The sequence below is a fragment of the Alistipes sp. An66 genome (genome assembly GCF_002161445.1).
In the GTDB taxonomy this organism is placed as follows: Bacteria; Bacteroidota; Bacteroidia; order Bacteroidales; family Rikenellaceae; genus Alistipes; species Alistipes cottocaccae.
The window spans coordinates 1-57,671 of the sequence record NZ_NFHT01000009.1 but is presented as its reverse complement, the minus strand read 5'-3'; the positions used below and the strand labels follow the sequence as shown (position 1 = coordinate 57,671).

Here is a 57,671-nt window from a genome sequence, read left to right as displayed (position 1 = left end):
CACCCTTGAACGGAACGCGGGCCACGATGCCTTCGGGGACGAGTTTGTTGATGTTCCCCTCGCAGCCCTTCTGGAAGTAGCGGTCGGCCGACCCGGCCTTCATGGCGTCGATCGAACCCATGCCGCGGTAGGCCTTGAACTTGCGGCCGTTGTAGATGATCGTCTCGCCCGGAGCCTCCTCCGTACCGGCGAACATCGAACCGATCATCACGCAGTCGCCGCCCGCAGCCAGCGCCTTGACGATGTCGCCCGAGTAGCGCAGTCCGCCGTCGGCAATGACCGGAACGCCCGATCCTTTGGCAGCCGACGCCGCGGCGTAGATCGCCGACAGCTGCGGAACACCCACACCGGCGATGATGCGCGTCGTGCAGATCGAACCCGGACCGATACCGACCTTGATGCCGTCGGCGCCCGCCTCGATGAGGAACTTCGCGGCTTCGGCCGTGGCGATGTTGCCCACGACGACATCCAGCGTCGGGTATTTCTCCTTGATTTCACGCAGCGTGCGCACGATGTTGCGCGAGTGTCCGTGTGCCGAGTCCAGCACCACGGCATCCACATCCTCGGCGACGAGCGCCGCGACACGCTCCATGGCGTCGGCCGTGATCCCCACGCCCGCAGCCACGCGCAGACGTCCCTTCTCGTCCTTGCAGGCGTTCGGATGGTCCTGCACCTTCGTGATATCCTTATAGGTGATCAGGCCCACGAGGTGTCCCTCGCCGTCCACCACCGGAAGTTTCTCGATCTTGTTGTTCAGCAGCACCTCCGAAGCGTGCGCCAGGTCGGTGCGGTGCGTCGTGATGAGCCGGTCGCCGGGGGTCATCACCTCCGCGATCCGGCGATCCATGTCCCGCTGGAAACGCAAATCCCGGTTCGTGACGATGCCGATCAACTTCCGATCCGCGTCCACAACCGGGATTCCTCCGATCTTGTTCTCCTTCATCAGATTCAGCGCGTCTCCTACGGTATTCTCCTTCGAGATGGTAACCGGATCGTAGATCATGCCGTTCTCCGCACGCTTCACACGGCGGACCTGGGCCGCCTGCTCCGAAATCGTCATGTTCTTGTGAATCACACCGATACCTCCCTCACGCGCCAGCGCTATGGCCAACGGAGCCTCCGTCACGGTATCCATCGCGGCAGATACGACCGGGATGTTGAGACTGATATTTCGCGAAAAACGGGTCCGGATATCGACCTCTCGCGGCAACACTTCCGAATAGGCGGGTACGAGCAGCACATCGTCGAACGTAAGTCCTTCGGGCTGAACCCTCTCATTGATAAAAGACATAATGAACGTGGATTTTTGTTGCTCGCAAAAGTAATCATTTTTTTCGAAACGGCCTAAAATCGGCGCCCCGTTCGACGACTTTTTATCAACATTTTATCAATACGGAGCGCCATTGCGGAAATTTTCATAGATTTGTAAAAAAGAGACCGCCGATATGTCAGTCCTGTTCCAACCCACAACCTCCGCACCCGGACGGACCCTCCGGGATGCGCATCGGAGAATCCGTCCGGGAGGGATCCTCCTCACGGCCGCCGCCGCGCTGCTCCTTGCCGCCTGCGGGCCCGACCGCCCGAAAAGCTCCCGGAATACGGCCGCCGAGCCCTCCGCACCCAACGTTGCGGCAACAGAAACCGCGCCCGCAACCGCCCGTTTCCGCGTCGATTCCATCGTGCACCTGCGCGGACGTGTGGTCCTGGGCCACGAGGTGCGGGCCTTCATTCCCGAGGGCGATACCGTCGAATACTGGATCGTCGACCGCAGCGGCGCACTCGAACGCGAATACGACCGCAAAACCGGCGGTCAGAAAAACGGCATGCCGGCCCGGGTCGAGCTGAAAGCCCGCTACAAGGGCCCGTCCGACGAGGGATTCGCGGCCGATTACGAGGGGGTCTTCGAGGTCGTGGAGATCCTCTCCGTCGAAAAGGACGAAGAGTAGGGTTCGGGAAATCTTCGCCGATCGAAAAAGAGGCGGGCGCCGTCGGTTGACAGCGCCCGTCTCTGCATTTCCGACCTCCGCGGCGGGATCAGTACTGCTCCTTCTCGTTGGGGAAGTCGCACGACTTGACATCGGCGACGTACTGCCCCACGGCCTCGGTCATCACCGTGTGCAGGTCGGCATAGCGGCGCAGGAAACGCGGCGAGAAACCCTTGTTGATGCCCAGCATGTCGTGGATCACCAGCACCTGGCCGTCGCAGCCCGGACCGGCCCCGATGCCGATCGTCGGCGTCGGGATCTCCGACGTCACGCGCGCGGCCAGCGCCGCCGGGATCTTTTCCAGCACGATGCCGAAGCACCCCGCCTCGCTCAACAGATGCGCGTCGCGGACCAGCTTCTCGGCCTCGGCCTCCTCCTTCGCCCGCACGGCGTAGGTCCCGAACTTGTGGATCGACTGCGGCGTCAGCCCCAGGTGCCCCATCACCGGAATGCCGGCCGAGAGGATCCGCTGCACCGATTCGAGGATCTCCTCGCCGCCCTCCATCTTCACGGCGTCGGCCTCGGTCTCCTTCATGATCCGGATGGCCGAGTCGAGGGCTACCTTCGAGTTGCCCTGGTAGGTGCCGAACGGAAGGTCCACGACCACCAGCGCCCGCTCCACGGCACGGACCACCGAGCGCGCATGGTAGATCATCATATCGAGCGTGATGGGCACCGTCGTCTCGTAACCGGACATGACGTTGGCCGCCGAGTCTCCGACGAGGATCACGTCGACACCCGCGGCATCGACGATCTTCGCCATCGAATAGTCATACGAGGTCAGCATGGCGATCTTTTCGCCGCGCTGCTTCATCTCCGTCAGGCGGTAGGTCGTCACCGCCCGGACTGTACTTTCTACGGACATTTCTTTCAGATTTTAGAATTTTCAGCGCGGCAAAGATAGCGCTTCGGATAGATTTGGCAAAAAAAACTCCACAGAACCACCCCGCCGCTCACCGCGACGTTGACCGAATGCTTCGTCCCGGCCTGCGGGATCTCCAACGCCCCGTCGCAACGGTCCACGGCCGGCTGGCTCACGCCGTCGACCTCGTTGCCGAAGACCAGCGCGTATTTCCGGCCCTCCTCCGGGCGGAACGTGTCGAGCATCGCGGCACCCTCGACCTGCTCCACGGCCAGCACCGTCCACCCCGCGGCACGCAGCGCGTCGATACACGACACGGTCGAGGCGCAGTACTCCCACGCCACGGTCTGCTCGGCGCCGAGCGCCGTCTTGTGGATCTCGCGCGAGGGCGGCGTCGCCGTGATCCCGCACAGCACGATCCGCTCCACGGCAAAGGCATCCCCCGTGCGGAAAAACGCCCCGACGTTCTGCGCCGAACGCACGTTGTCCAGCACCACCGTCACCGGCAGCCGCTCCCGTCCGGCGAACTCCTCCGGTGTCGGACGCCCCAGCTCTTCGTTCGTGATTTTACGCATATTCGGTCGTAATGAGTGATTTGTGCGGCAAAAGTAATCAAATAAAAAATATTTTGCCTATTTTTGAGGCCCAATTCAGAAGTTTTATGCCGTTGAAAAAGTTGCTGTCCCTGCTCTTCGCCGTCTTAATGGCGGGGGGGGGCCTCCGTGCCCAGGAACTCCTCGTCGGGGTCGACTTCGACAACCGCTTCGACAACCGCGAATATGCCGGAAACGAGTTCAACGTCCCCCAGACGCTGTTCAGCGCCCGGCTCACGCCCCTCGTCGGCGTCGAGTGGATGGAGAAGAACCGGCTCGTCGTCGGCGTCGAGATGCTGCGCAACTTCGGCCAGTACAACGCCCCGCGCGATCCCTTCATGAGCGACGTGAAGCCCCTGATGTACTACCGCTTCAAAACCCCGAACGTGCAGGCCGACGCCGGCATCTTCGACCGCGGGGAGCTCATGGGCGACTACTCCGCGGCCTTTTTCAGCGACTCCACCCGCTTCTACCACAACCGCCTGTCGGGATTCCTCGGACGCTACGTCTCCACCGAACGCCCCGGAACCTACATCGAACTGGCCATCGACTGGGAGGGGATGTTCTCCGCCGAGTCGCGCGAGATGTTCCGCATCCTCTCCGCGGGACGCTACTCGACACGCTCCGGATTCTACGTCGGATACGCCCTCTCGCTCTTCCACTTCGCCGGATCGGAACTCAACCGGAACGTCACGGACAACCTGCTCCTGAACCCGCACCTCGGGTGGAAGTTCAACGCCTTCTTCGACTTCGACATCCGCGGCGGGCTGCTCGCCGCCCCGCAGCGCGGCCGCAGCGTCGACAACCACTGGCGGCTGCCCTGCGGCGGACAGCTGGACATCGCAATCTCCCGCTGGGGCGTGAAGCTCGAAAACAACCTCTACCTGGGGCAGAACCTCCAACCCCTGCGCGGCTACATTGCCAACGCCGAAACCGGCGCGACCTACGCCGCCGAGGGACTCTACGCCGGAGAGTCGTTCTACGCCACCACGAAGCACGTCTACAACCGCACGTGGCTCGGTTACGACCGCCGCTTCTTCCACGACACGCTGCACGTCGAGGCCGGCATGGTCTTCCACTACGACGGCACGGGAATGGGAACCCAGCAGGTCGTGCAACTCTCGGTCAACCTGCAACGCCTGTTCGACATCGGGCCCCGGCGCCCCGCTCCCGGACACCGGCACGGACACGGCCCGCGGCATTGATTCCGACACCACCATTGATTCCAATATCTGTTACGATCAAGCAAATTCACGAAAAATATGGCAAGCGCAACCAACGAAACACGAGAGAAGTCGCTGAACTTCCTCGAAGAGATCATCGAAGAGTCCATCGCCAGGGGCGAAACCCGCGTCCAGACCCGCTTCCCGCCCGAACCCAACGGATACCTCCACATCGGCCACGCCAAGAGTATCTGCATCAACTTCGGACTGGCCCAGAAATACGGCGGCAAGTGCAACCTGCGCTTCGACGACACGAACCCCGTCAAGGAGGATGTCGAGTACGTCGACTCGATCAAGCGCGACATCCGCTGGCTGGGATTCGACTGGGCGCTGGAACGTTATGCGTCGGACTACTTCGACCAGCTCTACGAATGGGCCATCGTCCTGATCAAGAAGGGACTGGCCTACGTCGACGACCAGACGCAGGAGCAGATCCGCGAAAACCGCGGTACGGTCTCCGTGCCGGGCACGCCCTCGCCGTGGCGCGACCGTTCCGTGGAGGAGAACCTCGACCTCTTCCGCCGCATGAAGGAGGGTGAGTTCCCCGACGGGTCGAAGGTCCTCCGCGCGAAGATCGACATGGCACACCCGAACATGCTCTTCCGCGACCCGATCATGTACCGCATCATCCACGCCGAACACCACCGCACGGGCAACAAGTGGTGCATCTACCCGATGTACGACTACGCCCACGGCCAGAGCGACTCGATCGAGCAGATCACCCACTCGATCTGCACGCTCGAATTCGACGTCCACCGCCCGTTGTACGACTGGTTCATCCAGGCGCTGGACATCTATCCGTCGCACCAGTACGAGTTCGCGCGGCTGAACCTCACCTACACGATGATGTCGAAGCGCAAGCTGCTGAAACTCGTCCAGGAGGGCGCCGTGATGGGTTGGGACGACCCCCGCATGCCGACGATCTGCGCCCTGCGCCGCAAGGGGTACACCCCGGCTTCGGTGCGCAACTTCGCCGAGATGGTCGGCGTGGCCAAGCGCGACAACGTCATCGACCTCGCCAAGCTCGAATACTGCGTGCGCGAGGATCTGAACAAGGTCGCCGAGCGCCGCATGGCGGTGCTGAACCCGCTGAAAGTGACGGTCACGAACTACCCCGAAGGCAGGACCGAGCTGTTCACGGCCGTGAACAACCCCGAGGACGAGGCGGCCGGGACGCGTCAGGTGCCCTTCTCGCGCGTGATCTACATCGAGCGCGACGACTTCATGGAGAACCCGCCCAAGAAGTTCTTCCGCCTGCAACCCGGCGGCGAGGTGCGTCTGCGCTACTCCTATCTGATCAAGTGCGAGGAGGTCGTCAAGGATGCCGAGGGCAACATCACCGAGCTGTTGTGCACCTACGACCCGATGTCCGGAAACGGCTCGTCGAGCGACGGCCGCCGCGTGAAGGGCGTCATCCACTGGGTATCGGCGCAGGATGCCGTGGAGGCCGAGATCCGGCTCTTCAACCCGCTCTTCACGAAGGAGGATCCCGACGACGTGGAGGAGGGACAGACCTGGGAGGACAACCTCAATCCGGAGTCGATGGTCAGGATCAAGGGCTATCTGGAACCGTCGCTGCGCGAGATTCCCGTGGGTCAGGCCGTGCAGTTCGAGCGTGTGGGCTACTTCTGCCCCGACACGGACTCGACGCCCGAGCATCCGGTCTTCAACCGCACCGTGACGCTCAAAGACTCCTGGGCCAAGATCAACAAATAGGATCGGCCCCGGCCCCGCGCAACGGAGCTTCCACCCAAAAAACACCCGACCTCGCAGGAGGCCGGGTGTTTTTTTGTCGAATCGAGAAACGATGCAAGGCAGGGAAGACTCCGCGAGACCTTTATTTATAAATCGACCGGTTGGATTCCGGCCGAAAGAACGGATCCGCGTCGGATCACATCATCCGCCCGAAGGTGCGGCCGCCCAGCAGGTAGCGCGCAACGATCGAACCCCGGTAGATATGCCCGGCGTGCCCCTTGCGTGCCGACCGGATCGCCCGCCGCTTCTTCGCCAGCGAAGGATGCCACCGGAAAAAGTCCCGCCAGGCCCGGAACACCGCCCGGAAGTTGTCCGCACGCCCCTGCATGAGGTACGAAAGCGCCGCCAGCAGATCCAGCGCCGGGCGCAGAAGGGCCACCAGCAGCCGCTGTCCCGACGAGGTGCACTTGTAGAGCATCGCCAGATTGTTGCGGTGGTTATAGAAGACCTTCGACGGCGAATCGGTCTGCAAGGTCCCGCCCCCGAGGTGGTAGACCGCGCTCGCGGGAACCACCCGCACGCGGTAACCCGCCAGCTGCATGCGCCAGCAAAGGTCAATCTCCTCCATGTGGGCGAAGAAGTCGTCGTCGAAGCCCCCCAGCGCCCGGAACACCCCGGCCCGGCAGCAGAACGCCGCGCCGCTCACCCAGAAGAGGTCCCGCTCGTCGTCGTACTGGCCCCGGTCCTCCTCCACCGCCCGCAGGATCCGGCCCCGGCAGAAGGGGTATCCCAACAGGTCGATATATCCGCCTGCGGCCCCGGCGTACTCGAACATCCGGCGATCCTCCGACGAGATCAGCTTCGGCGAAACCACCGCCACATCCGGATTCCGGTCCAGCGTATCGAGCAGCGGCTCCAGCCACCCCGCCGGGGTCTCCACGTCGGAGTTCAGCAGGATGTAATAGTCCGCCTCGACCTGTTCCAGCGCCCGGTTGTAGCCCCCGGCAAAGCCGTAGTTGCTGTCCAGACGCACCACCCGCACCGTGGGGAACTCCGCCGTCAGGAGCGCCACCGAATCGTCCGTCGATCCGTTGTCGGCCACGACAACCTCCACCTCCGGCGGGGCCGCCGCGACAACCGACGGCAGAAAACGGCGCAGGTGATCCACGCCGTTCCAGTTCAGTATGACGATTTTAGCGACTGACATTCCGTTTGTGTTTCCAACGCCGGTGCGACCACATCCACAACTCGGGACGGCGGCGGATCTCCGCCTCCAACAGCCGCACGTAACGTTCCGTGATTTCATGCTCCGCGACCTCCTCCCGACCGTCGTAGATCGGCTCGAACGACATCTCGTAGCGGCCCCGCGCCACCCGGTCCAGCTTCACGAAGTAGACCGGAAGGTGGCAGCGCAGCGCCAGTTTCTCGCCGCCGTCGAAGAAGATCGTATCCTGATTCAGGAACCGGAACCAGTGGCTGTCGGGACGCCGCGGCGGATTCTGGTCCGCGATGAGTCCCATGACAAGATTCTTGCCACGGATTCCCTTGTCGCGGTTCCGCAGGTAGAAGCGAAGGCTCTCCTTCATCGAAACCGTCGTCGCGTAGTCCCCGTTGCGGAGCCGCTGGTAGAGGGCCTCCATGACCTTGCTCCGCAGCGGGTGGTAGACCGCCACGACGATCTGCGACGCAACGTAAAGCCCCCAGAACGAACAGTATTCCCAGCATCCGTAGTGGGCCGTCATGGCGATCCAGTCGCGCCCTTCGACCTTTTGCCGATGCTCCTCCAACCCCTTCACCGTCAGAGCGGCGCGCCCCTTGTCCGGAGTCAGGTGCGCCAGATCGAGCGTATCCACGAAGATCTCCGCCAGCGTGCGGTAGAACCGACGCCGGATCTCCGCCAGCTCCTCCTCGCTCTTCTCCGGGAACGAGTTCCGCAGGTTCGTCTTCACCACCGACATCCGGTAGCGGACGCAGCGGTACAGCACCACATAGAGCAGATTCTCCACGACATGATACTTGAACCAGCGGGGCATCACCGAAAACACGTACGCACAGCCCCAGAGCACCTCCAAACCGATCCGCTGCATGAAATTCAAGTCCGTCCGTTTCATCGTTCTTGCTCGATCAGGGTTCCACGAAAAGTTTCACGTTCTCGACCTTCGTCCGCAGGCGCAGCCAGTTTTTCAACGTCTCGACGTCGACCGGCTGTGCGGGGTCCCTGCGCGTGATCACGCACACGAGCGTCGTATCGCCCGGCTGGCCCGCCACGTCGAACGTGATGCCCTTCATCAGCGACACCGCCCGCACGTTCTCCGCCAGAGCGCCCATCTCCCGCGACACGTCGTTCACCTCGACATCCGTCACGCGGTAGCGTTTCAGCTGCGAGGTCATCTCCTCGATGCGGCGGTTCTTCTCCGCAAGCAGCTCCTGATAGTTCCGCTGCAACAGCCCCACATCGACCCGGTCCTCCGTATTGGCCTGCCGGACGACGAGTTCGACCTCCTCGAGGCCGAATCCGTCCAGCTGCGCCCGGGCGTTCTCGATCACCTCCTCGCCCAGCGGTTCGCCCACGAGCAGCAGCTCGATCCGCGACGGTTTTTTCCCGTGCGCATAGTGTTTGTTGCATTCGATTACGCGCGTATGGGGGAAGTTGAAGACCTGCGTCACGTATTTGTCGGCCGTAGCTTCGAAAAGCGAGACCTGCACCATGTGGAAGCCGATCACGACGCTCGGAATGAACGTCACGAGCGTGATGGCCATCATCAGCCGCTTGACGGTGCGTTCGCGGGCCTTGTCGATGAAGACCTTCTTTTCGTAACCCAGAAAACGCACCACCAGATAGGTGGCCAGGGCGATGAAGACCGAGTTGATGAAGAAGAGGTAGAAGGCTCCGAAGAAGAAGCGGATCTGCCCCGTGGCGAGTCCGAAGCCCGCCGTGCAGAGAGGCGGGATCAGCGCCGTGGCGATGGCCACGCCCGGAATGACCGTCGAGGTACGGTCCTGCCGTGTCTGGGCCACCATGCCGGCCAGGCCGCCGAACAGGGCGATCAGCACGTCGTAGGTCGTCGGGACCGTACGGGCCAGCAACTCGCTGCTGTTCGACGAGAGCGGCGAGATGAAGAAGTAGACCGTCGAGGTGATGATCGCCACGATGAACATCAGCGCCAGGTTGCGCAGCGACCGCTTCAAGAGTTCGAAATCGTTGATTCCCAGCGACAGCCCCACGCCCATGATCGGGCCCATGATCGGAGAGATGAGCATCGCGCCGATGATCACCGCCGCCGAATTGACGTTCAGGCCCAGCGAGGCGACCATCGTGGCGAAGATCAGCACCCAGAGGTTCACGCCCCGGAACTCCACGCCCTTCGAGATGTTGGCGACCACCTCGTCGCGCTGCGCCTTGTCGTCCTCGAGGCTGAAACGCCCTTTCAGGAATTCACGCATTTCACCGAGCCACGCCGCAAACGAGCTCGGCGCATTCGGTGTATTTTCCGTTTGTTCATGCTTCTTCATGATCGTCAGTTTCAGTTTGTCCGGGCTCCTCCTGCGCACGGCGCGACCGGGGTTTCCCGGCAACGACCAGCACGAATTCGCCCTTGGGTTCGTGCGTGCGGAAGTGTTCCAGCACCTCGGCGACGGTGCCCCGCACGGTCTGTTCGAATTTCTTGGTCAGTTCGCGCGACACGGAGACCGCACGCTCCGGGCCGAAAACCTCGGCGAACTGTTCCAGGCACTTCACCACGCGGTACGGAGACTCATAGAAGATCATCGTGCGCTCCTCGTCGGCCAGCGTCTGCAAATGCTTGCTGCGGCCCTTCTTCTGCGGGAGGAAGCCCTCGAAGCAGAAGCGGTCGCACGGGAATCCGCTCTGGACCAGCGCCGGGATCAGCGCCGTGGCGCCCGGCAGCGTCTCGACCTCGATGCCCGCCTCGACGCACGTGCGCACCAGCAGGAACCCCGGATCCGAGATTCCCGGCGTCCCGGCGTCCGAGACCAGCGCGGCGTTGCGCCCTGCGGCGATCGACTCGGCGACCAGCTGTACGGTGGCGTGTTCGTTGAACTTGTGGTGCGAGCGGAGTTTCTGCTCGATGCCGAGGTGTTTGAGCAGGAACGACGTCGTGCGCGTATCCTCGGCCAGCACGAAATCCACGGCGCGCAGCACGTTCACCGCGCGCAGCGTGATGTCGTCCAGATTGCCGATCGGCGTCGGTACGATATAGAGTTTGGCCATGCCGTCAGGCGAATTTGCGTTCGAGAAGGTCCATCAGGAGTTTGGCGCCGTCGGAATTGGGGTTCCAGGCGTAGTGTTCCGCGATGTAGATCATGCAGTCGTCGAGATCCCCGCAGTCGTTGAGCGTTCCGATGGCGCGTTCGTAGGCTTCGCCGTCGCCGTCGAACAGGTCGCGGATCAGCAGGAACTTGTCGTTCAGGCCGATGGCCTTGCGCAGGTCCGTGACGGGTTCGTTGCGCAGCAGCTCCGAGGCCACGTCGCGCGGCGGTGCGATCGTATCGGCCAGCGTCTGCACGTCGTGGTTGATCACCTCGCCCAGCACGGCGCCGCCCGGGGAATTCGTGAGTCCGGGCTCCTGCCGGATTTTCAGCGTCGGCACCTCTTCCGCCCCCTCGGAGCCATCCGCCGGCTCCGGAATCGCCGGAGTTGCGGAGGGTTCGGCGGCCGGGGATTCGGCGGCAGCCTGTGGTGCGGGCACACCGTCCGTCGCCGGAGCGGGAGCGGCATTCTCCGCGGCGTCCGGTTCGGCAGCCGGTCCGACGTTCGGCTCCGGGACCGGCTCAACGGCCGGTTCGGGAGCGTCGAGTCCGGGATCCGGTCCGGCGACGGTCTCGACGTTGATCTCCTCGAAAACAGTCTCGGGCTCCTCCTCACGGGGCTGTTCGGACGGCCGGGCATCGGCGGCCGGGGCCGGAACGGACGGAGCGGAGGATGTTTGCCGGACGGAGATCGTCTCCACCTCCGGATTCGGATCGTAGAGCGACATGATCACCCGCTGCTTGTGGCGATGGCGGACAACCGCCTCGTCTTCCAGTCCGAAGAGCGTGGGTGCCGCATGCGGCCGGGGTTTCTCCGGCGCGGCCCCTTCGGCGGCCGGGGACTCCGCGGCAGATTCCGGAGCAGGTTCAGCGACCGGTTCCGAAGCCGGTTCCGACCCGGTGACGGGGCCCGCCGACACAGGCTCCGGGATCGGAGCGGATTCCGGTGCGGCGACCGGTTCCGCGGGCACGGGAGTCTCGGCCACAGGCTCCGGGATCGGAGCGGATTCCGGTGCGGCGACCGGTTCCGCGGGCACGGGCTCCGGTTCGGCAACCGGAACGACCTCCGGCTCCGCAATGATCGGCTCCGCAGCCAAAGGCGCTTCGTCCAGCGGCTCCGCAGCCGGGAAGACCGGAGCGGCCGGGACGATCGGGGGAACCGCCGGATCCGCGGAAACAGGGCCCGCCGGTTCATCCGGATCCGGGAAACCGTCGAGCGAAAGCACCGCTCCGAGGTCGAGGGATTCGGGAAGCAGTTCCGCTTCGGGGTCCGTCTCTGCGGGCATTTCCGCCCGTCCGGATTCGGCAAAGCGAACCGTCTCATAGAGATTGCGCAACTTTTCCAGGGCCAGGTCGCGCTCCACGGCCGGTATTTCATTCCGCTGCGACCATCCGTCGACCAGCGTCGTGAGCCGTCGCAGTTCCTCCTGTATGGTGTTCCAATCCATGGTCCGTTCAGTTTAGACCTTCAAAGATACGCATAAACCTCCGTTCGGCAAAACAATCCCCGGGATAATTTTCCACAACACCCCGCCGGACGATTTTCACCCCCGCAAAGGGGCGCAACTCCGATAAAATTCACTATCTTTGCGCTGCGAATATCAAAAACCCGAAATACATGGCATTACAATGCGGCATCGTCGGTTTGCCGAACGTGGGCAAGTCGACGCTTTTCAACTGCCTCTCCAACGCGAAGGCGCAGGCGGCCAACTTCCCCTTCTGCACCATCGAACCCAACGTGGGCGTCATCACCGTCCCCGACCAGCGGCTGATCCGCCTGGCCGAAATCGACAACCCCAAGCGGGTGGTCCCCACGACGATCGAGATCGTCGACATCGCCGGGCTGGTCAAGGGCGCCTCGAAGGGCGAAGGCCTCGGCAACAAGTTCCTCGGCAACATCCGCAACACGAATGCCATCATCCACGTGCTGCGCTGCTTCGACAACGGCAACATCACCCACGTCGACGGGTCGATCGACCCCGTGCGCGACAAGGGGATCATCGACACCGAACTCCAACTCAAAGACCTCGAAACCGTCGAGAACCGCCTGGCCAAGACCCAGAAACAGGCTACGTCGGGCGGCGACAAGAACGCCAAACGCGCCGTGGAACTGTTGTTGCAGTACAAGTCCGTGCTGGAACAGGGGCGCTCGGCCCGCACCGTGGAGCTCGACAGGGAGGACCGCAAACTGGTCGCCGACCTCAACCTGCTGACCGACAAACCGGTTCTCTACGTCTGCAACGTCGACGAGAAGAGCGCCGCCACGGGCAACGCCTACACCGAGGCCGTGCGTAAGGCGATCGCCGACGAGCGGGCCGAGATGCTCGTCATCGCAGCGGCCACCGAGGCCGACATCGCCGAGTTGGAGAGTTACGAGGAGCGCCAGATGTTCCTCGAGGACCTCGGGCTCGAAGAGTCGGGCGTGGCGCGCCTGATCAAGGCCGCCTACAAGCTCCTCAACCTCGAAACCTTCTTCACCACCGGAGCCGACGAGACCCGCGCCTGGACCTACTCGCGCGGCATGAAGGCCCCGCAGACCGCCGGCATCATCCACACCGACTTCGAGAAGGGATTCATCCGCGCCGAGGTGATCAAGTACGACGACTACGTGGCGCTCGGTTCCGAAAAGGCGTGCCGCGACGCCGGAAAGATCGGCATCGAAGGCAAGGAGTATGTCGTCCAGGACGGCGACATCATGCACTTCCTCTTCAACGTCTGACCCCGGGAAGGACAAGAGCGGAGGAAGAAAGAGTGATGTGAAGGAAAACAAAACGAGAAAAGAGAACACGAATAACGTACCCGAAAAACCGGTTGACCATGAAAAACGCGAAGTACCTCCTTTTGGGAATTGCAGCCATCGTCTGCGCCGCCGTGCTCGCACGAGCCTACACCTACAAGTACCGTTCGCAGGACACGATCGTCGTGACAGGATTGGGCGAAACGGAGTTCACCTCCGACCTGATCGTCTGGTCCGGCACCCTCACGGCCGAAGCCCAGCAGGTTGCCGCCGGATACGCCCAGATCGAGCAGAGCAAGGCCAAGGTCCAGCACTACCTCGAAGAGAAGGGACTCCCGGCCGATGCCGTGGTCTTCGAGTTCGTCAACGTCGACAAGCAGTTCGACCCGGTCTACAACGCCAACGGCAACTGGGCCGGCGAACGCTTCCGCTGCTACCGGCTGCGGCAGCGCTTCACGGTCGAGTCGCACGACGTGGAGCGCGTGGAGACCATCTCGCGGGAAATCTCCTCGCTCATCGCACAGGGCGTCTCGATCGAGGCCTACGCCCCGGACTACTACTACACGAAACTCGACGACGTGAAGATGGGACTCATCGAGACCGCCTCGGCCGACGCCCGGATGCGCGCCCAGAAGATCGCCGAGAACGCCGGAACGAAGATCGGCCGCGTGGCCTCGGCCCGCATGGGGGTTTTCCAGATCACCGGCGCCAACACCAACGAGGAGTTCTCGGCCGGCGGGTCGTTCAACACGTCGAGCCGCAACAAGAAGGCCCGCATCACCATGCGGATCGAATACCGGGTGAAATAAGCTAAAAATAACAAAAACAGCATAAATGTCCATGAAAAGACCTGTCCGGGTGCGCTTCGCACCCAGCCCCACCGGACCGCTCCACATCGGCGGCGTCCGCACGGCTCTCTACAACTACCTCTTCGCCCGCCAGCACGGCGGTACGATGATCCTCCGCATCGAAGATACCGACTCGCAGCGCTTCGTTCCCGGCGCCGAGGAGTACATCATGGAGTCGCTCCGCTGGTGCGGCATCCAGATCGACGAGGGCGTCGGCGTCGGAGGCCCCCACGCCCCCTACCGCCAGAGCGAACGCCGCGAAATCTATCTCAAATACGCCTTGCAGCTCGTCGAGGCCGGCTGGGCCTACTACGCCTTCGATACGGCCGAGGAGCTCGACGCGCTGCGCCGGGAGGCCGAAGCGCGCGGCGAGGCCTTCGCCTACAACTACGCCGTGCGCGGGAAACTGGCCACGTCGCTGGCCCTCCCGGCCGAGGAGGTCCGGGCCCGCATCGACCGCGGAGACCAGTGGGTCATCCGCTTCAAGATGCCCGAAAACCAGCTGGTCGAGATGGACGACCTGATCCGCGGACACGTCGAGGTCAACACCTCGACGCTCGACGACAAGGTGCTCTACAAGTCGGCCGACGCCCTGCCGACCTACCACCTCGCGAACATCGTCGACGACCACCTGATGGAGGTCTCGCACGTCATCCGCGGCGAAGAGTGGCTGCCCTCGCTGCCGTTGCACTACCTGCTCTACAAGGCCTTCGGGTGGGAGGATTCGCAGCCCGCCTTCGCACACCTGCCGCTGCTGCTCAAACCCACCGGCGGCGGCAAGCTCTCGAAGCGCGACGGCGACAAGATGGGATTCCCGGTCTTCCCGCTCTTCTGGAAATCCCCGACGACGGGCGAGACGGCCCGCGGATACCGCGAGGACGGCTACTTCCCCGAGGCGTTCATCAACATGCTGGCGCTGCTGGGCTGGAACCCCGGCACCGAGCAGGAGATCTTCTCGATGCAGGAGCTCATCGACAGCTTCTCGCTGGAACGCGTCTCGAAATCCGGCGCCCGCTTCCAGCCCGACAAGGCCAAGTGGTTCAACGCCCAGTACATGCACCACAAGACCGACGCCGAACTGGCCGCGCTCTACCAGCCGATCCTGCGCGGGCACGGCATCGAGGTGTCGGACGAACTGGCCGGCAAGGCCGCCGGAATCATGAAGGAGCGTGCCACGTTCATCACCGACCTGTGGGACCTGACGTCGTTCTTCTTCGTCGCGCCGACCGAATACGAGGAGAAGCAGACCCGCAAGTACTGGAAGGGGCAGAACCCGGCGATCCTGCGCGAGGTGCGCGAAGTCCTTGCCTCGATCGACGACTTCTCGCTCGAAAACACCGAACGCATCGTCCACGCCTGGATCGAGGAGAAGGGATACGGCATGGGACAGGTGATGAACACGCTGCGGCTGGCCCTCGTGGGCGCCGGCAAGGGCCCCGGGATGTACGACGTCACGGCCTTCATCGGCAAGGAGGAGTGCCTGCGCCGCATCGACCGCATCCTCGAAGTGCTGCCCCCGGTCGAATAGCTTCCCCGGAAACACGAACGAATCTAAAACTACACGGAACATGGTAAGTATTGAACAGAACGTATGGGGCATGACCCCCGAGGGTGAAGCGATCATCCTCTATACGCTGCGCAACGACAAGGGCGCCGAGGTGCAGCTGTCGAACTTCGGAGCGGCGATCGTCTCCGTGAAGATGCCCGACCGCGAGGGCCGCATGGCCGACGTCGTGCTGGGCTACAAGCATCCCGAAGGCTACTTCTTCGACGGGGCCGCCTCGGGAAAGAGCGTCGGGCGCTGCGCCAACCGCATCGCCTTCGGGCGCATGACGGTCGACGGCAAGGAGTACCGCCTCGAAGTCAACAACGGCGTGAACCACCTCCACGGCGGTACGAAGAACTTCGCCAACCGCGTCTGGGAGAGCCGCGTGGAGACCAACCGCGTGGTGATGGCCCTCACGTCGGAGGACGGCGACCAAGGCTATCCCGGCGAACTGTATGTCGAGGCGGTGTTCGACTTCGACGACGACAACGCACTGGAAATCACCTACAAGGCCAAGACCACGCGGACGACGGTCGTGAACCTCACGAACCACGTCTACTTCAACCTCGCGGGCGAAGAGAGCGGTTCGGTGCTCGACCACGAGTTGCAGCTGAACAGCTCGAAAATTCTGGAAATGAACGACAAGCAGATCCCTACGGGAAAATTGCTCGATGTGGAGGGCACGCCGCAGGATTTCCGCGAGTTCCGTTCGTTCCGGCCGGGCATCGACGCGGAGTTCAACCACATCCGCGACTTCCGCGGTTACGACCATCCGTTCGTGATCGACGGCTGGAAGCCCGGCATTCTGGGCGAAGTGGGGACGCTGCGCGAAACGAAGTCGGGCCGCACGGTGACGGTCCTGACGTCGCAGCCCAGCGTGATGATCTACACCGGGAACTGGCTTTCGGGCGGCTGCCCCGAGACGAAATCGGGCGGTCGTTACGAGGATTACGCCGGCGTGGCGATGGAGTGCCAGAACTACCCCGATGCGGTGAACCATCCGGAGTTCCCTTCGCCGCTGCTCCACCCCGACGAGTTCTACTGCCAGAAGATCGTCTTCCGCTTCGGCACCTGCTGACACGGAAAAAGTATTCGATAATCAATATCAAGGTCGGATGAAATGTTTCATCCGACCTTGATATTTTACTATTCACCCCTTTTCTGTTTCTGATCAAGCAACCGATCAAAGCATTTAATTGGAATCAAACCGTTACTGTTACTCGTCTTAAAAGTAGCATGATTCGATAGAGAAAATACCCATGCGAAAGAAAAATCGCTTTACGCAACAATCTGCAATCAACCAAATTTACCCGCTTCAAACATGTCAAATTTTTACGAAAATCTCGCTGTAATTTTTGAATTTGCTCCTTATTTTTATAATTACATTGAGCAGCGGAAATAAGCAATTGCATATTAGCCAAACACAAATTAGCTCGGGCAAAATCAACATATTGGGGCCAAAAACGAACTGTATCCTCATAGATTCGTTCACATGCCACTAAAAGAGACATCTTTTTCAGACTGAACGACTGATGAGTTATACTGGTTGCCGACATTCGATAATGATACAATTTCCGGGTAGTCATCACCACTTTTTCGACCTTCTGAAAAAGTTGCCACACAAACAAAGAATCCTCACCGTGACTAATCTCTTTCACAAACCGGGCATTTCTTACAAACTTCGCATCAAAAAGTTTACTCCACAAAACATGCATGAAAGCATTGGGTCCTAAAAACTCTCGGACGATACGTTCCCGATCCCAGACCTCTTCCTGAACCGGAAAAACAGCGGCGGAAACATTATTCTCAACCTTGTCATTTTCAAAAATGAATGCATGACATGTAACAATATCCGCATGGAAAGTTCGTGCCTTTGTTTCCAAATATTCAACCATTTGCGGGTCAATCCAGTCATCGGCATCTATAAACAGTACATAATCACCAGCAACATGGTCCAACAGCCTATTTCGGGTCTCTGCCACTCCAATATTTTCTTGGTGATACACTTCAAAATAGGCGTGTTTGGTTGCATATTCCTCACAGATCGACAAGGAATCATCCGTCGAGCCATCATCAATGATGACCACTTGAAGTTCTTGGTAGGTTTGAGATACAATACTATCAAGACACTGGCGCAGAAATTCAGCCGCATTGTAAACAGGAATCAGAATCGAAACCATCTCCTTAAAATCATTATTGTTCAATTTATATTGTCTCTACATCGATAACATCAGACTGACTGTGTCCAAACAACTATCATTTATCATTCGGACAGTCCCTGTTTCTCGATGCAACGGAGAATCTCGTCGCGCAGGGAGCGCGGCGTGACATTGCGGTGTACAACCAGCAGATATGAATTGCGGATCTGTTCGCGGATGAAGGCTTCCGGGAGATCGCCGTCCGTGCGGATCCCGTTCCAATGCCGCTTGTCGAAGTGCCACGCCTCACCGACCTCCGGATAACGTTCCCGCAGCCGCAGCGCCTCGTCCGGGTCGCACTTCACCGCCACCCAGCCGAAATCCGCCATGTCGGCACATGCATACATCCGTCCGCCGATCTTGTAGACCAACGTCGTTTCATCGAAGGGCGTCGTCTCCTCGGTCAGCGGCAGCGACAGGCAGTAGTCCCGAAATTCCTCGATATCCATCTCCGGCAGGTTTTGTTGTGCAAGATACGATTTTTTTGGCACACGGATTGCTCTCTCTGCCGAAGTAAAACCAAAATCTGCATGAAGATGAAAAAATTACTCCTCTGTCTGCCCCTGCTGGCGATCCTCGCCGCAGGCTTCATCGGCTGTTCCAAACAACGCCAGTGGAACCACGAACAGCGCAAAGCCATGCGCGAAGCCCTGCGCGCCTACCGTCAGATGATCTATCTCGACAACCTGACCGATGCCGAATTCGTCCTCTTCTCCGACCAGGTCGCCGGAACCCTCGAAAACGCCTATCCCGTCTACGTGGAATTCATCCAGATGGACGGCGTCGACGATACGGTCGACATGGTCGTCGTCACGGAGATCGTCGACGAACTCAACGCCGATGCCCGTAACATGCGCCACATCTTCCCCTACAACACCCTCGTAGCCCAGGGCGTGCTTCCGGCAGGCCTCGACCACGAACAGCAGAAGGCCTTCTACAACTGCTTCGCCCAGAAGGTCAACGACACCTACCTGACGATGGATCAGTTCTTCAACGCCATCCTCGCCGACACGACCGACATGTCCCAGCTCGCCCAGTTGCAGAGCCAGTGCGCCAACGATCTCTTCCAGTGGGTCGTAACCGAGGTCGACATCACCGAAACCGTCACGCCGGCCCCGGCGCAGGGCTCCACGACAGCCAACCAATAGATAGAAGTCCGTCCCGAAAACGGCGAGGGTCCCCCGGCAATCCGGGAGACCCTCTTTTCATGCGCACACCGCGCCGTTACTTGTCGGCGAAGAGCGAGCGGGCGATGCCCATTTCCAGCCCCCGCAGCTCGGCGAGTCCGCGCAGACGCCCCAGGCACGAATAACCCGGATTGGTCCGCTTTTTCAGGTCGTCGATCATCTGGTGCCCGTGGTCCGGACGCATCGGAATCGAGACCTTGCGCCGCTGCTGGATCTCCAAAAAGGCCTTCATCACCTCGTACATCGGCACGTCGCCTTCGAGGTGGTTCGCCTCGAAGAAGTTGCCCGCGGCGTCGCGCTGCGTCGAGCGCAGGTGCACGAAATTCACCCGGTCGCCCCAGCGGCGCATCATCCCCGGCAGGTCGTTCTTCGCCGAGACGCCGAACGACCCCGTACAGAGGCAAAGTCCGTTCGAGGCATTGGGAACCGCCTCGACCAGTTTCCGAAAATCCTCCTCCGTGGAGAGGATGCGCGGCAGCCCGAGGATCGAGAACGGAGGATCGTCGGGGTGGATCGCCAGCACCGAACCCACCTCGTCGGCCACCGGCGCCACCTCGCGCAGGAAGGCGATCAGGTTCCCGCGCAGCACCTCGGCCGTGACGCCCTTGTAGCGGTCCAGCTCCTTCTGGAACTGTTCCAGCGTGAAGCTCTCCTCCGAACCCGGAAGTCCGGCGATCATGTTGCGCGTGATGAGCTCGATCTCCGCGGCGTCCATCCGTTCGTAGCGGGCCTTTGCGGCGGCACGCTCCTCGGCCGAATACTCCTGCTCGGCGCCCGGACGTTTCAGGATGAAGAGGTCGAAGGCCACGAAGGCCGCGCGTTCGAAACGCAGCGCCCGCGACCCGTCGGGAAGCTCATAGGCGAGGTTCGTGCGCGTCCAGTCCAGCACCGGCATGAAGTTGTAGGTGATGACGTGGATGCCGCACGCCGCCAGGTTGCGGATCGACTGCTTGTAATTCTCGATATAGGGCTGGAAGTCGCCCGTGCGGGTCTTGATGTGCTCGTGCACCGGGATGCTCTCCACGACCGACCACACGAGGCCCGCATCGGCGATCATCTGCTGCCGCTTGCGGATCTCCTCCACGGACCACACCTCGCCGTTGGGAATATGGTGCAGGGCGTTGACGATATCGGTGGCTCCGGCCTGGCGGATGTCCGCGAGGCTCACGGGATCGTTCGGCCCGTACCACCGCCACGATTGTTTGCAAAGATACATAATGACTCTGTTTTTACGGATTAGATCGAGAAGGCGTCGAAACCGCCGTCGACAACGGCCAGCGCGCCGGTCACGAACGACGAGGCATCGCTGATCAGGTAGTGGATCGTACCCAGCAGCTCCTCGGGCTCGGCGAAGCGGCCCGCGGGCGTGTGGGCGATGATCGTCCGCGCACGGTCCGTATAGGAGCCGTCGGGATTGGTCAGCAGCGTGCGGTTCTGATTCGTCAGCAGGAAGCCCGGCACGATGGCGTTCACACGCATCTCGGGGCTGAACTTCATGGCCAGTTCGGCGGCCATGTACTTCGTGTAGTTGCCGATGGCGGCCTTCGCGGCGCCGTAGCCCACCACGCGGGTCAGCGGACGAAGCGCCGACTCCGAGCAGAAGTTGACGATCACACCCTTCCGGCGGGCCGTCATGGCCTCGCCGAAGACCGTCGTCGGGAGCACCGTGCCGAAGAGGTTCAGGTCCACGACCTTCTTGAAGGCGTCGATTTCCAGATCGAGGAACGACTTGTCCGGCGCGATCGTCGCACCGCCCATGTTGCCGCCCGCGGCATTCAGCAGCACGTCGATGTGGCCGTAGGCTTTCAGAATCGCATCGCGGTTGGCTTCCAGCACCTCGCGGTTCAGTACGTCGGTCACGAGGAAGAGCGCCTCGCCGCCCTGCGCGCGGATCGAGCCGACAAGCTCCTCGCCGGCCTTCTCGTCGCGGTCCAATACGACCACCTTTGCGCCCTGTTCGGCCAGATAGGCGCAGATCGAACGTCCCAGAATTCCGGCTCCGCCCGTCACGACGACGACGCGGTCGCGGATGTCAAACAGATTTTTCATAGCTGGTTCAGATAATATTGTTGGTATAATACGGTATGTTCTCTTTGAGCAGGATGTCGATCGGCAGGTTGTTGACCCCGTCGGGTCTCCGCCCCTCGACCAGCCACCCGCACAGCGACATCACCCCGCGGTAGCCCTGCACCTCCGGGCGTTGGGCCACGAGGGCCGTCACCACGCCGTCGGCCAGCATCCTCCGGTTGCGGTCGATCACGTCGTAGCCCACCAGCCGCACGTCGTGCCGTCCCCGCGCAGCGAGGTAGCCCGCCAGGATGTAGCACGTCGAATTGAAGGTCACGGCCCCGGCCACCGAGGGGTGGCACCCGAAGAGCTCGTCGAGCCGGCGGGCATTGCCGGCATCGTCGCCCAGACGCAGTGCCACGTCGTGCAGCGCACCGCGGAAATCGTGCCGCCGGAGGTAGTCCCGAAAACCGCGTTCGCGTTCGCGGCACTGGTTCGAGCCGCCGTCGCCGCGGTGGACGATCTTCCCCACGACGAGGTCCGCACCGGGGTCCAGCCGTTCGCAGAGCAGGCGCGCGGCGACCGCCCCGGCATCGAACGACGAGGTTCCGAAGTAAGCCAGGCGATTGCAGGAGGGGATATCGGAGTCGACAAAGACATACGGGATGCCGCGCCCGTCGAGCTCCGCGGTGAAGGGGATCACCCGCTCGGCGAAGAGCGTGGCAAGCAGCACGCCGTCGACAGGCTCCTCCCGCAGCGCCGCGAGGGTCTCCTCGAACGACGCACGGTCGTACTGATCGAAGCGGAACCGCCGCACCGCGACGTTGTAACGCCGCGCCTCGGCTTCGGCACGCACGACGCCCGCCTCGAAATCGGCCCAGTACTCCCCGGCCGCAAAGCGCGGCATCACCACCGCCACGACATACCGGCGTCCCGACGCCAGCGAACGTGCGATCAGATTCGGGCGGTAGTCGACCCGTTGCAGCACGGCGTTGACCCGCGCGAGATTCTCCGCCGAGACCTTGCCCCGGTTGTGGATCACGCGGTCGACCGTCCCGACCGACACGCCGGCCATCCGGGCGATGTCGACCAGACGCACCGTCGCCGGCGCACTCCCGCCGTTACAGCCGCTGCCGCCGTGCCCACAGCCACCGCCGTGTTCACCGCCGTTGCCGTATTCACCGCCGTTGCCACCGCCGTGTTCACAGCTGCCACTGTATTCACAGCCGCCACTGTATTCACAGCCGCCACCGTATTCACAGCCGCCACCGTATTCACTGCCGCCACAGTCCTTGTTTCCGTTGTCGAGCATGGTCTCCATCGGGTTCGAATTCCGGAGGCAAAGGTAAACACTTTTTCCAAAAATCGCAAGTGTGTGCGCACACACTTATGATTTTCCCGCAAAAAAAGTCCGACACGCAGTCGGACTTGACGGTTTCTTCCGGAGACCTCTCCCCGCCCGGGAACCTTATGCCGGATTCTTCAACCCCGGGAAATCGGGCGACACCACGATGCGGATCGCCCGGTGGAGGATCGAGAATTCCAGCGGCGTATGGCCCAGCGGCTCGCCGTCGATCTCGACCGAGACCTCCGGCGACGACTCGATGCGGATGCGGCTGCCGCGCTCCTGCAAGATATGCCGGATGCGGTAGATCCCGCCGTTGAAGAGGTAGTGGAAGCGGAACAACAGGTGCCAGAAGTGCACGGGACGGATCAGCGACAGGTCCAGAATCCCGTCGTCGGCGATCGCCGCCGGCAGGGGCTGCATGCCGCCGCCGTTGAACTTGCAGATGCCCACGGCCGCCGAAAAGAGCAGGTTGTTATAGACCAGCCGGTCGTCGACCCACACCTTGATGCCCGTCGACTTGTAGCGGAAGAAGTTCTTCACCACGCACCACGTATAGCGCCAACGGCTCTTGTGGCCCTTCTTTTTCAGGTGCGAGAGCTTGCGCACGACGTGTGCGTCGAACCCCACGCCCGCAACGTTGGCCATGTAGCGGCTCTGGCGGTAGTGCGCCTCCTCGTAGGAGACCACCCCGACGTCCTGCAAGAACGAACACCCCGCCGCAATGGCCTTCACGGCATCCTGATAGCGGTTCGAGATGCCGAACGTGCGCACCCAGTCGTTCCCCGTGCCGACGGCCACCACGGCCAGCAGCACCTCCTGCGGATCGACCGTCTGCTGGATGAACAGGCCGTTGACCACCTCGTGCAGTGTGCCGTCGCCGCCGACGACGATGATCCGCCGGTAGCCCTCGCGCACGGCCGTGACAGTCAGCTCCGTGGCGTGGAACTTGTGCTCCGTGAAGACCGGTTCGCAGACGATGTGCGCATCGCGCAGCAGCTTCGAGATCTGCGGAAAGTGATCCAGCCCGCGGCCGCCGCCGGCCACGGGATTCACGATCACAAACCATTTGTCGGACAATCCGGACACGACGCGGCTACTTTTCGGGGATGTTGCGCAGCGTGTCCGTCAGGAAGTCGTAGAACTTCCCGACCGAGGCGATCTCGACCTTCTCGTCGGGCGAATGCGGGTAGCAGATCGTCGGGCCGAACGAGATCATGTCCAGACCGGGATAGTTGCCGCCGATGATGCCGCATTCCAGCCCGGCGTGGATCGCCGTGACGGCCGGCTGCCGGCCGAAGAGGCGTTCGTAGGAGGCCGTCATCGCCTTCAGGATCGGGGATGACATATTCGGGTTCCAGCCGTCGTAGGCTCCCGTCAGTTCGGTGTTGGCACCCGCCAGCCCGAAGAGTGCCGCGATCGCCTCGCCCAGGGCCCGCTTCTCGCTGCCGACCGAGCTGCGCAGCAGGCATTGCAGCTTCACCGTGCGGCCGTCGGAGACCACACGCGCCAGGTTCGTCGAGGTCTGCACCAGCCCCGGCATGGCCATCGACATCTTCTGCACGCCGTCGGGGCAGGCCACGACGGCACGGATCAACGCCCCGGCGGTCTCGCGCGGAAGCATCTCCGCCGGACGGTCGCACGCCTCGACGAACATCTCGATCGAATCCTCGATGCCGGCGTATTCGGCCCGCACGACCTCCCGATAGGCATCCAGCGCCCCGGTAAAGGCGCCCAGCGCCCCGGTCGGAACCAGCACCGTGGCTTCGGCCTCGCGCGGGATGGCGTTGCGCAGTCCGCCGCCGTCGACCGACGCCAGCAGCACCTCGCACGGCGCGGCGTTCAGGAAGCGGAAGAGCAACTTATTGGCGTTGGCACGCTGGCAGACGATCTGGATGCCCGAGTGGCCGCCTTTGAGCCCCTTGACCATCACCTTCACCGCCGTATATCCTTCGGCGGGGGTTGCCGCCGCGGCATAGTCGAAGCGGATGTTGGCATCGAGACCGCCGGCGCACCCCACGTAGAGCTCGCCCTCCGTCTCGGAGTCGAGGTTCAGCAGGATGTCGCCCTGCAACACCCCGCCCTGCAACCCGAAGGCGCCGTCCATGCCGGTCTCCTCCGTGGCCGTGAAGAGCGCTTCGAGCGGTCCGTGCACGAGCGTGTCGTCCTCCAGCACGGCCAGAATCGCCGCCACGCCGATGCCGTTGTCGGCCCCGAGCGTCGTGCCGTCGGCCGTCACCCATTCGCCGTCGACGTAGGCGTCGATCGGGTCCTTCTCGAAGTCGAACTCCTTGTCGTTGTTCTTCTGCGGAACCATGTCCAGGTGGGCTTGCAGAATCACCCCCTTGCGGTTCTCCATGCCCGGCGTGGCCGCCTTGCGCACATGGATGTTGTGCGCCGCGTCCTCCGTGGCTTCCAGCCCCCGCGAACGGGCGAAATCCAGCACGTAACGGCGGATCCGCTCCTCGTGCGACGACGGACGCGGAATGCGGACGATCTCCGCAAAGTGTTTCCAGACCAATGTCGGCTTCAAAGCCGTCAGATTGCGATCCATACTCTTATTCGTTTTTTGAATGATACGTTTCCGGATTTTTCGAAGCCTCCCCGACCCCGCGGTCGAAGGCCTCGACGATGTATTTCACCAGCGGGTGCCGCACGATGTCGCGCTTGTCGAACTCCACGATCCCGATCCCCTCGACATCGCGCAGCAGCTCCATCGTCCGCACCAGTCCGCTGTCCGACTTCTTCGGCAGGTCGATCTGCGTCACGTCACCCGTGACGATGAAGCGCGCGTTGCGACCCATGCGCGTGAGGAACATCTTGATCTGCGAGAGCGTCGTGTTCTGCGCCTCGTCCAGGATGACGAAGGCGTTGTCCAAAGTCCGGCCCCGCATGTAGGCCAGCGGCGCGATCTGCACCGTGCCCTCTTCGAGGAACTTTTGCAGCTTCACGGGTGGGATCATGTCGTTCAGCGCGTCGTACAGCGGTTGCAGGTAGGGGTCCAGCTTCTCCTTCATGTCGCCGGGCAGGAAGCCCAGCTTCTCGCCCGCCTCGACGGCCGGGCGCGTGAGGATGATCCGCCGCACCTGACGCTCCTTCAACGCCCGCACGGCCAGCGCAATGGCCGTATAGGTCTTGCCCGAGCCCGCCGGACCCACGGCGAACAGCAGGTCGTCCCGGTCGTAGAGCTTCACCAGCCGCTGCTGGTTCACGGTCCGCGCCCGGACGATGTTGCCGTTGTTGCCGTAGACGATCACGTCCTTGTCCACCGGCGTGTCGTCCGGCAACGCCGCGCCCGAAAAGCACTGGTCGATGACCTGCGACGAAATATGTCCGTATTTGAGGTAGTAGGCCACCAGCGAGTCCACCCGCTTGGCGAAGCGCCGCGTCTCGGCCTCCGGTCCGAGGACCTTCAACGCCGAGCCCCGGGCCACGATCTTCAAGGCCGGGTGCAGCGACTTGATCTGTTCGAGATAGGCATTCTGGGGGCCGTACAGCTCCCGGGGGTCGACCCCTTCGATGAGAATCTCCCTGCCGACACTCTCCGTCATGGGTCAGAAGATATAGCCGACGCTGAGCGCCACGTTGTAGGAACGAAGATTGTCGAGACGGCTGCCGTCGGGGAGCACCACATCGCGCTTGCCGCGGAACTGACCGTTGTAGCGCACGTCGATGAGCAGGTGGCGCATCAGCACGATCCCCGCACCCGCGGTATAGGAGACCGACGGGCGGACCCGTCCGAAATCCAGCAGATCGCCGCCCGACTTCTGCTTGCAGTCGTTCATCACCGTGAAGACCGGCCCCGCATAGATCCGCAGGGGCGTCAGCAGGCGGAACGAGGCCAGAACCGGGACGTCGATCGAGTTCGATTTGAGGTTGATCTCGGCCTTTCCCGACGGGCGGATGCGCAGGCCCTGACGCACGTAGAGGATCTGCGGTTCGATGGCGAAGGCGCCGAGTTTCACGGCCGTGACGATACCGGCCTGCCAGCCCAGTTTGTTGCGGATGTCGGCGGCATCCATGTTCGTCGTATAGTCGGGGATGTTGATACCCCCGATGACACCCCACTCGACCATCGTGCGGGGCCGCTGCGCCGAGGCGCCCAGAGCGGCGCCGGCCAGCAGAAGAGTCAGTACGAATTTACGCATATTCATTCCGTTTCATTTGTTCTTGTCACGTTGCAGACGGAGCGCCGCCCAGAGCATGTAGGCCAGGCACGCCGCCACGAAGAGCATGCCGGCGTGGGGATTCCCCGTCGCGCGGATCACCGCCCCGCACACGGGTCCCGAGACGGCCCCGGCCGAAATCGCCATGATCATCAGCCCGGCCACCTCGTTGGCGTGTTCCGGAACGGCCTTCGTCGCCACGGCATAGAACGTGGCGAAGACGCACGACATGGCGAAGCCCAGCAGCCCGACGGCCGTATAGATCGCCGCCTCGCTGCGCACGAAGACCAGCGCCAGCGCCAGAAGCAGTCCGCCGGCCATGTTCCAGGCGAGGTATTTCGTATCGGAGAGGCGCACGAGCACCCAGGCGCCGACCAGCGTCCCGACGATGCGGCAGGCGTAGAAGCCCGTCGTGGTGAGAATCGACGACGGCGCATCGATCAGCCGCACCGAGAGGAAGCCGATCCCCACGTCGCCGGCGATGAAGCACGCCACGCCCAGCGCCGGGATCAGCACCCGGCGGTTTTTCAGCAGCCGGAAGCAGGCCGCCATGCCTGCCGCATGCTCCTTGCGGGCGGGCTCCGGAATGGCGGTCAGTTGCAGCCATACGCCGCCGATGACGGTCAGGGCCGCATAGATCGGCAGCAGCAGACGCCACGATCCCGTCCAGGCCACGAGTCCCGTGACGAGCGGCGCCAGGAGCAGCAGCGACGTGTTGCGGAAGATCTGTCCGACGGTCAGATAGCTCGTCATCCGCTCGCCGGGAACGATCGTCGCCAGCAGCGGGTTCACGGCCACCTGCACGCACGTATTGCCGATGCCCAGCAGCCCGAATCCGGCGAAATACCAACCCAGCGCGCAGTCGGCGCCGGCGGCATAGGGGACCAGCATGCCGATGCAGGTGAATCCGTATCCGAGCAGCGCGGTGGCCTTGCGGCCCCAGCGGTTCATGAGCGCAGCAACGGGTGTCGACAGCACCAGGAACCACAGGAAGACCATCGTCGGCAGGAAGCTGACCGCACCCTGCTGTCCGGCGGGGAAATCCGCGGCGATACGCCCCGAGATCGGGGCCACCAGATCGCAGAAACCCATGATGAAGAAGCCCGCCAGGACGGGTCCGAGGAGTTTTCCGGGAGTCGTATTTTGAGTCATCCGTCGAAATTTGCGTTTTTCCGATTTTTCAAAGTTACGTTTTTTTCCGCAAAAACCGTGTCGTCCGTGCAGATATTTTCTCGGAGGTGTGTCCTGCATGGTTTTTGCGATGCGGGACGACACGGCGGTGTCCCGCACGGAAGTGTCTCACCCAAAGCCCCGAACCCTCCCCACGAAGCCTTCGGAAAGGCCCCTCCGGCTCCGGACCGCACGACAAAACCCGCCCCTGCTCTTGTTTTTAACCCGCTTTTTTCCTATATTTGTTTTCAATTTTGAGACCCGCGCCCTCCATGTTCCTGTTCGCACATATCGACCTGACGCTGCCGCTCGAAGACCCGATTCTGAAATTCCTGCTGATTCTGGTCATCATCCTCGCAGCGCCCCTGCTGCTGAACAAGCTCAAAATCCCCTACCTGCTGGGACTCATCATCGCCGGCGCGGTGATCGGCCCCCACGGCCTGAACCTCGTGCTGCGCGACAGCAGCATCATCCTCTCCGGAACGGCCGGCCTGCTCTACATCATGTTCCTCTCGGGCCTCGACATGGATATGTCCGACTTCCGCCGCAACAGCTGGCGAAGCCTCGTCTTCGGACTCTACACCTTCTGCGTACCGCTGGCCCTCGGAATCCTTGCCGGATACTACGTCCTCGGATTCTCGATCTACTCCTCGATCCTGCTGGCCGGGCTCTTCGCCTCGCAGACCCTGATCGCCTACCCCATCGTCAGCAAACTCGGAATCGCCCGCGACAAGGCCGTCACCATCGCCGTCGGCGGCACGGTCATCACCGACACGCTCGCCCTGCTGCTGCTCACGGTCATCGTCGGCATGGCCACGGGAAACGTCGACGACATGTTCTGGTGGCGGCTTTCGGGCTCCGTGGCACTCTGCATCGCCATCATCGTCGTCCTCTTCCCGATCCTCGCGCACTGGTTCTTCAAACAGGTCAGCGACAACATCTCGCAGTACATCTTCGTGCTGGCGATGGTCTTTCTGGGCTCCTACCTGGCACAGCTCGCCGGGTTGGAACCCATCATCGGGGCCTTCCTCACGGGAATCGCCCTCAACCGCCTCATCCCCCGCACCTCGCCCCTGATGAACCGCATCGAGTTCGTCGGAAACGCCATCTTCATCCCCTTCTTCCTGATCGGCGTCGGCATGCTCATCGACTACCGGGCCTTCTTCCGCGACTGGGAGAGCCTCGAAGTCGCCGCCGTCATGATCGTCCTGATCACCGCCGCGAAGTACATCGCGGCGTGGCTCACGCAGAAGAGTTTCCGTCTCTCGCCCGACCAGCGCACCGTGATCTTCGGATTGAGTTCGGCCCATGTCGCCGCGACGCTCGCCGCCGTGATGGTGGGCTACAACGTCATTCTGGGATACACGCCCGGGGGCGAGCCGATCCGGCTGCTGAACGAAAGCGTACTGAACGGCACGATCCTGATGATCCTGGCCACCTGCACCGTCTCGACCTTCGCCACGCAGCGCGGGGCGCACAACATTGCCGTGCGGCAGACGCAGCAGACCTCCGAGGAGAAATCCCCCGCACAGGAGGACCACATCCTGATCCCCGTAGCCCACGAGGAGTCGGCCGACGAACTGGTCGGATTGAGCTCGATGCTCAAACGCGCCGGCGAACCCAACGGACTCTACGCCCTGCACGCCATCGACAACAAGGCCGACGACCCGAACGTGGAGAAACGGGCCCGGAAGGTGTTGTCGGCCGCAGCCACGGCCGCAGCGGCAGCGGACATCTACTTGCAGGAGCTGCTCCGCTACGACGTGAACATCACCAATGCCATCGTGAGCGTGGCCCGCGAGCGCAACATCACCGACATCGTCATGGGCATGCACCTCACGGCCCCCGTGGTTCCGGCGCTCCCCGGCATCCCGGGCATTCCCGGACCGCCCAGCCCGGCGATCGGGAAGATGGCCGTGGATATCCTCACCCAGAGCAACGTTACGACGTTCCTCTACCGGCCCGTGCAGCCCATTACGACGATCAAGCGCCACCTGATCGTCGTGCCCGAAAAGGCCGAGCAGGAGGCCGGGTTCCAGTTGTGGCTGCGGCGGATCCGCCTGCTGGCCGGAAACTCCGGGGCACGGATCTCCATCCTGGCGCCCGAGAGCACGCTGGCCTACCTCCGGCCGAAGGGGCGGAAACTCCCGGCCAACATCGACTACGTGCCGTTCAGCCAGTGGGACGACATTCCGTCGCTCGAACACGACGTGCGTGAGGACGACTGCCTGTGGTTCGTGATGAGCCGCCGCGACCGGGTCTCCTACCACCCCTCGATGAGCCGTATCCCGTCGCTGCTCGAACATCTTTTCGCCGGATACAGTTCCGTTCTGCTCTACCCCGTGCAGGCGGGCGACACCGAGAGCCGCTACATCCGGGTATAGGGTCGGGAATGCCGGAAATGCCCCGGGATGCGAGGCGTCGGTTCCCGGAGGGGAGATCCCGAGCCGCAAATTGCACGAAAAATTTTTTACCCTCGCGGATTTGCGCTATCTTTGCACTCCAACAGCAACAAAGAACGGAGAAGAACATGAGCCTCGTAGCAATCGTCGGACGTCCCAACGTCGGAAAAAGCACCCTCTTCAACCGCCTCGTCGGTGAACGAAAGGCCATCGTCGATGCGACGGCCGGCACCACGCGTGACCGCCATTACGGCAAAACCGACTGGAACGGACGCGAATTTTCGGTCATCGACACCGGCGGCTATACCGTCAATTCGGAGGACATCTTCGAAGACGAGATCCGACGCCAGGTCCTGCTGGCCATCGACGAAGCCGACGTGATCCTCTTCCTCGTGGAGGTCCGCACGGGGATCACCGACCTCGACATGCTCATGGCCGACATCCTGCGGCGCACCTCCAAGAAGGTGATCCTCGTCTGCAACAAGGTCGATACGAACGACCTGATATTCAACTCCCATGAATTTTACGCCCTCGGGCTCGGGGACCCCTTCTGCATCAGCTCGATGTCCGGGAGCGGCACGGGCGACCTGATGGACGCCATCCTCGCGGCACTGCCCGCGGACGCCACCTCGGAGGAGGAGGACGACCTGCCGCACATCACCGTCGTGGGACGTCCCAACGTCGGGAAATCCTCCCTGACGAACGCCCTGCTCGGACAGGAGCGCAACATCGTGACCTCGATCGCCGGGACCACGCGCGACTCGATCCGCACGCGCTACAACAAGTTCGGCATGGACTTCTACCTGGTCGACACGGCCGGCATGCGCAAGAAGGGCAAGACGATGGAGGATCTCGAATTCTACTCCGTGATGCGGTCGATCCGCGCCATCGAGAGTTCCGACGTCTGCATCCTGATGCTCGACGCCCGGCAGGGGCTCGAATCCCAGGACCTGAACATCCACAACCTGATCGTCCGCAACCGCAAGGGATGCGTCATCGTGGTCAACAAGTGGGATCTGATCGAGAAGGAGAGTAACACGATGAAGGAGTGGACCGAGTTCCTCAAAAAGAAACTCGCGCCGTTCAACGATATTCCGATCATCTTCACCTCGGTGCTGAACAAGCAGCGGATTCTCGACGTGCTGCAAACCGCCATCCGGGTTTACCAGTCGCGCAAGCGGCGCATCGCAACCTCGGAGCTCAACGACTTCCTGCTGCCGCTGATCGAGAACTACCCGCCCCCCGCAACCAAGGGCAAGTACATCAAGATCAAATACGTAACGCAGCTGCCGACGCCGACGCCGCAGTTTGCGTTCTTCGTCAACCTGCCCCAGTACATCAAGGAGCCCTACCGCCGGTTCCTCGAAAACAACATCCGCGACCACTGGGATTTTTCGGGTGTTCCGATGCAGATCTATTTCCGGCAGAAGTAAGATCCGTATAGCCAAGCCGACGATTTCGCTCCCGAAAAATCCCGGCGAGACAATCCCCCTACCGGTTTAAAAAACCGGTTCTATGGGCGCCCGGTTAAGAACCGGACCTTTCTTAAAGGGGCGGTTTCGAACCTCCGAAAAATCCCGGCGAGACAATGTCTCTTGCGAATCCGGACAAACAACAGCCGGAACATCCTCCCAAAAGCAGGAGCCGGGGCACATAAACCCCGGCTTCTGCTTCATTCAGGCGGTCAGCAGGCACCGACCGGCAGCCTACCGCATCACGATCTCAAAAATCTCCGCAGCACCTTTCACGCGGATGCCCGCAGCCCCCTCCGCCACCTCGATCCGGCAGAAGGGATCCGCCACAACGCTCCGCGCAACCACCGTGGCGCCGTCAGCCGCCAGCTGCTCCACCTCGACCGGCGAGGCCGGACGGCCCATCAGCAGCGTGCAGCTCTTCGTGCCGGGGAGCAGTCCGAAGGTGAGGGTGTCGTCGACGGCATACGACGTGTCGGGGCGTCCGTCGAACATCCGCAGCGCTGCGGCCGCATCGTCGGCTTCGAGCGGAAAACCGAGATCGGCAACCCGCAGCGGATTGACCTCGAACGTGCGGATGGCCGCATAGTTCGTGCGTTTCGAATCCAGCCGCCGCAGCCGCACATAGCGGGCGGAAACCGCCTCGCCCGTCCAGCGGATGACGTACTGACGCGTCAGTTCGTCGAGCAGCGGGTGCCACGTCCGCCCGTCGGCCGAGTATTCCAGCACGGCGTGGTCGAAATAGTCGACGTCGTCGGTCGAGTTGCGCCCTTGCAGGATCGACACCTCCCGGACATCATGCACGCCGCCCAGATCGACGCCGATCCAGTCGTCGGGTTTCTGGGCGATGCCCGACGTGTAGAAGGTCGTGGAGTCGTTGTCGAACATCAGCCGGGTCTGCGGCGTGCGCGCGCTCGCGAAGGAGCCGATGCCGCGCAGCGTCATCGGCGCGGCGCCCATGAGCCGTGTCAGCAGGCCGTGGCCCATCTCCTCCATGGCCTCTTCATAGAAGGGTTGCAGTTTCATCGTTCCCGAGCGGTGGGCTTCGTAGCTGCGGCGGTCGGCATCGCTCATCCGGTTGTCGGCGTACTGCGCCCAGAGCGTCGCAACGTCTCCGTCCGCACGGTAGGCCTCCATCAGGTCGAGCGTCCGGCGGCCGCGCGCGCCGAGCTTCGCGAACTCCGTGAGCCACGGCCGCAACTCGTTGAGAAGCGCGCGGTTGGAGCACTTCGCTTCAAGGATCGCAGGAGCCTGCTCGACCCGCTCGAACTCCGCACGGAGCGCCGCGGCCGCCGCATCCGTCCATTCGTCGAGCCGGAACGTCCGCGTCTCCCACGACTCGGCACGGCGGTAGCCGTTCTCGGTGTCCGCGGAGTGGATGGCGAAGGTGCGGTAGGCCTCGCGCGCCTCCGGAACCAGCACGCCCAAACCGCGCTCCCAGTTGTCCAGCGCATCGTAGGCCGCAATGTTCCAGGCGTAGTCCGCCACGCCGTAGAGCGCCAGTTTCGACGCCTCGCCGTGCTCCATCGGATTGCTGGCAATGCCGCAGAGCTCCCGCTCGGAGAGCGTCGTGTCGAGCCCGTAGGTCGGGCCTTGCAGGACGATGTGACGCACGTAGTCCGTCACGGGGAAATTCCACCAGAAGTAGGCCGGGCGCCGGATCCGGCTGTTGACCCACGACAGCGTTTCGCGCGTCAGATCGCTGCACACCACGTCTCCCGTCCAGAAGACCTTCACCGCCGGGTGCAGCGTCTCGCCGTAGATCGCCAGGCTCCCCTGCGGCGTGGGGTTCGCCCACAGCCGCGAATAGTCCGTCGGGCAGACCGTCAGCGGCGCCACGTCGCCCTTCGCCTCGACGAACTCCTCCATCAGGCGGTTCAGCAGCGCCGTCTGCTTCCGCGGATCGGTCCTCTCGCCCGAAATGTCGTCGAAGAAGATCGCGAACGACCGCACGCCCAGATCGTACATCCGTTCGAACTTGCCGACCAGATTCCGGTAGTCGGTCTCGTCCCAGCGGATGTCCTGGCCCGGATGGATCGCCCAGACGAAGTCCACCCGGTTGCGGCGGCACGCCTCGACCAGTTCGCGGATCTGCGCAGCCTCCTGCTCCGGGTAGGGAAGCCGCCAGTTCGGGCAGCTGTGGTAGGGGTCGTCCTTCGGTCCGTAAAGGTAGGTGTTCATCTTGAAGCGTCCGTAGAAGTCGATCAGCGACAGGCGCACCTCATGCGACCACGGCGTACCGTAGAAGCCCTCGACCACACCGCGGTTCGGAAGGTCCGGATGGTCGTCGATGCGCGCGTAAGGCAGCCGCACACCGGCCGTGGCCGGGCTTTCGAGCAGCTGGCGGAGCGTCTGGATGCCGTAGAAGGCGCCGCGCTCGTCGTAGCCGACGATCCGCACGCCCTTCGCGTCGATGTCGAGCGCATAGGCTCCCGAGACGCTCTTCACGCCGCGGCGCGCTGCGGCCTTCTCCCCGAAGTCGATGTCCAGTTGCGGTCCCTTCGCGGCAAGCCGCACGAAGCCGAGGTCATCGTCGAAGCAGCGCTGACGGTCTTTCAGCCGGAGGCCCTGCGAGATGTCGAGCCGATGCAGGGTGTCGAGCTGCATCCGGTGAGGCGTAGGGTTGACGACGATGCCGCCGTGGTCCCGCTTGTGGCCCGGGACGGGCGCCACCTCCTGTACTTCGGAGCGTTGCGCCGAGAGGTCGAAGTCGGTCTCCTGTGCCGACAAGGTGCCGCCCAGCGTCAGGAAGAGCAGGCCGGCACACCAAATGGGTTTCAAGGTATTCATGGATTGGGTTGGTTTGGTTTGCTATCGGATTCAAAAGGTTTTCGGGAGGGGCCGCAACGGGTCGGACAGCGGCGGATCGGGAAGGAACTGCCCCGGACTCCGGGCCGGGCACGGCCGGCAGCGGATCGCCGCCGGGTCAGTGCCGGGTCAGGAACCGGCGGGTCAGCCACCGCCGGACCGGTTCGTCGTAGCATTTCAGCGCTCCCCAGGCCAGCAGGATCGAACCTGCGAAGATCCCCGCGGCAACCGGCCACGCCTGCGCGAAGGGGATCCGTCCGCCGCTCCACAGCCAGGCGTAGAAGAGGTACATGAATGGGTAATGGATCACGTAGACCGGATAGGAGATGTCGCCCAGGAACTTGCAGAGACCCGCCGTACCCCGGTCCGAGGCCCGGCCCGAAGCGCCGAGCCAGACCAGCAGCGGAAAGAGCACGAGAACGCACGCCGCATCGTAGAGTCCGTTCATCCACGGAGCCGTTCCGTCGCCCACATAAGGGACGCAGAGCAGCGCAACGACGGCCAGACTGCATATCCAGAAGGCGCCCCGCACGGCCACGGGCCGGAAGAGCCGCGACAGCAGCAGCCCCATCGGGAAGGCGAACGACAGGCGCAGCAGACCGCCCGGCAGGTTGTTGCCCGCGAGCGTCCACCCCACGCCGAGGTGCCCGTATCCGGAGCCGTTGCCCACGGCGTAGGCCGCCAGACCGATCCCCGTCAGCGCGACGAAACCCGCCAGCCAGCGCGTCGGAAGACGGCGCAGGAAGAGCGCGTAGAGCAGGTTGCCGATGTATTCGAAGAAGAGCGACCACGTGGGGCCGTTGAGCGGGTACATTTCGCCGTTGCCCCGCACTTCGGGTCCCGAGCCGGGCAGGGCCGGGATCAGGAAGAGGCTCAACAGCAGCGCCAGCAGCACCGACGAAAAGGCCACCGGCGTGCCGTCCCACTGCACGCGCCCCTGAATGCAGAAGGTCACGGCCCCCAGCACCGCCCCCAGCACCACCATCGGGTGCAGGCGGATCAGACGCCGCTTGATGAAGCCCCCGAACGAGAGCGTCCGCCGCTTCCAGCGGTCGTCGTAGGCATAGCCGACAACGAAGCCCGAGAGGATGAAGAAGAAATCAACGGCCAGATAGCCGTGGTTGAAACGCTGGTCCACGGGGCTCGTGGCAAAGCCCTCGAAGACGTGGTACCAGATCACGACCAGCGCCGCAACGCCGCGCAGGCCGTCCAACAGTTCGTAGTGAGGTTTCGTATCCGCATACGCGGCAGAGGAGATCGTTTGCATAGATGCCTTCATTTTTCGGATGGGTTTCCTGTGACGGAGCAAAAATAGGGAACTTACGCATTCCGGCACTTGTCCTGCGACAAAATCCGCCGTTCGGAATCCCGTTTTCGGGCTCGGATCCGGCTCAGTGTCGGGAGCGTGATTCCCAGATACGAGGCAATATACCCCAACTGCGCCCGCCGGCACACGTCCGGAAACTGTCGGCAGAAAGCCTCGTAGCGTTCGCGCGCCGGAAGCGTGAGGCGCTCCTTGTGCGAACGGTGCAGGCGCCGGTACTCATTCTGGTGGATGATCCGCCCCCAGTTGGCCAGCTCGATATTCGTGGCAAAGAGCTCCCGGAGGTCGTCCAGACGGATGCGATAGGCTTCGACCTCCTCGAGAGTTTCGACAAACTCCTCGCTCGGCTGTCCATAATAGAGTTCATCCATGCTGAAAACGATGCCGCCCTCGGTCGAAAAAGAGGTTGTGATCTCCTCGCCGTCGACCATCCAGAACGAGCGGGTCATGCCCCGCTCGATGAAATAGGCGAATCCGTCACATGCCCCGGCCGAAACAAACCGGAAACGCTTCGGAAAGCAGCACGGCTCCACCCGTTCGACCAGCGCCCAAATCGTCGCCTCGGAGATCGGGCACAGGGATTTCATGCCTTCGATGATGTTCGTCATGCGGATCGCTGTCGGGAAATTCGTTCACGGGAAGTCAAAGCGCCGTCTCACCGCCGGATGCCGGAGCCGCTCCGCCGCCCGAGTCTCCTTTGCCCCGGCGGTGGCGGCGTCCGCCGCGATGGCGGCGACGGCGCGGCTTCTCACCCTCCGGAGATTGCGCGCCCGGAGCGGACGGATTCAGCGACGGATTCGATGCTGCGGCCGGTTGCGGCGCGTTGGCATCCGCGGCTGTCCCGCGCGACGAAGCCTCCTCCGGCCGGGCATCGCGCGACGAACCGCCGCGCGGTTTGTCGCGCAGGCGGTCGCGACGTCCACGTCCGTGACCGCGCCCGTCGCCGCCCTTGCTGCGGCTCCGGCCCCCGCGGCCACCCCGCCTGCGACCCTCCTCCGGCTCGTACTTCGGGCCCTCGCCCACCTCCGCCGGAAGCTCCGCCTTGCGGATCTCCCGCTCGATGAACTTCTCGATCTGGTGGAACTTGCCCTGCTCCTCTTCGTTGACGAACGTGATGGCGCTGCCCGTCGCCGCGGCACGCGCCGTGCGGCCGATGCGGTGGATATAATCCTCCGGATCGTGCGGAACGTCGTAGTTGATCACCAGCCCGATATCCTCGATGTCGATACCCCGCGCCACGATGTCCGTCGCCACAAGGATCTTCACCTTGTTGTTCTTGAAATTCAGCATCACCTCCTCGCGCTGCGCCTGCTCCAGGTCCGAATGCATCGCTGCCACGTCGAGTTTCATGCGTTTGAGCGTGTGCGCCAGCTCCTTGACTTTCAGCTTCGACGACGAGAAGATGATCGTCTTCGACTCCGAGGGTTCGGCGAACAGTTCGCGGATAATACCCAGTTTCTGGCTCTCGTAGCAGACGTAGGCCGACTGGTCGATCGCCTCGTTGGGCTTCGAAATGGCGATGTTCACCTCCGCGGGGTTCCGCAGGATGGTCTTCGCCAGCTCGCGGATCTTCGGCGGAAGCGTCGCCGAGAACATGATCGTCTGCCGTTCGCGCGGCATGTAGGAGATGATCTTCATGATGTCGTCGCTGAATCCCATGTCGAGCATCCGGTCCGCCTCGTCGAGGATCAGGTACTCCACGTGCGAGAGGTCCACGCCGCTGTTCTGCAAGTGGGCGATCATCCGCCCCGGCGTGGCGATCACCACGTCGGCGCCGTTCAGCATGCCGTTCTTCTGCAAGTCCCAGCCCTTGCCGTCGCCGCCGCCGTACACGACGGTCGTGGAGATCGGGGCGTAGTACGAAAAGCCCTGGAACTGCTGGTCGATCTGCTGCGCCAGCTCGCGCGTCGGCACGATGATCAGCGACTTGACCACGTTGTCCGGATTCCCTTCCAGCAGCAGCCGGTTCAGCAGCGGAAGCGTATAGGCCGCCGTCTTGCCCGTACCGGTCTGCGCACAGCCGATCAGGTCGCGCCCTTCGAGGATCACCGGGATGGTATGCTCCTGCACGGGCGTCATCTCGTAAAAGTTCATATCTTCAAGACCGTCGAGGATCTCATCCTCCAGGTCCAGTTCGTCAAAACGCATCGATTTTCGTGTTTTTATATTTTTCCATTCATTCCATCATAAGGCCTCGCCGAAGAGCGTCGCCGCCGTGCAGCCCGTAATCCGCACCCGCACGTACTCGCCCACACGGTGGTCGCCCCGGTCGAAGACCACCACCTTGTTCTGCGACGTGCGTCCCGACAACTGGTTCGGGTTGCGCTTCGACGCCCCTTCGACCAGCACCTCGAACTCCCGGCCCACGTCGCGGCGGTAGCTCGCCAGCCCCAGTTCGTTCTGCAAGGCGATGATCTCCTGCAAACGCCGCGACTTCACCTCCTCGGGCACGTCGTCCCCGAGGTGTTTCGCGGCGAAGGTCCCCGGACGCTCCGAATATTTGAACATGTAGGCGAAGTCGTAGCCCACCTCGCGCATCAGCGACAGCGTCTCGCGATGCTCCTCCTCGGTCTCGCCCGAGAAGCCCGCAATCAGGTCCGTCGTGATCGAGCAGTCGGGCATCCGCCGGCGGATCGCCGCGATGCGGTCCAGGTACCACTCGCGCGTGTATTTGCGGTTCATGCGTTCGAGCATCGCCGTCGAGCCCGACTGTGCCGGGAGGTGGATCGACCGGCAGATGTTCGGCATCGAGGCCATCGTATCCAGCAGGCGGTCGCTCATGTCCTTCGGGTGCGACGTCGCGAACCGCACGCGCAGCAGCGGCGAAATCGACGCCACGCGCCGCAGCAGTTCCGGGAAATCCACGTCGCCCGCACGGTAGGAGTTGACGTTCTGCCCCAGCAGCGTCACCTCACGGTAGCCGTTGTCGAAGAGGCTCTGCGCCTCGGCGACGATCGTCGCCGTATCGCGGCTCCGCTCGCGCCCCCGCGTATAGGGCACCACGCAGTAGGAGCAGAAGTTGTTGCAGCCCCGCATGATCGCCACGAAGGCGCTCACGCCGTTGCGGTCCAGCCGCACGGGGGCGATCTCGGCGTAGGTCTCCTCGGTCGAGAGCAGCACGTTCACCCCCTTGCCGCCCGCCTCGGCCTCGCGGACCAGGCGCGGCAGGTCGCGGTAGGCATCCGGTCCGGCCACGATATCCACGCCCGAAGCCCCTTCGAGCAACTTCTCGCGCAGACGCTCGGCCATGCAGCCCAGAATCCCGACAATCAGCCCCGGGCGTCGGCGGCGCAGACCCCGCATCTCGGCCAGACGGCCCCAGATGCGCTGTTCGGCGTTGTCGCGGATCGAGCACGTATTGATCAGGATGATGTCCGCCTCGTCGATCCGCTCCGTATAGACGTATCCCTCCTGCTGCATCAGCGAGACCACGATCTCCGTATCGCCGACATTCATCTGGCAGCCGTAGGTCTCGACAAAGAGTTTCTTTCCGTCCCCTTGCAGGGGGCGCAGTGTATTCGTATTCAATTCCATTCGTTTTCCGTTTCATTTACCCCGCCCGCGGCCGGAGTGCGGAAGGACTCCGCCCGCCCCCGGGAACCGCCTATTCGGCCTGGATCTGGTTCTTGTCCGGGAACTGCTTGAAGCCCTCGCCGAAGGTCTCGTAGGCGTCGGTGACCACCACGAACGCCTGCGGATCGATCTCCCGGATGCGGTTCTGGACCAGGTGTACCTCCTTGCGGCTGATCACCAGGAAGATCACCTCCCGGTCCCGGTCCGTGAACATGCCCTTCCCTTTGAGGTAGGTCGCACCCCGCTCCATGTCTTCGATGATGAAGCGCTTGATCTCGGCATGGTGGTCGCTGATGATGAAGAGCAGCTTGTCGTACGAGGCTCCGTCGAGCAGGTAGGCGATCACACGCGAGGTGACATAGATCGTAATGAGCGAATAGAGCGTCAGCATCCAGCCGTTCGCGGCCGCCTCGCCCGTGCCGAGACCGAAGCCGATCACCACCAGTCCCGACAGCACGACAAAACCGTCGGCCAGCAGAATGCCCGTCGAAAACTTGATCCCCGCGAACTTCTGCAACAGCATCCCCACGATGTCCGTGCCGCCCGTCGTGGCCTGCTGCCGCACGACGATGCCCTGGCCCACGCCGACCACCACCGCACCGATGATACACGTCAGCAGCAGGTCGTTCGAAAGGTCCAGACGTCCGCCGAGCATCAGCGACGGATCGAGCGACTCGACCGCTTCGGGCGTCGGGTAGACCAGCCGCGTGAGGATGTTCATGAAACCCGGCGTATAGAGCGCCGCCAGCACCGTGCGGGTTCCGAATCCTCCGCCGAAGACCAGCATCGCGATCAGCATCAGCGGGATGTCGAACATGTAGCCGAAGGTTCCCACCTGAATCGACGGGAAGATGTTGTGCAGCACGATACCCATGCCGTAGACGCCTCCCGGAACAAAATTGTAGGGGTTGATGAAGAGTACGAATCCCGCACCCATGACCGAGCATCCGAAAAAGATCAGAAACCACGAACGCCACCACGCCCACGAACCCATCGGTTCGAGCAAAGCCCTTGTGTTCATACGCACGTTTTTTTTTGGGAGTACAAATATAGCGATAAAAGACGAGATTGAGAAATTTGCCGCAATTTCGCAGAAAGATGGTTTTTTACGGCTCCGCAGCGGATGCAGACGGGATGGCCGCCGCTCCGCGGGAAAAGGGTCCGGCAGGAGCCCCGGAGCACGGAAGCACGGCCCGCAACGCTGTTTTTTTACGCTCCGGATGACGGATATCGGCTTTTTTTGCGTACTTTTGGAGGGTATCCCGGCATGTGTCCGGACCTCCCGCATGAAAATTCCGTCCCATGATACGCGTGATTCTGCTGATCGACTGTGCCAGTGAGTTCGACAGGAAGCTGCTCCGCGGCGTGATGAAATACTCCCGCGAGAACGGCCCGTGGCTCTTCTACCGCATGCCGTCCGACTTCCGCCGGGGGCAGGGCCGCGAGGAGTGGGTCCTCGAATGGGCCCGCAAATGGAAGGCCGACGCCATCATCGGACGCTGGGACGAGGAGAAGGTGAACCTCCTGAACCGGCTGAACATCCCCATCGTCCTGCAAAACAACCGCAGCCGCAGCGACGTCTATTCCAACCTCACGGGTGACTACGTCAACACAGGCCGTATGGCGGCCCGCTATTTCCGGAAAAAACTCTTCATCAATTTCGCCTTCTTCGGCGTGAGACACATCATCTGGTCCGAAGAGCGGTGCGCCGGATTCCAGGACGAGGTGGAACAGTTCCGGGGCCGCTTCTTCGCCTACAAGGCCGAACCCTCCGCAAACCCCGAAAGAGAGGCCGTTATCCTCTGGCTAAACGCCCTGCCCAAACCCGTCGCACTCTTCTGCTGCGACGACGCGCACGCCCTGTTCATCTCCGAGACCTGCAAGATGTCCGGAATCCGCATCCCCGAGGAGATCTCCCTGCTGGGCGTCGACAACGACGAGCTGCTCTGCGGAATCTCCGACCCCCCGATCTCCTCGATCGAACTCGACGTCGAACACGGCGGATACCAGACCTGCAAGTTCCTCCACCGGAGACTCCTCAACGGAGGAGGCGCCCCCTTCAACGTCGTGATCAACCCCATCCGGATCATCCAGCGCCACTCCTCGCAGCGCTACAACACCTCGGACCCCTACGTCGAACGCCTCGTCGGGTTCATCGACGACAACTACTTCCGCGACATCGACATGCAGACCCTCGTCCAGTCGGTCCCGCTCTCCCGAAGAAGCATCGAAATGCGCTTCCGCAAGGAGACCGGAACCTCCATCTACCAGTATCTGATAACAACCCGGATCGAACATTTCGCCCATCTGCTCGCAACAACCGACCTGCCGGTCATGGATATCGCCTGCCAGGCCGGATTCAAGGATTGCAGCAACATCGCCCGGATCTTCAAAAAATACAAAGGCTGCTCACCATTGGAATTCCGACAGAAGAATTGCGTTTTTTGAATGTAATTTTTCGTTATATTGCGCTAAACGTACAACAGGCATACCTATCTTTGCATTGTATCCTTCGCCCCGGATGCAATGACCAACCCTATGTAGCCTATTGTCCAAATGCAACCCAAACGCCAATACATGCTCTCCCTGACCCTGCTGGGATGCCTGTTCTTCATCTTCGGGCTCGTCTCGTGGGTCAACTCGATCCTGGTCCCCTACTTCAAGGTGGCCTGCGAACTCACCTCCGGAGTCCAGACCTATCTGGTGACCTTCGCCTTCTACATCGCCTACCTCGTGATGACCGTCCCGGCCTCGTATCTCCTGCGGCGGGTCGGCTACAAGCGCGGAACCCTCATCGGGCTGTGGATCATGGCCGCCGGAGCGCTGCTCTTCTGGCCCGCCGCCCTGACCCGCACCTACGGCATGTTCCTCACGGCGCTCTTCACCATCGGCACCGCGCTGGCCATCCTCCAATCGGTGGCCAACCCCTTCGTGACGATCATCGGACCGCACGAAAGCGCCGCCAAACGCATCAGCGTCATGGGCATCTGCAACAAATTCGCCGGCATCATCGCCCCGCTGCTCTTCGCCGCCCTGGTCATCCGGCCCGAGGACCGGCAGATCATGCAGATGGCCGAAAGCGGCCTGCTGACCGGTTCCGCCCTCGAAACCGCCCTCGACGAGATGATCCGCGGCGTGATCGTTCCCTACGTGTCGCTCGCCGCCCTGCTCTTCCTCTTCGGCATCCTCTTCTACCGCTCCCCGATCCGCGACATCAACCCCGACCGCGACAACCGGACCTCCGCCGGAGAGAACGGTTCGGACCGGCGGTCGGTCTGGCATTACCCCTATCTGGTACTGGGCGTCATCGCCCTGTTCGCCCACCTCGGCAGCCAGCAGATCTCCGTCAGCACGATCATCGGCTACGCCCAGAGCATGGGCATGAGCCTCGATGCCGCACAGGTCTTCCCCTCCTACACGCTGGCCTGCATCCTCGTAGGTTACCTCTCGGGCGTCATCCTCATTCCGCGCCGCATCACCCAGCAGCAGTCGCTGGTCATCTGCACGATCCTCGGACTCCTCCTCTCGGTGCTCGTCCTCGTGCTCCCCGAAAAGGCCTCGATATGGAGCCTCGTGCTGCTCGGCATCCCCAACTCGCTGATATACGCCGGCATCTGGCCCCTTGCCATCCGGGGGCTGGGGCGCTTCACCAGCATCGGCTCCTCGCTGCTGGTCATGGCCCTGTGCGGAAACGCCGTACTCTCGCTCCTCTACGGGCTGATGACCGACCACATGAGCCTGCAAGCCTCCTACTGGCTGCTGCTCCCCTGCTTCGCATACATGGTATTTTACGCACTTTACGGATACAGAATCGAAAAATGGTAACAGCTATTGTCAACGGCAGAATCCTGGCCCCCGGAGGCATCCGGCACGGTGTGCTGCTCCTCGAGGACAACCGGATCAAGGGCATCGACGACACGGTTCCGGCCCGGGCCGCGGTCATCGACGCCGAGGGGTGCTACGTCGCCCCGGGATTCATCGACATGCACACCCACGGGGCCGGCGGAGCCGACTTCATGGACGGAACCGTCGAGGCCTACCTCACGGCGGCGCGCATGCACGCGCAGCACGGCACGACACTCCTCTACCCCACGACGCTGACCAGCACGAACGAAGCGCTCTACGAATCGTTCGAGACCTACCGCAAGGCCCGGCTCGAAAACCGCGACGGCGCGGCCTTCGGCGGCATGCACCTCGAAGGCCCCTACTTCAACCCGGAGTTCGCCGGGGCGCAGGACCGCCGCTACCTCCGCAACCCGCGCCCCGAGGAGTACCGCGAAATTCTGGACCGCTGTCCGGACCTCGCACGGTGGAGCTTCGCGCCCGAGCTGGACGGAGCCGCGGAGTTCGCCGCCGAACTGAAACGGCGCGGCATCGTCGCCTCGATCGGCCACACCAACGCCACGTTCGGCGAATGCGACGCCGCCTGGCGCGCCGGAGCCACGCACATGACCCATTTCTACTCCTGCATGAGCACCATCTCGCGGCGGAACGCCTTCCGCTACGCCGGGACGATCGAATACGGCTACTTCCAGGACGGGATGACCGTGGAGATCATCGCCGACGGAATCCACGTCCCGGCCGACCTGCTGCACCTGCTGCTCAAAATCAAGGGTGCGGAGCGCATCTCGCTGGTGACCGACTCGATGCGTGCGGCCGGCATGCCCGAAGGGCAGAGCATCCTCGGCGGGCTGGCCGACGGACAGCCGGTCATCGTCGAGGACGGCGTCGCCAAGCTCCTCGACCGGAGCGCCTTCGCCGGGAGCGTCGCCACGGCCGACCGACTCGTGCGGACGATGGTCCGCGAAGCCGGATGCTCCATCCCCGAAGCCGTCCGGATGATGACCGAGAACCCCGCGCGTGTCATGGGCATCGCCCAGCGCAAGGGCTCGATCCTCCCGGGCAAGGATGCCGACGTCGTGATCTTCGACGACGACATCAACGTCCAAAAAACCATTATCGCCGGAAAAACCATCGGTTGATCGGATATAACTTTCTTATGATACGAAAAACGCTCATGGCGGGAAAACTCCCGGTCAGAATCTATGACACCCGCCGCAACATGGGAGAAGCCGCCGCGGCCGACGTCGCCGCCTGCATCCGGGAACTGCTTGCCGTCAAGCAGGAGATTTACATGATTTTCGCCGCCGCGCCCTCCCAGAACGAGTTCCTGGCGGCCCTCGCCGCCACGCCCGGCATCGAATGGGGCCGGATCCACGCCCTCCACATGGACGAATATGTGGGGCTCCCGGCCGACGCCCCGCAGGGATTCGGCAACTTCCTGCGCGCCGCCATCTTCGGCCAGGTGCCCTTCGCCAGCGTGGACTACATCGGCACCGGAAGCGATTCCGACGAGACCTGCCGTCGGTATGCCGCCCTCCTGCAAGGGATTCAGGTCGACATCGTCTGCATGGGCATCGGCGAGAACGGGCACATCGCCTTCAACGACCCGCCCGTCGCCGACTTCAACGACCCGCTGACGGTCAAGAAGGTCGCCCTCGACGAGACCTGCCGGCTCCAACAGGTCCACGACGGATGCTTCGCGCGCATCGAGGAGGTGCCCCGTTATGCGGTCACGCTCACCGTTCCGACGATGTTCCACGCCCGGTACATCTTCTGCATCGTTCCCGCCCCGACCAAGGCCAACGCCGTACGCGCCACCGTCTGCGGACCGGTCTCGGAGCAGTGCCCGGCGTCGATCCTCCGCACCCACGAGCACGCCATTCTCTACACCGACTCCGACAGCGCCGCGCTGCTCTGACCCCGCCCCCCGAACCCAAACGATTCCGACATGAAAAGACACCTCTACACGCTGATCTCCCTGCTGGCCGCGCTCGCCGGATGCCCGGCCGTGCAGGCCGCCGCGCCGGACGTGCGGGCCGTCTATCTGGATTTCCGCACGCAGGTCATGACCCCCGACGCCATGAAGGAGCTGGCCCGCAAAGCTGCCGATGACGGCATGAACGCCGTCGTCGTGGAGTGGGAGGCCTCGTTCCCCTTCGAGGAGAACGCCGTCCTGTGCAACCGATTCGCCTTCTCCCGCAGCGAGGTCCGGGCGTTCATCGACTGCTGCGCGGAACTGGGACTCGACGTCATTCCCGTGCAGAACTGCTTCGGACACGCCGAATACATCCTCCGCCACCCCCGCTACGCCGCGCTGAAAGAGGACCGGAAGGACTGCTCGCAGGTCTGCCCGCTCAAAGCCGACCTGGCCGAGCCCCTCTTCCGCTCGATCTTCGGCGAAATCGCCGCCCTGCACCCTTCGCCCTACATCCACATCGGATGCGACGAAACCCGTCTGCTGGGGCACTGCCCTGCCTGCCGCAAAAAGGTCGGCGAACAGGGTGTCTCGGCCCTCTACGTCGACTACGTCGTGCGGATGTGCCGGATCGTCGCCGAGCTCGGGAAAACCCCGATGATCTGGGCCGACATCCTGCTCAAACACCCCGAAGCCATCGACCGCCTGCCGAAAGAGGTCGTCATCGTCGACTGGAACTACGGCTGGAAGCCCGACTACTTCGGGAAGATGGAGTCCATCGAGCACTCCGGGCACGAGATCTGGGGCGCCTGCTCGCTCCGTTCGCACCCGGACAACCTCTTTCTCGTGCAGTGGCGCAAGCACCTCGAAAACATCTTCGACTACACGGCCTACGCCGCCGAGCACGGATTCAAGGGGATCATCAACACCTCGTGGTCCACGTCCGGCACCTACGGCTACATCTACGACGACGCCAACGAGGTCGTCGAGATCCAGCCCGTGCGGGAGGTCTACCCCCACGCCGGATTCGACATGCTCGACGAGGCCTACGCCGCAGCCCTCGCAGGACGCTTCCGCGATCCCGACGCCTTCCTCGACGACTACTGCCGCACCCGGCTCGGACTCGCACGTCCGGAGGAGATCGTCGCCGTGAAGGAGTACTTCAACATGCCGCAGCGCCCCGTCGTTGCGTCGGGGTCGAACGCCCAGGCCATCCGCGCCGAACTCGACCGCGCACGGGACGTCCGCGAAGGATTCCGGAAGGTGCAATTCCCCGATGCGGCCCAAACGATCGCCCGGCATCTGGGGCTGATGCTCGACATCCGCATCAACTACCTCCGCTTCAAGCTCCTCGAAGACCGGACTCAAAGTCCGGAATTCCGTCCGTCGCAGGCCGCGGCGTGTCTCGATGAGCTGAACGCCCTCCTGTCCGGGACCGAACAGCTGCGGAAGACGTTCGTCCGTCTCAACGGCGACGCGCTCAAAGACCCCGCACGCTCCTTCAACGAATGGACCTACTACGGGAAGATGCGCAACCTGGCCGACATCCTCCGAAACATGCAACCCCATTAAAAAACCAATACGGAAATGAACACGTTAAAACTTACTCCCATGACAGCCGTATTCCTCATTGCGTCGCTTCTGACCCTCTCCTGCGGCGAGAAGGACAAGACGATGGGCCCGACGATCGATGAGATCGAGATCATCGAGACGGACCACAGCCAGGACGAACCCGCCATCTCCTACGACGAGTGCGTGGCGATGGCCGAAATCACCGAACTCATGAAGACCAAGGCCGCAGACTACACCGCCGCCTCGCAGACCGCCGGGCGCGACCTGTACAACTGCGCCTACGTCTACGCCTCGACCCGCGACAAGTATCTCGACAACCCGAAGAAACTCGCCGCGAGAATCTACCTGCTCGGCTTCCGCGCCGTCTATCTGAGCCCCGGCGGCAGCATGATGGACTCCGTCGACCCGTGGTTGAAGAGCTTCATCGCGACCTGCACGGATCTCTGCATCGACGTCTACGCCACCTACTATGAAGATCCGGAAGTTTTCGTCAGCGAAGTCACCGCCGACGCCTGCATCCAGAAGGTTCTCAACTACAACCGCAGCGTCACCTACAAGGAGCGTTTCGCCGGCATCTCGGCCGACCTCGAACCCCACACGATCAAGACCGACATCGGCCTCGGCTGGATCTGGAACACCAACGCCGGAAACGGCATCGGAGGCCCGAACGACAACCTGCTCCGCGTAACCCTCGACCGGCTGGAATACGCCTACGACAAGCTCCACCTCTCGGGCCTGCGGTTGCAGGAGGCCATCTGGTGCCGCTACCAGGAGATGTTCGAGTCGGGGAAGGTCGCGCACGGCGACATCGACCAGTTCGTCGACGTCTGCGACTGGGTTTCGCTGATGGCCTACGGAAACTCCACCGAGGCGATCTGGAACCTCTCCACCCCGAGCATGAACGCCTGCGAAAAGGGCAAGTGCATCAACATCTGCGTGAAGACCGCCACCAACGACGAGCCCACGACGACCATTCAGCCCAACGGCTGGGAGGCCCTGCTCGAAACCATGCAGACCCTCAAAGAGCGCGGTCTCGAATACGAGTGCTTCAACGGTCTGGACATGTTCCAGTTCGACAGCCTCGAAACCATGTGGGAATGGGTAAATGACAAAAACTAACTCAACGCACGCCATGAACAATCTCAAAAAATACTGGATGGCCGTATTGCTGTCAGCCCTGTCGATCGCCGTATGCGGACAGGCCCGACAGATTTCAGGCGTGGTTCTCGAATCCACGGAATCGGGGGCCGCACCGGTGGCCGGCGCCGGCGTCATGATCGCCGGAACCTCGAAGGGAACCATCACCGACGGCGAAGGCCGCTTCGTCATCTCGGCAGCCATGGGCGACCTGCTCGAGGTCAGCTTCCTGGGCTACAAGAAAAAGCAGGTGCCCGTCGGCAAGGGTTCCTACTACGAAATCTACATCGAATCGGAGTCGCTGATGCTCGACCAGCTGGTCGTCGTCGGATACGGCACCATGAAGAAGAGTGACCTGGCCACCTCGATCACCTCCGTCAACACGAAGGACATGAAGATCTTCCCGGCCTCGTCCCCCGCCGAGATGCTCCGCGGACGAGCCGCCGGCGTGACCGTCACCAGCGCCTCGGGGCGTCCCGGATCCGTGCCGTCGATCCAGATCCGCGGCACCCGCTCGATCTCCGCGAGCAACACCCCGCTCTACATCATCGACGGAAGCGTCGCCTCCGACACCGAATTCGCCATGATGAACGCCGACGACATCGAGTCGATCGAGATCCTCAAGGACGCCGCCTCGCAGGCCATCTACGGAGCCCGCGCCAGCGACGGCGTCATCCTCGTGACCACCAAGCGCGGCAAGGCCGGCGAAAGCACCGTCACCTACAACGGATACGTCGGCGTGCAGACCCTCCACCGCAACTTCGACCTCTACAACGCCGACGAGTACATCGCCCTGCGCCGCGAGGCCGTCGCACACGACATGGGGCTCATCGACGCCACCTCCGTGCCCATCGCCACGGCCCTCGGCGACGAGGTCATGGCCGAAGTCTACAAGAGCGGCAAGTACGTCGACTGGGAGGAGCTGATGTTCAAGAAGGCGGCCCTCTACCACAGCCACGAGTTGAGTTTCCGCGGCGGCACGGACAAGGTGCGCGCCATGGCCAGCATCGGCTACTTCAACCAGGACGGCATCATGAAGATCAACTCCGGATACGAGCGGTTGAGCGGCCGTCTCAACCTGGACTATCTGGTCAAGAAGTGGCTCAAACTGGGCGCCAACACCTCCTTCGGCTCCTCGCGCCGCGAGATCGAGAACGGGGCCTACTACCAGTTCATTACCCGCTCGCCGCTCTCGCAGATCTACGACCAGAACGGAAACTACACCCCCTACATCAACAGCAACAAGGACACGAACCCCGTTTACAGCGCGCTGCACGACACGCATGACGACAAGGCCAACAACTTCCGCATCAACGCCTTCGCCGACATCACGCCTTTCGAAGGGTTCACCTACCGCTTCAACGTCTCCTACTACAACCGTGTCAGCGAGGAGGGTCACGCCCGCGACTCCTACTACCCGAACGGCGGCGGATCCACCGCCTCGCTCGACAATACGACGAATACCCAGCTGCTCATCGAGAACTCGATCCGCTACGACGTGCCCATCCGCAACCGGAACCACAAGCTGAACATCACGGCCGTGCAGTCCGTCGACCAGTCGCTGCGCAAGACCATCGGCTACTCGGTCGGCAACCTTCCCGTCGACAAGTCCTACAACTACATCGCCAACGGCGAGGTCACCGGTCAGGAGCGCGCCTACTCGCAGAACAACCTCGTATCGTTCATGCTCCGCGTGCAGTACAACCTCATGGAGAAGTATCTCTTCAACGTGGCGTGCCGCCGCGACGGTTCGAGCCGCTTCGGATCGGGCAACAAGTGGGGTACGTTCCCCTCGGTGGCCTTCGCATGGAGGGCCTCGCAGGAGAACTTCCTCAAAGACGTCGCCTGGTTGAGCAACCTCAAACTCCGGGCAAGCTACGGCATCGTCGGAAACCAGAACGGAATCGACAACTACGCCACCCTCGGCGTGGCAACGGCCCTGCCCGGCGAGTTCGGCGACACCTACTACATGGGATACCTCCCCGGCAACGAACTCCCGAACAAGAACCTCAAATGGGAGCAGTCCGCCTCGTTCAACGTCGGCGTCGACTTCGGGTTCCTCGACAACCGCATCTCCGGAACCGTCGAGTACTACCGCACCCGGACCACCAACCTGCTGGTGTCCCGGGCCCTGAACGCCGCCCTGGGCTACACCTCGATGCTCGACAACCTCGGCGAGACCCGCACCAACGGACTCGACATCAACGCCACTTTCGACATCTTCCGCAAGGAGAACTTCAATTGGAGCATCACGGCCAACGTCAGCAAGTTCCACAACGAAATCGTCAAGATCGACAACACGGTCGACGAACACGGCAACTACGTCAGCCAGCCCGGAAACAACTGGATCATCGGCGCCCCGATCAACATCTACTACGACTACCAGGCCGAAGGCGTCTACCAGTACAGCGACTTCAACGTGTACAGCGACCGCGGATCGCTCTACTACGAGCTCAAACCCACGGTCGATACCGACGGCGACGGCGTGCCCGATGCGGCGCTGGCCCGCAACGACGTCGTCGAGCCCGGAAGCGTCAAGCTCAAAGACGTCAACGGCGACGGCAAGATCAACGAGAACGACCGCGTGGTCTACAAGCGCGATCCGGATGCGACCTTCTCGCTCTCGACCTCGCTCAACTGGAAGGGATTCGACCTCTTCATGGACTGGTATGCCGTCAAGGGCGGCTACGTGCTCAACCCGCTCATGTACGACGGCGAGTACGGCGGCGACCTGCGCGGACGATCCAACGGCATGAAGGTCAACTACTGGACCCCCTACAACCCCACCAACGAGTTCCCGCGTCCGTCGTTCGGCTCCGAGGTCCCCTACATGCGCACGATGGCCTATCAGGACGCCTCCTACATCCGGCTGCGCACCCTCCAGCTCGGGTACACGCTGCCCAGGAAGCTCACCAACCGCTGGAAGATCCAGAACCTCCGCTTCTACATCACGACCACCAACCTGCTGACCTTCACCGACGTGCGCTCGTACAGCCCCGAGGTGACCGGCAACCTCTATCCCGAAACCCATCAGACGGTGCTCGGCGTCAACTTATCCTTTTAAACCTACGGCCATGAAAAAGACATATTCCGCCATTCTCGTTCTGGCAGCCCTCCTGTGCGCCTCGTGCACCGATCTGCTGAACCTCGAATCGGAGACCTCGGTCACCACCAACTACCTGCAAACCAACAAGGAGGGTCTCAAACGCGCCATCGCCGGACTCTACGTCTACGAGCGCGACAACATCGTCGACAGCTCCAACGAGAAGGGTATCGTGATCATCCCGCAGCTCTTCGACTTCAATACCGACATCTTCCTCTTCAACGCCGGAAACTGGGCCTCGCTGGGCCGCCTGACCGACCTGACGCCCGACTCCGGGGTCCTCGAGGACTACTGGAAGTTCTTCTACGCCATCGCGGGCCGCGCCAACGAGATCATCGCCTCGGCCCGCAACATCGGGCTCGACGATCCGGAGGTCTACTCCATCTACGGCGAGGCGTGCCTGTTCCGCGCCCGGGCCTACTTCGAGCTCTGGAAGCGCTTCGAGCGCATCTACCTCAACACCGAGCCGACGACCGCCTCGAACCTCGACAAGGAGTACCGTCCGGCCTCCCGCGAGGAGGTCTTCAAACTCCTCAAAGAGGATCTCGACGCCGCCATCGACGCCCTCTCCTACGAGCTGCCCGTCTACAACAACGGCGTCATGTACGGCATGTACACCAAGGCCACGGCCAAGCACGTCCGCGCACAGGTCGCCATGTGGGAGGAGGACTGGGACTGCGTGATCCGGCAGACCGAGGAGATCCTGCTCGAAGCCAAGGGCATCACCGAACTCGAAAAGGACCCCGCCGACATTTTCAGCTCCGAGAACCTCCGCTCGAAGGAGATCCTCTACGCCTACCAGTTCTCGAAGAACCCCGGTGGCGGCGGCACGGTAAAGGGCACGGCGCTCGCCGGACACTCCATCTCGGTGTATGTGACTTCGCGTTATTCGAGCGTCGCGGGCGCCGTCTGCGCGAGCGACCAGGGCGGGTTCGGATACGGCCGCGACTACCCCAACCAGCACCTGCTCGACATGTACGGCCCGAAGGACAAGCGCATCGACTGCTATTTCGTGACCACGTTCTACTACAACGACCCCGCCTCGCCGAAATTCGGCCAGCCGATCGTCGCCGGAACAGGCGCCGGAACCTCCGGGGCCTCCTACATCACGAACATCCATCCGATGAGCAGCAAGCACGCCGACTTCTGGACCAACGCCGATGATCCGGAGCGCAAGACCAGCTTCCGCGACCTGGTCGTCTACCGGCTGGCCGAGACGGTGCTGATGTGCGCCGAGGCCTACTACCACAAGGGCGACAACACGAACGCCGTGAAGTACTTCAACATGACCTACGAACGCGCCGGAAACACCGCCTTCAACGGCACGCTGACCCTCGAGGACCTGCTCGACGAGTATGCCCGCGAGCTGAACTTCGAGGGCGTGAGATGGCCCCTGCTCAAACGCCTCGGACTCCTCGGCCAGTACTGCAAGCAGTGGGAGGGCGAATCCATCGCCGAGAACAGGTACCTGGACAAGGACTACACCTATGCCCGTCAGAACTTCGTCATCGGCAAGCACGAATGCTGGCCCATCCCGAGCAACCAGATTCTCCTGATGGGCGGTTCGGAGGTCTATCCGCAAAACCCCGGTTGGAACTGATCTTAAAACCTACGACCATGAAAACGACGAAACTCATACTGCTGCTGGCGTCGATCCTGCTCCTGTCGGCGTGCAGCACAAAGGACGTGGAGCCCGAATACTTCAACATCGACGCCACGGAAGCCTCGATGCCCGACAGCAAGGCCGGGTCGACGGACATCCTGCTGGCCACCAACTGCAACCCGACCGTCACGGTCGAGGAGAGTGCCGCCGGCTGGCTCTCGGCCGCGATCACGCGGCGCTGCCTGACGCTCACCTGCACCGAAAACCCCGATCCCGAAGAGCGGACCGGCAAGGCGCTCGTCGTGGCCGGCTCCACACAGGTATCCATCACCGTGACGCAGCCCGGGCATGTCGACGAGCCCGAAGAGCCCGACGAGCCCGAAGATCCGGATGAACCCGCCACTTCGTATGAACTCTACGACGTCTACTACGAAAACGGACAGGCCGTCGGCATCGTCTTCTGGGCCGCCGAGGACAACCTCTCGGCACTGGTTGTCAGCCTCGACCGTTCGGGGACCGTACCCTGGTCCTACGACGGGACGCACACGATCGGAACGGGCACTTCGGACGGTGCGGCGAACACCGAACTGCTCCGAGCCAGCGAAGAGGCTGCCGACATCCCGGCGCTGGCCTTCTGCGACCAGCACGGCGAAGGGTGGTACTGGCCTTCGCTCGGCGAATTGCAGACCCTCTTCGAGGCCTACAACGGCACGACCTACGACGAAGCGACAAAGAGCGTTCCGGCCAGCATCACCGACGAGGAGAAGGCCGCACGCGCCGCCTTCGACAAACTGCTGACCGACAACGGCGGTACGGCCATGAACCTCGCCGCCGAGAGTGAAAACGGCGACGCCTACTGGTCGAGCACCGAGCAGATCTATCAGGAGGTCACCTACGGATCGAGCTTCCGTTTCGGAAAGGCATACGCTTCGGGCGGCGGTGACCAGCAGATCAAGACGAAGAGCAGCCGTTACGTCCGCTGCATCAAGGCCGTCACGGTCGGCGGATCGGTAGAGCCCGATGATCCCGACGTACCCGTGGAGACGAAGTTTCCGGTCTATCAGGAGAACGGCAAGAACGTCGGAATCATCTACTGGACCTCGGAGGACGGCAAAACCTCCAAAGTATTGAGTCTGAAACGGGTTGATGGCCCCTGGTCCTACAACGGCGCCAACATCCTGGGCTCGGCGAGCCTCGACGACGGAGCGGCCAACACCGCCGTATTGAAAGCCAGCGCCGAAGCCGCCGACATCCCCGCGCTGGCACTCTGCGAGTCGCTCGGCGAAGAGTGGTACTGGCCGTCGATCAACGAGCTCGTCGAGATCTTCGGCGTCTACAACGGACTCTCCTACGAGGAGGCCGCGGACGAGAACGGCAAATACCACGTCCCGGACGAGATTACCGCCGAGGAGAAGGCAGCCCGCGCGGCTTTCGACCTCTCGCTGACCACCTACGGCGGCGATGCCATGAACACGGCCGCCACCTCGGCCAACGGCGACCGCTATTGGAGCAGCACGGAATATGTCACCGAAGCGGGCGACAAGGCTTACGGATCGTTCATGGTCTTCGGCAAGGCCTACATGTCCGTGCTGGCCGATCAGGCCGGCAAGACCAACGCTTCGGGCGGCCGCTACGTCCGCTGCATCCGGGTCATCAGCAACGAATAGAAAAAGCGCCCGGTCCGGGCCCGCATCGGGCGGGTCCGGTCGTTCCCGGCCCCTGCCGCCGTAAGGTGGCAGGGGCTTTTTGCGTCTCCGCGACGGCAGGGGGCCCGGACAAGGAGGGCGGGGAAGCCGTCGTACGGCGGGAAACGGGGACGGGAAGGACGGACGCGGACCGCAAATGAAATGCCCGGAGCGGCACGGCAGAGGACGGGATGGAGCAGGGCCGGGACGGAGCCAGCGGACCGGGCCGGGAAGGGGACGGCACGGCAGAGGACGGGATGGAGCAGGGCCGGGACGGAGCCAGCGGACCGGGCCGGGAAGGGGACGGAGCGGCACGGCAGAGGGCGGAATGGGAATCCCCGGGCATGACGAAAGCCGGAAAAGATCCGACCTTTCCGACAATTCCCGGTACGGTTTTTTCAAATCAGTCCTTCCGAATATCGATTTTTTTATTAAATTTGCATGAACAACCATCAGCCGAACGGGATATGATTCTGACCATTTATACCGCTACCACCATGATTATCATTGCCTATCTGCTGGGCTCGATTCCGAGCGCCGTGTGGATCGGCAAGAAATACTACGGCGTCGACATCCGCGAGCACGGTTCGAAAAACGCAGGAACGACCAACATGCTCCGCGTCCTCGGAAAACGCGCCGCCGCACCCGTCTTCGCCCTTGACTTCCTCAAAGGATTCGTCGCCGTGACCATCATCGAACTCATGCAGTACGACGACCTCATCGGCGCCAACGACCTCATCAACCTCAAAATCGGAGCCGTCTTCGCCGCCGTCCTCGGGCACATCTTCCCCATCTTCGCCGGGTTCCGCGGCGGAAAGGGCGTCGCCACGCTCGTCGGGGCCGTGACGGGCATCTACCCGCCCGTGGCGCTGCTCTGCTTCGGCGTCTGGCTCGTCGTGCTGATGATCTCCCACTACGTCTCCCTCTCCTCGATCATCGCCGGGTGCTGCTTCCCGATCTTCACGCTCATATCCCCCAAGGTCAACGAGTCGATCGCCTTCGTGGTCTTCTCCTTCGCCACGGCGATTCTTCTGGTCTACACCCACCGCAAGAATATCCAGCGTCTCTGGGCCGGCACCGAGTCGAAGATATACATCTGGAAGCCCCGCCGCGTGAAGATCGACGACGCCGCGAAGAAAGACGACGCCGCAACCCGGAAATAACCAGACAGCTCTTCCCTAAAACCAGCAGCCATGTTACAGGAAAATCTGCTCAAAATATACGAGAAAAGTTTTCGTGAAAACCGCGAGATGTCGGCCCTGACCGACTACTTCAAGGACGAGACCTTCTCCTATTACGAGATGGCCAAGGAGATCGCCAAGCTCCACCTGCTCTTCAAGAAGGCCGGCATCAAACAGGGTGACAAGATCGCCCTGATCGGACGCAACAACCCCCGGTGGTGCATCACCTACCTGGCCACGATCACCTACGGAGCCGTGATCGTGCCGATCCTGCAGGACTTCACGCCGGCGGACATCATCCACATCATCAACCATTCGGAGAGCCGCCTGCTCTTCCTCGGGGACAACTTCTGGGATGTCATCGAGGAGGATCAGATCCGTCAGATCGAGGCCGTCTTCTCGCTGACGGACTTCCACGCCATCTACGAACGCGACGGAAAGGCCCTCACGAAGTTCCAGCGCGACATCCTCAAAAACTACCGGTCGAAATACCCCCGCGGATTCAGCGTCAACGACATCAAATATGCCGACGTACCCAACGACCGCGTCATCCTGCTGAACTACACCTCGGGGACCACCGGATACTCGAAGGGCGTGATGCTCACCGTGAACAACCTCACGGGAAACGTCGTCTTCGCCATGACGGCCCTCAACACCCAGACCGGGCAGCTCTATTTCCAGCGCGGCGGACGCACGCTGTCGTTCCTGCCGCTGGCCCACGCCTACGGCTGTGCCTTCGACTTCCTGGCCCCGATGGCCGTCGGCGGGCACATCACCCTGCTGGGGCGCATTCCCTCGCCCAAGATTCTGCTCGAAGCCATGGCCGTCGTCAAGCCCACGATCATCTGCTGCGTGCCGATGATCCTCGAAAAGGTCTACCGCAAGCAGGTGCTCCCCATGCTCGAAAAGGGCCCCATGCCCATCGCCATGAAGATCCCCCTGCTCAATACGGCCATCTATTCGGTCATCCGCAAGAAACTCATGGACGCCTTCGGCGGCAACGTCTCGATCTTCATCGTCGGGGGCGCCCCGATGAACCAGGAGACCGAATCGTTCCTGCGCAAGATCCACTTCCCGATCACCATCGGATACGGCATGACCGAGTGTGCCCCGCTGATCAGCTTTGCGCCCGACAACGAGTTCAAGCAGGGCTCCTGCGGCCGCTACCTCAAAGATCTGCTCGAAGTGAAGATCGACTCCTCCGACCCGGAGCACGTGGCCGGCGAGATCATCGTGCGGGGCGAGCACGTCATGAAGGGGTACTACAAGAACGACAAGGCCACCGAGAAGGTCCTCGACCCGGACGGATGGCTCCATACGGGCGACATGGGAACGATGGATCCCGACGGCACGCTCTACATCCGCGGCCGTTCGAAGACCATGATCCTCTCGGGCAGCGGGCAGAACATCTACCCCGAGGAGATCGAGGACAAGCTCAACAACATGTACCTCGTGCTGGAATCGCTCGTCCTCGACGCCGGGAACGGACGGCTCAAAGCCCTTGTGGTCCCCGACTACGAACTGGCCGACGCGGAGGGCGTGGACAAGGCCGACCTGCCGCAGGTCATGCAGAAGAATTTGCAGGAGCTCAACGCACAGCTGGCGGCCTACGAACGGGTAGCGGACATCGTGATCTACCCCACGGAGTTCGAGAAGACCCCGAAGCGCAGCATCAAGCGTTATCTCTACGAGCCGTCCCTGCTCAACAAGTAGCAGAGGGCGGGGCAATAATGACAACGGGGGGGAACCGGAATCCGGTTCCCCCGTTGCTGTTGTTTGTCGGGCCGCTCAATACGCCTTGTGTCCCTGTTTGTTGCGGAATGCATCGGCTACCGCCTGCGCATCATCGGGTCGATTATTGCGATCTGCATAATGATATGCTCCGGCAACCACTCTGGCGGTACCCCGGCCACCCTTGTATTGGGGGTATCCTGCCGCGGTATTCAAAGATTGTGCCACCGTATCAAAAGAGCTCGTTTTCCCATTGGCAATCAAATGTTTAGCCAACGATATTACCAATTCATAAACTACATTACTCATCACTCTAAATTATTTAACTCCGAAAAATCCGTCTCGACAATTTTCTTAAAATAACGCCATTCTCTGATACTGTTCCCAAAAGTGTGTCTGGAGAAGGATAAATAAAAAAGTCTACAGATTTTTTAGATTTGTATAGGGAATCAACAAAAAACTAAAAAAGAGTAGACTTATGGTGTTGACAA

General features: G+C 62.3%; 46 protein-coding genes (1 of these 46 running past the window's edge). 21 read left to right on the top strand and 25 right to left on the bottom strand.

Annotated features, from left to right (window positions below; translation table 11 throughout):
- A protein-coding gene (gene guaB / locus B5G16_RS07650; RefSeq protein ID WP_087262908.1) for an IMP dehydrogenase crosses the window boundary here: on the bottom strand, positions 1-1,291 show its 5' portion. Its footprint begins 188 nt before the window's first position; 1,291 of the gene's 1,479 nt are visible here — the first part of the coding sequence; the start codon lies at positions 1,289-1,291; the stop codon falls past the left edge of the window.
- Positions 1,292-1,445: 154 nt separating this feature from the next.
- Between guaB and B5G16_RS07645 the strand changes: the two genes are divergently transcribed.
- Entirely contained in the window at positions 1,446-1,946 is a 501-nt protein-coding gene (locus tag B5G16_RS07645) for a hypothetical protein (RefSeq protein ID WP_087262906.1), read from the top strand.
- A gap of 88 nt (positions 1,947-2,034) precedes the next feature.
- On the opposite strand, the gene panB is transcribed toward B5G16_RS07645, so the two are convergent.
- Positions 2,035-2,850, bottom strand: a complete 816-nt coding sequence (panB, locus tag B5G16_RS07640) for a 3-methyl-2-oxobutanoate hydroxymethyltransferase (protein WP_087262903.1) — start codon at positions 2,848-2,850, stop codon at positions 2,035-2,037.
- A 5-nt stretch (positions 2,851-2,855) separates the two neighbouring features.
- Positions 2,856-3,422 (bottom strand): RNA methyltransferase, encoded by a 567-nt coding sequence (locus B5G16_RS07635; protein ID WP_087262901.1) that lies wholly within the window; start codon positions 3,420-3,422, stop codon positions 2,856-2,858.
- 86 nt (positions 3,423-3,508) lie between these two features.
- Here B5G16_RS07635 and B5G16_RS07630 point away from each other — a divergent pair, with 86 nt between their 5' ends.
- Positions 3,509-4,645, top strand: coding sequence for a hypothetical protein (locus B5G16_RS07630; RefSeq protein ID WP_087262899.1), 1,137 nt, complete (start codon positions 3,509-3,511; stop codon positions 4,643-4,645).
- A gap of 57 nt (positions 4,646-4,702) precedes the next feature.
- Positions 4,703-6,379 carry a glutamine--tRNA ligase/YqeY domain fusion protein gene (locus B5G16_RS07625; protein WP_087262896.1) on the top strand — a complete coding sequence of 559 codons (1,677 nt, stop codon included), beginning with the start codon at positions 4,703-4,705 and terminating at the stop codon, positions 6,377-6,379.
- Between the two features lie 175 nt (positions 6,380-6,554).
- Here B5G16_RS07625 and B5G16_RS07620 read toward each other — a convergent pair whose 3' ends face one another.
- The 5 genes from B5G16_RS07620 to B5G16_RS07600 are packed head-to-tail and all read right to left on the bottom strand — an operon-like array spanning position 6,555 to position 12,075.
- Entirely contained in the window at positions 6,555-7,565 is a 1,011-nt protein-coding gene (locus tag B5G16_RS07620; RefSeq protein ID WP_087262894.1) for a glycosyltransferase family 2 protein, read from the bottom strand.
- The gene (locus B5G16_RS07615; RefSeq protein WP_087262892.1) at positions 7,552-8,469 is read right to left on the bottom strand and encodes a lysophospholipid acyltransferase family protein; all 918 of its coding nucleotides are present in this window, start codon (positions 8,467-8,469) and stop codon (positions 7,552-7,554) included. The genes B5G16_RS07620 and B5G16_RS07615 overlap by 14 nt, the downstream gene beginning before the upstream one ends.
- A gap of 13 nt (positions 8,470-8,482) precedes the next feature.
- A complete protein-coding gene (locus B5G16_RS07610; RefSeq protein ID WP_087262890.1) occupies positions 8,483-9,871 on the bottom strand; it encodes a TIGR00341 family protein in 1,389 nt (462 codons plus the stop codon).
- Positions 9,858-10,589 (bottom strand): 16S rRNA (cytidine(1402)-2'-O)-methyltransferase, encoded by a 732-nt coding sequence (gene rsmI / locus B5G16_RS07605; protein ID WP_087262887.1) that lies wholly within the window; start codon positions 10,587-10,589, stop codon positions 9,858-9,860. Before rsmI ends, B5G16_RS07610 begins: the two co-directional genes overlap by 14 nt.
- A gap of 4 nt (positions 10,590-10,593) precedes the next feature.
- Positions 10,594-12,075, bottom strand: a complete 1,482-nt coding sequence (locus B5G16_RS07600) for a hypothetical protein (protein ID WP_087262885.1) — start codon at positions 12,073-12,075, stop codon at positions 10,594-10,596.
- A gap of 170 nt (positions 12,076-12,245) precedes the next feature.
- Here B5G16_RS07600 and ychF point away from each other — a divergent pair, with 170 nt between their 5' ends.
- The 4 genes from ychF to B5G16_RS07580 all read left to right on the top strand — a co-directional run bounded on the left by ychF (position 12,246) and on the right by B5G16_RS07580 (position 16,836).
- Positions 12,246-13,346, top strand: a complete 1,101-nt coding sequence (gene ychF / locus B5G16_RS07595) for a redox-regulated ATPase YchF (protein ID WP_087262883.1) — start codon at positions 12,246-12,248, stop codon at positions 13,344-13,346.
- A gap of 98 nt (positions 13,347-13,444) precedes the next feature.
- On the top strand, positions 13,445-14,173 hold the full coding sequence (locus B5G16_RS07590; RefSeq protein WP_087262880.1) for an SIMPL domain-containing protein: 729 nt from the start codon (positions 13,445-13,447) through the stop codon (positions 14,171-14,173).
- A gap of 31 nt (positions 14,174-14,204) precedes the next feature.
- Positions 14,205-15,740: a glutamate--tRNA ligase gene (gene gltX / locus B5G16_RS07585; RefSeq protein WP_087262878.1), complete on the top strand. Its 1,536-nt coding sequence runs from the start codon at positions 14,205-14,207 to the stop codon at positions 15,738-15,740.
- Between the two features lie 40 nt (positions 15,741-15,780).
- Positions 15,781-16,836, top strand: coding sequence for an aldose epimerase family protein (locus tag B5G16_RS07580; RefSeq protein ID WP_087262876.1), 1,056 nt, complete (start codon positions 15,781-15,783; stop codon positions 16,834-16,836).
- A 124-nt stretch (positions 16,837-16,960) separates the two neighbouring features.
- Here the strand turns inward: B5G16_RS07580 and B5G16_RS07575 are convergent, their stop codons facing one another.
- Positions 16,961-17,938, bottom strand: a complete 978-nt coding sequence (locus B5G16_RS07575) for a glycosyltransferase (protein WP_087262874.1) — start codon at positions 17,936-17,938, stop codon at positions 16,961-16,963.
- An 83-nt stretch (positions 17,939-18,021) separates the two neighbouring features.
- On the bottom strand, positions 18,022-18,405 hold the full coding sequence (locus B5G16_RS07570; RefSeq protein ID WP_087262872.1) for an MmcQ/YjbR family DNA-binding protein: 384 nt from the start codon (positions 18,403-18,405) through the stop codon (positions 18,022-18,024).
- A gap of 87 nt (positions 18,406-18,492) precedes the next feature.
- On the opposite strand from B5G16_RS07570, the gene B5G16_RS07565 reads away from it, so the two are divergent.
- Entirely contained in the window at positions 18,493-19,104 is a 612-nt protein-coding gene (locus tag B5G16_RS07565; RefSeq protein WP_087263008.1) for a hypothetical protein, read from the top strand.
- Between the two features lie 76 nt (positions 19,105-19,180).
- Here the strand turns inward: B5G16_RS07565 and uxuA are convergent, their stop codons facing one another.
- From uxuA to B5G16_RS07525, 8 genes are all read right to left on the bottom strand, one after another.
- Positions 19,181-20,359, bottom strand: coding sequence for a mannonate dehydratase (uxuA, locus tag B5G16_RS07560; RefSeq protein WP_087262870.1), 1,179 nt, complete (start codon positions 20,357-20,359; stop codon positions 19,181-19,183).
- A gap of 20 nt (positions 20,360-20,379) precedes the next feature.
- Entirely contained in the window at positions 20,380-21,192 is an 813-nt protein-coding gene (locus B5G16_RS07555; protein WP_087262867.1) for an SDR family oxidoreductase, read from the bottom strand.
- A 7-nt stretch (positions 21,193-21,199) separates the two neighbouring features.
- Complete coding sequence (locus tag B5G16_RS07550) at positions 21,200-22,471, bottom strand: LacI family DNA-binding transcriptional regulator (RefSeq protein ID WP_262481318.1); 1,272 nt, start codon at positions 22,469-22,471, stop codon at positions 21,200-21,202.
- A 147-nt stretch (positions 22,472-22,618) separates the two neighbouring features.
- Complete coding sequence (locus tag B5G16_RS07545; RefSeq protein WP_087262865.1) at positions 22,619-23,584, bottom strand: diacylglycerol/lipid kinase family protein; 966 nt, start codon at positions 23,582-23,584, stop codon at positions 22,619-22,621.
- A 7-nt stretch (positions 23,585-23,591) separates the two neighbouring features.
- Positions 23,592-25,049 carry an aminoacyl-histidine dipeptidase gene (locus tag B5G16_RS07540; protein ID WP_087262862.1) on the bottom strand — a complete coding sequence of 486 codons (1,458 nt, stop codon included), beginning with the start codon at positions 25,047-25,049 and terminating at the stop codon, positions 23,592-23,594.
- Between the two features lie 4 nt (positions 25,050-25,053).
- Positions 25,054-26,046: a PhoH family protein gene (locus tag B5G16_RS07535; RefSeq protein WP_087262859.1), complete on the bottom strand. Its 993-nt coding sequence runs from the start codon at positions 26,044-26,046 to the stop codon at positions 25,054-25,056.
- A 3-nt stretch (positions 26,047-26,049) separates the two neighbouring features.
- Positions 26,050-26,649, bottom strand: coding sequence for a porin family protein (locus B5G16_RS07530; RefSeq protein WP_087262857.1), 600 nt, complete (start codon positions 26,647-26,649; stop codon positions 26,050-26,052).
- 6 nt (positions 26,650-26,655) lie between these two features.
- Positions 26,656-27,813, bottom strand: a complete 1,158-nt coding sequence (locus B5G16_RS07525) for an MFS transporter (protein WP_087262854.1) — start codon at positions 27,811-27,813, stop codon at positions 26,656-26,658.
- Positions 27,814-28,103: 290 nt separating this feature from the next.
- Between B5G16_RS07525 and B5G16_RS07520 the strand changes: the two genes are divergently transcribed.
- Both B5G16_RS07520 and der read left to right on the top strand, forming a co-directional pair.
- Entirely contained in the window at positions 28,104-30,215 is a 2,112-nt protein-coding gene (locus B5G16_RS07520; protein WP_087262852.1) for a cation:proton antiporter, read from the top strand.
- Positions 30,216-30,361: 146 nt separating this feature from the next.
- A complete protein-coding gene (gene der / locus B5G16_RS07515) occupies positions 30,362-31,666 on the top strand; it encodes a ribosome biogenesis GTPase Der (protein ID WP_087262850.1) in 1,305 nt (434 codons plus the stop codon).
- Positions 31,667-31,939: 273 nt separating this feature from the next.
- On the opposite strand, the gene B5G16_RS07510 is transcribed toward der, so the two are convergent.
- From B5G16_RS07510 to B5G16_RS07485, 6 genes are all read right to left on the bottom strand, one after another.
- Positions 31,940-34,495, bottom strand: a complete 2,556-nt coding sequence (locus B5G16_RS07510) for a beta-N-acetylglucosaminidase domain-containing protein (RefSeq protein ID WP_087262848.1) — start codon at positions 34,493-34,495, stop codon at positions 31,940-31,942.
- Positions 34,496-34,631: 136 nt separating this feature from the next.
- Complete coding sequence (locus tag B5G16_RS07505; protein ID WP_087262846.1) at positions 34,632-35,780, bottom strand: acyltransferase family protein; 1,149 nt, start codon at positions 35,778-35,780, stop codon at positions 34,632-34,634.
- Between the two features lie 53 nt (positions 35,781-35,833).
- On the bottom strand, positions 35,834-36,445 hold the full coding sequence (locus tag B5G16_RS07500) for a Crp/Fnr family transcriptional regulator (protein WP_087262844.1): 612 nt from the start codon (positions 36,443-36,445) through the stop codon (positions 35,834-35,836).
- Positions 36,446-36,479: 34 nt separating this feature from the next.
- Positions 36,480-37,985: a DEAD/DEAH box helicase gene (locus tag B5G16_RS07495; RefSeq protein ID WP_087262841.1), complete on the bottom strand. Its 1,506-nt coding sequence runs from the start codon at positions 37,983-37,985 to the stop codon at positions 36,480-36,482.
- A 36-nt stretch (positions 37,986-38,021) separates the two neighbouring features.
- Positions 38,022-39,371 carry a tRNA (N6-isopentenyl adenosine(37)-C2)-methylthiotransferase MiaB gene (gene miaB, locus B5G16_RS07490; protein ID WP_087262839.1) on the bottom strand — a complete coding sequence of 450 codons (1,350 nt, stop codon included), beginning with the start codon at positions 39,369-39,371 and terminating at the stop codon, positions 38,022-38,024.
- Positions 39,372-39,441: 70 nt separating this feature from the next.
- The gene (locus B5G16_RS07485) at positions 39,442-40,431 is read right to left on the bottom strand and encodes a YitT family protein (RefSeq protein WP_087262838.1); all 990 of its coding nucleotides are present in this window, start codon (positions 40,429-40,431) and stop codon (positions 39,442-39,444) included.
- Positions 40,432-40,712: 281 nt separating this feature from the next.
- On the opposite strand from B5G16_RS07485, the gene B5G16_RS07480 reads away from it, so the two are divergent.
- From B5G16_RS07480 to B5G16_RS07430, 11 genes are all read left to right on the top strand, one after another.
- Positions 40,713-41,858 carry an AraC family transcriptional regulator gene (locus B5G16_RS07480; protein ID WP_087262836.1) on the top strand — a complete coding sequence of 382 codons (1,146 nt, stop codon included), beginning with the start codon at positions 40,713-40,715 and terminating at the stop codon, positions 41,856-41,858.
- Positions 41,859-41,987: 129 nt separating this feature from the next.
- Positions 41,988-43,235, top strand: a complete 1,248-nt coding sequence (locus B5G16_RS07475) for a sugar MFS transporter (protein ID WP_239406025.1) — start codon at positions 41,988-41,990, stop codon at positions 43,233-43,235.
- Entirely contained in the window at positions 43,229-44,392 is a 1,164-nt protein-coding gene (gene nagA, locus B5G16_RS07470) for an N-acetylglucosamine-6-phosphate deacetylase (RefSeq protein WP_087262831.1), read from the top strand. Before B5G16_RS07475 ends, nagA begins: the two co-directional genes overlap by 7 nt.
- Positions 44,393-44,409: 17 nt before the next feature.
- A complete protein-coding gene (locus B5G16_RS07465; protein WP_239406024.1) occupies positions 44,410-45,171 on the top strand; it encodes a glucosamine-6-phosphate deaminase in 762 nt (253 codons plus the stop codon).
- A 30-nt stretch (positions 45,172-45,201) separates the two neighbouring features.
- Entirely contained in the window at positions 45,202-46,740 is a 1,539-nt protein-coding gene (locus B5G16_RS07460; protein ID WP_087262829.1) for a family 20 glycosylhydrolase, read from the top strand.
- Between the two features lie 39 nt (positions 46,741-46,779).
- Positions 46,780-47,859: a hypothetical protein gene (locus B5G16_RS07455; protein WP_087262826.1), complete on the top strand. Its 1,080-nt coding sequence runs from the start codon at positions 46,780-46,782 to the stop codon at positions 47,857-47,859.
- A gap of 13 nt (positions 47,860-47,872) precedes the next feature.
- Entirely contained in the window at positions 47,873-50,941 is a 3,069-nt protein-coding gene (locus tag B5G16_RS07450) for a SusC/RagA family TonB-linked outer membrane protein (RefSeq protein WP_087262823.1), read from the top strand.
- Positions 50,942-50,951: 10 nt separating this feature from the next.
- Complete coding sequence (locus B5G16_RS07445; protein ID WP_087262821.1) at positions 50,952-52,580, top strand: RagB/SusD family nutrient uptake outer membrane protein; 1,629 nt, start codon at positions 50,952-50,954, stop codon at positions 52,578-52,580.
- 17 nt (positions 52,581-52,597) lie between these two features.
- Positions 52,598-54,250, top strand: coding sequence for a BACON domain-containing protein (locus tag B5G16_RS07440; RefSeq protein ID WP_162612041.1), 1,653 nt, complete (start codon positions 52,598-52,600; stop codon positions 54,248-54,250).
- A 485-nt stretch (positions 54,251-54,735) separates the two neighbouring features.
- On the top strand, positions 54,736-55,431 hold the full coding sequence (gene plsY, locus B5G16_RS07435) for a glycerol-3-phosphate 1-O-acyltransferase PlsY (RefSeq protein ID WP_087262817.1): 696 nt from the start codon (positions 54,736-54,738) through the stop codon (positions 55,429-55,431).
- Positions 55,432-55,461: 30 nt separating this feature from the next.
- On the top strand, positions 55,462-57,162 hold the full coding sequence (locus tag B5G16_RS07430) for an AMP-binding protein (protein WP_087262815.1): 1,701 nt from the start codon (positions 55,462-55,464) through the stop codon (positions 57,160-57,162).
- A gap of 75 nt (positions 57,163-57,237) precedes the next feature.
- Here B5G16_RS07430 and B5G16_RS12560 read toward each other — a convergent pair whose 3' ends face one another.
- A complete protein-coding gene (locus tag B5G16_RS12560) occupies positions 57,238-57,489 on the bottom strand; it encodes a hypothetical protein (protein ID WP_143260847.1) in 252 nt (83 codons plus the stop codon).
- Positions 57,490-57,671 lie beyond the last annotated feature (182 nt).

Coding starts and splice junctions, on each gene's coding strand:
- plsY (WP_087262817.1), top strand. CDS start 54,736: ATGATTCTGACCATTTATACCGCTACCACCATGATTATCATTGCCTAT.
- B5G16_RS07590 (WP_087262880.1), top strand. CDS start 13,445: ATGAAAAACGCGAAGTACCTCCTTTTGGGAATTGCAGCCATCGTCTGC.
- gltX (WP_087262878.1), top strand. CDS start 14,205: ATGAAAAGACCTGTCCGGGTGCGCTTCGCACCCAGCCCCACCGGACCG.
- B5G16_RS07565 (WP_087263008.1), top strand. CDS start 18,493: ATGAAAAAATTACTCCTCTGTCTGCCCCTGCTGGCGATCCTCGCCGCA.
- B5G16_RS07570 (WP_087262872.1), bottom strand. CDS start 18,405: ATGGATATCGAGGAATTTCGGGACTACTGCCTGTCGCTGCCGCTGACC.
- B5G16_RS07505 (WP_087262846.1), bottom strand. CDS start 35,780: ATGCAAACGATCTCCTCTGCCGCGTATGCGGATACGAAACCTCACTAC.
- B5G16_RS07480 (WP_087262836.1), top strand. CDS start 40,713: ATGATACGCGTGATTCTGCTGATCGACTGTGCCAGTGAGTTCGACAGG.
- B5G16_RS07575 (WP_087262874.1), bottom strand. CDS start 17,938: ATGGTTTCGATTCTGATTCCTGTTTACAATGCGGCTGAATTTCTGCGC.
- B5G16_RS07445 (WP_087262821.1), top strand. CDS start 50,952: ATGAAAAAGACATATTCCGCCATTCTCGTTCTGGCAGCCCTCCTGTGC.
- rsmI (WP_087262887.1), bottom strand. CDS start 10,589: ATGGCCAAACTCTATATCGTACCGACGCCGATCGGCAATCTGGACGAC.
- miaB (WP_087262839.1), bottom strand. CDS start 39,371: ATGGAATTGAATACGAATACACTGCGCCCCCTGCAAGGGGACGGAAAG.
- B5G16_RS07635 (WP_087262901.1), bottom strand. CDS start 3,422: ATGCGTAAAATCACGAACGAAGAGCTGGGGCGTCCGACACCGGAGGAG.
- B5G16_RS07430 (WP_087262815.1), top strand. CDS start 55,462: ATGTTACAGGAAAATCTGCTCAAAATATACGAGAAAAGTTTTCGTGAA.
- panB (WP_087262903.1), bottom strand. CDS start 2,850: ATGTCCGTAGAAAGTACAGTCCGGGCGGTGACGACCTACCGCCTGACG.
- B5G16_RS07555 (WP_087262867.1), bottom strand. CDS start 21,192: ATGAAAAATCTGTTTGACATCCGCGACCGCGTCGTCGTCGTGACGGGC.
- der (WP_087262850.1), top strand. CDS start 30,362: ATGAGCCTCGTAGCAATCGTCGGACGTCCCAACGTCGGAAAAAGCACC.
- B5G16_RS07630 (WP_087262899.1), top strand. CDS start 3,509: ATGCCGTTGAAAAAGTTGCTGTCCCTGCTCTTCGCCGTCTTAATGGCG.
- B5G16_RS07500 (WP_087262844.1), bottom strand. CDS start 36,445: ATGACGAACATCATCGAAGGCATGAAATCCCTGTGCCCGATCTCCGAG.
- B5G16_RS07600 (WP_087262885.1), bottom strand. CDS start 12,075: ATGGATTGGAACACCATACAGGAGGAACTGCGACGGCTCACGACGCTG.
- nagA (WP_087262831.1), top strand. CDS start 43,229: ATGGTAACAGCTATTGTCAACGGCAGAATCCTGGCCCCCGGAGGCATC.
- B5G16_RS07530 (WP_087262857.1), bottom strand. CDS start 26,649: ATGAATATGCGTAAATTCGTACTGACTCTTCTGCTGGCCGGCGCCGCT.
- B5G16_RS07455 (WP_087262826.1), top strand. CDS start 46,780: ATGACAGCCGTATTCCTCATTGCGTCGCTTCTGACCCTCTCCTGCGGC.
- B5G16_RS07550 (WP_262481318.1), bottom strand. CDS start 22,471: ATGGAGACCATGCTCGACAACGGAAACAAGGACTGTGGCGGCAGTGAA.
- B5G16_RS07450 (WP_087262823.1), top strand. CDS start 47,873: ATGAACAATCTCAAAAAATACTGGATGGCCGTATTGCTGTCAGCCCTG.
- B5G16_RS07510 (WP_087262848.1), bottom strand. CDS start 34,495: ATGAATACCTTGAAACCCATTTGGTGTGCCGGCCTGCTCTTCCTGACG.
- B5G16_RS07615 (WP_087262892.1), bottom strand. CDS start 8,469: ATGAAACGGACGGACTTGAATTTCATGCAGCGGATCGGTTTGGAGGTG.
- B5G16_RS07460 (WP_087262829.1), top strand. CDS start 45,202: ATGAAAAGACACCTCTACACGCTGATCTCCCTGCTGGCCGCGCTCGCC.
- B5G16_RS07580 (WP_087262876.1), top strand. CDS start 15,781: ATGGTAAGTATTGAACAGAACGTATGGGGCATGACCCCCGAGGGTGAA.
- B5G16_RS07540 (WP_087262862.1), bottom strand. CDS start 25,049: ATGGATCGCAATCTGACGGCTTTGAAGCCGACATTGGTCTGGAAACAC.
- B5G16_RS07520 (WP_087262852.1), top strand. CDS start 28,104: ATGTTCCTGTTCGCACATATCGACCTGACGCTGCCGCTCGAAGACCCG.
- B5G16_RS07610 (WP_087262890.1), bottom strand. CDS start 9,871: ATGAAGAAGCATGAACAAACGGAAAATACACCGAATGCGCCGAGCTCG.
- B5G16_RS07495 (WP_087262841.1), bottom strand. CDS start 37,985: ATGCGTTTTGACGAACTGGACCTGGAGGATGAGATCCTCGACGGTCTT.
- uxuA (WP_087262870.1), bottom strand. CDS start 20,359: ATGTATCTTTGCAAACAATCGTGGCGGTGGTACGGGCCGAACGATCCC.
- ychF (WP_087262883.1), top strand. CDS start 12,246: ATGGCATTACAATGCGGCATCGTCGGTTTGCCGAACGTGGGCAAGTCG.
- B5G16_RS07475 (WP_239406025.1), top strand. CDS start 41,988: ATGCTCTCCCTGACCCTGCTGGGATGCCTGTTCTTCATCTTCGGGCTC.
- B5G16_RS07620 (WP_087262894.1), bottom strand. CDS start 7,565: ATGTCAGTCGCTAAAATCGTCATACTGAACTGGAACGGCGTGGATCAC.
- B5G16_RS07625 (WP_087262896.1), top strand. CDS start 4,703: ATGGCAAGCGCAACCAACGAAACACGAGAGAAGTCGCTGAACTTCCTC.
- B5G16_RS07645 (WP_087262906.1), top strand. CDS start 1,446: ATGTCAGTCCTGTTCCAACCCACAACCTCCGCACCCGGACGGACCCTC.
- B5G16_RS07465 (WP_239406024.1), top strand. CDS start 44,410: ATGATACGAAAAACGCTCATGGCGGGAAAACTCCCGGTCAGAATCTAT.
- B5G16_RS07440 (WP_162612041.1), top strand. CDS start 52,598: ATGAAAACGACGAAACTCATACTGCTGCTGGCGTCGATCCTGCTCCTG.
- B5G16_RS12560 (WP_143260847.1), bottom strand. CDS start 57,489: ATGAGTAATGTAGTTTATGAATTGGTAATATCGTTGGCTAAACATTTG.
- B5G16_RS07535 (WP_087262859.1), bottom strand. CDS start 26,046: ATGACGGAGAGTGTCGGCAGGGAGATTCTCATCGAAGGGGTCGACCCC.
- B5G16_RS07525 (WP_087262854.1), bottom strand. CDS start 27,813: ATGACTCAAAATACGACTCCCGGAAAACTCCTCGGACCCGTCCTGGCG.
- B5G16_RS07485 (WP_087262838.1), bottom strand. CDS start 40,431: ATGAACACAAGGGCTTTGCTCGAACCGATGGGTTCGTGGGCGTGGTGG.